This window comes from Shewanella aestuarii (assembly GCF_011765625.1).
Taxonomy (GTDB): Bacteria; Pseudomonadota; Gammaproteobacteria; order Enterobacterales; family Shewanellaceae; genus Shewanella; species Shewanella aestuarii_A.
The window spans coordinates 528,529-586,199 of sequence record NZ_CP050313.1 but is presented as its reverse complement, the minus strand read 5'-3'; the positions used below and the strand labels follow the sequence as shown (position 1 = coordinate 586,199).

At 41.8% G+C, this 57,671-nt stretch carries 54 protein-coding genes (2 of these 54 only partly in view); 15 read left to right on the top strand and 39 right to left on the bottom strand.

All coding sequences use genetic code 11. The features are described from left to right. Positions 1–1,607 carry the 3' portion of a S46 family peptidase gene (locus tag HBH39_RS02760; protein WP_167675408.1) on the top strand. The gene continues 550 nt to the left of window position 1, outside the view, so only the last 1,607 of its 2,157 coding nucleotides appear in the window; its start codon lies beyond the left edge, outside the window; its stop codon occupies positions 1,605–1,607. 18 nt (positions 1,608–1,625) lie between these two features. On the opposite strand, the gene HBH39_RS02755 is transcribed toward HBH39_RS02760, so the two are convergent. From HBH39_RS02755 to HBH39_RS02745, 3 genes are all read right to left on the bottom strand, one after another. After that, positions 1,626–2,303 (bottom strand): pseudouridine synthase, encoded by a 678-nt coding sequence (locus tag HBH39_RS02755; RefSeq protein ID WP_244325724.1) that lies wholly within the window; start codon positions 2,301–2,303, stop codon positions 1,626–1,628. Between the two features lie 89 nt (positions 2,304–2,392). Beyond that, complete coding sequence (locus HBH39_RS02750) at positions 2,393–3,037, bottom strand: DUF998 domain-containing protein (protein ID WP_167675404.1); 645 nt, start codon at positions 3,035–3,037, stop codon at positions 2,393–2,395. Positions 3,038–3,218: 181 nt separating this feature from the next. Beyond that, positions 3,219–4,547 (bottom strand): Na+/H+ antiporter NhaC family protein, encoded by a 1,329-nt coding sequence (locus HBH39_RS02745; RefSeq protein WP_167675402.1) that lies wholly within the window; start codon positions 4,545–4,547, stop codon positions 3,219–3,221. A gap of 299 nt (positions 4,548–4,846) precedes the next feature. On the opposite strand from HBH39_RS02745, the gene HBH39_RS02740 reads away from it, so the two are divergent. Further along, positions 4,847–5,032 carry a hypothetical protein gene (locus HBH39_RS02740; RefSeq protein WP_167675400.1) on the top strand — a complete coding sequence of 62 codons (186 nt, stop codon included), beginning with the start codon at positions 4,847–4,849 and terminating at the stop codon, positions 5,030–5,032. Between the two features lie 51 nt (positions 5,033–5,083). Here HBH39_RS02740 and putA read toward each other — a convergent pair whose 3' ends face one another. The 4 genes from putA to HBH39_RS02720 form a co-directional block, all read right to left on the bottom strand. After that, positions 5,084–8,278 (bottom strand): bifunctional proline dehydrogenase/L-glutamate gamma-semialdehyde dehydrogenase PutA, encoded by a 3,195-nt coding sequence (putA, locus tag HBH39_RS02735; RefSeq protein ID WP_208764194.1) that lies wholly within the window; start codon positions 8,276–8,278, stop codon positions 5,084–5,086. 366 nt (positions 8,279–8,644) lie between these two features. Then, entirely contained in the window at positions 8,645–9,223 is a 579-nt protein-coding gene (locus HBH39_RS02730; protein WP_244325723.1) for a TIGR04211 family SH3 domain-containing protein, read from the bottom strand. A gap of 108 nt (positions 9,224–9,331) precedes the next feature. Further along, on the bottom strand, positions 9,332–10,600 hold the full coding sequence (locus HBH39_RS02725) for an inorganic phosphate transporter (RefSeq protein ID WP_167675398.1): 1,269 nt from the start codon (positions 10,598–10,600) through the stop codon (positions 9,332–9,334). 25 nt (positions 10,601–10,625) lie between these two features. Next, positions 10,626–11,306: a TIGR00153 family protein gene (locus HBH39_RS02720; protein WP_167675396.1), complete on the bottom strand. Its 681-nt coding sequence runs from the start codon at positions 11,304–11,306 to the stop codon at positions 10,626–10,628. Positions 11,307–11,543: 237 nt separating this feature from the next. On the opposite strand from HBH39_RS02720, the gene HBH39_RS02715 reads away from it, so the two are divergent. Then, on the top strand, positions 11,544–13,058 hold the full coding sequence (locus HBH39_RS02715; protein WP_167675395.1) for an inorganic triphosphatase: 1,515 nt from the start codon (positions 11,544–11,546) through the stop codon (positions 13,056–13,058). Positions 13,059–13,125: 67 nt separating this feature from the next. Here the strand turns inward: HBH39_RS02715 and katB are convergent, their stop codons facing one another. The 5 genes from katB to HBH39_RS02690 form a co-directional block, all read right to left on the bottom strand. After that, complete coding sequence (gene katB / locus HBH39_RS02710) at positions 13,126–14,595, bottom strand: catalase KatB (protein ID WP_167675393.1); 1,470 nt, start codon at positions 14,593–14,595, stop codon at positions 13,126–13,128. A gap of 246 nt (positions 14,596–14,841) precedes the next feature. Further along, positions 14,842–15,135, bottom strand: a complete 294-nt coding sequence (locus tag HBH39_RS02705; RefSeq protein WP_167675390.1) for a YgjV family protein — start codon at positions 15,133–15,135, stop codon at positions 14,842–14,844. A gap of 40 nt (positions 15,136–15,175) precedes the next feature. Further along, a complete protein-coding gene (locus HBH39_RS02700; protein WP_167675388.1) occupies positions 15,176–15,613 on the bottom strand; it encodes a PaaI family thioesterase in 438 nt (145 codons plus the stop codon). Between the two features lie 108 nt (positions 15,614–15,721). Continuing rightward, on the bottom strand, positions 15,722–16,390 hold the full coding sequence (locus HBH39_RS02695; protein ID WP_167675386.1) for a helix-turn-helix transcriptional regulator: 669 nt from the start codon (positions 16,388–16,390) through the stop codon (positions 15,722–15,724). A 323-nt stretch (positions 16,391–16,713) separates the two neighbouring features. Beyond that, positions 16,714–17,313, bottom strand: a complete 600-nt coding sequence (locus tag HBH39_RS02690) for a DUF2238 domain-containing protein (protein ID WP_167675384.1) — start codon at positions 17,311–17,313, stop codon at positions 16,714–16,716. Between the two features lie 212 nt (positions 17,314–17,525). Here HBH39_RS02690 and serA point away from each other — a divergent pair, with 212 nt between their 5' ends. Further along, positions 17,526–18,755, top strand: coding sequence for a phosphoglycerate dehydrogenase (gene serA, locus HBH39_RS02685; RefSeq protein ID WP_167675382.1), 1,230 nt, complete (start codon positions 17,526–17,528; stop codon positions 18,753–18,755). A gap of 116 nt (positions 18,756–18,871) precedes the next feature. After that, positions 18,872–19,825, top strand: a complete 954-nt coding sequence (gene ygfZ, locus HBH39_RS02680; RefSeq protein ID WP_167675380.1) for a tRNA-modifying protein YgfZ — start codon at positions 18,872–18,874, stop codon at positions 19,823–19,825. A gap of 132 nt (positions 19,826–19,957) precedes the next feature. On the opposite strand, the gene HBH39_RS19940 is transcribed toward ygfZ, so the two are convergent. From HBH39_RS19940 to HBH39_RS02665, 3 genes are all read right to left on the bottom strand, one after another. Beyond that, positions 19,958–20,332 (bottom strand): EAL domain-containing protein, encoded by a 375-nt coding sequence (locus tag HBH39_RS19940; protein ID WP_167675378.1) that lies wholly within the window; start codon positions 20,330–20,332, stop codon positions 19,958–19,960. Then, positions 20,311–22,797, bottom strand: a complete 2,487-nt coding sequence (locus HBH39_RS02670; protein WP_167675376.1) for a bifunctional diguanylate cyclase/phosphodiesterase — start codon at positions 22,795–22,797, stop codon at positions 20,311–20,313. The genes HBH39_RS19940 and HBH39_RS02670 overlap by 22 nt, the downstream gene beginning before the upstream one ends. A 77-nt stretch (positions 22,798–22,874) precedes the next feature. Further along, positions 22,875–25,187: a S9 family peptidase gene (locus HBH39_RS02665; protein ID WP_167675374.1), complete on the bottom strand. Its 2,313-nt coding sequence runs from the start codon at positions 25,185–25,187 to the stop codon at positions 22,875–22,877. Between the two features lie 176 nt (positions 25,188–25,363). Between HBH39_RS02665 and HBH39_RS02660 the strand changes: the two genes are divergently transcribed. Beyond that, positions 25,364–26,356 (top strand): class 1 fructose-bisphosphatase, encoded by a 993-nt coding sequence (locus tag HBH39_RS02660; RefSeq protein WP_167675372.1) that lies wholly within the window; start codon positions 25,364–25,366, stop codon positions 26,354–26,356. 67 nt (positions 26,357–26,423) lie between these two features. Here the strand turns inward: HBH39_RS02660 and HBH39_RS02655 are convergent, their stop codons facing one another. The 9 genes from HBH39_RS02655 to rpsF all read right to left on the bottom strand — a co-directional run bounded on the left by HBH39_RS02655 (position 26,424) and on the right by rpsF (position 36,125). After that, positions 26,424–27,665 (bottom strand): dicarboxylate/amino acid:cation symporter, encoded by a 1,242-nt coding sequence (locus HBH39_RS02655; protein WP_167675370.1) that lies wholly within the window; start codon positions 27,663–27,665, stop codon positions 26,424–26,426. Positions 27,666–27,936: 271 nt separating this feature from the next. Next, complete coding sequence (locus HBH39_RS02650; protein ID WP_167675368.1) at positions 27,937–28,866, bottom strand: DUF7281 domain-containing protein; 930 nt, start codon at positions 28,864–28,866, stop codon at positions 27,937–27,939. A gap of 19 nt (positions 28,867–28,885) precedes the next feature. Beyond that, positions 28,886–30,106: a phosphoenolpyruvate carboxylase gene (locus HBH39_RS02645; RefSeq protein ID WP_167675367.1), complete on the bottom strand. Its 1,221-nt coding sequence runs from the start codon at positions 30,104–30,106 to the stop codon at positions 28,886–28,888. Next, positions 30,103–30,771 carry a condensin complex protein MksE gene (locus HBH39_RS02640; protein WP_167675364.1) on the bottom strand — a complete coding sequence of 223 codons (669 nt, stop codon included), beginning with the start codon at positions 30,769–30,771 and terminating at the stop codon, positions 30,103–30,105. The genes HBH39_RS02645 and HBH39_RS02640 overlap by 4 nt, the downstream gene beginning before the upstream one ends. Continuing rightward, positions 30,771–34,451 (bottom strand): ATP-binding protein, encoded by a 3,681-nt coding sequence (locus tag HBH39_RS02635; RefSeq protein ID WP_167675362.1) that lies wholly within the window; start codon positions 34,449–34,451, stop codon positions 30,771–30,773. Before HBH39_RS02635 ends, HBH39_RS02640 begins: the two co-directional genes overlap by 1 nt. Before the next feature lie 234 nt (positions 34,452–34,685). Next, positions 34,686–35,138: a 50S ribosomal protein L9 gene (rplI, locus tag HBH39_RS02630; protein WP_167675360.1), complete on the bottom strand. Its 453-nt coding sequence runs from the start codon at positions 35,136–35,138 to the stop codon at positions 34,686–34,688. A 40-nt stretch (positions 35,139–35,178) separates the two neighbouring features. Continuing rightward, positions 35,179–35,406, bottom strand: coding sequence for a 30S ribosomal protein S18 (rpsR, locus tag HBH39_RS02625; RefSeq protein WP_130598554.1), 228 nt, complete (start codon positions 35,404–35,406; stop codon positions 35,179–35,181). 11 nt (positions 35,407–35,417) lie between these two features. After that, entirely contained in the window at positions 35,418–35,720 is a 303-nt protein-coding gene (gene priB, locus HBH39_RS02620) for a primosomal replication protein N (RefSeq protein WP_167675357.1), read from the bottom strand. A gap of 9 nt (positions 35,721–35,729) precedes the next feature. Beyond that, positions 35,730–36,125: a 30S ribosomal protein S6 gene (rpsF, locus tag HBH39_RS02615; protein WP_167675355.1), complete on the bottom strand. Its 396-nt coding sequence runs from the start codon at positions 36,123–36,125 to the stop codon at positions 35,730–35,732. Positions 36,126–36,341: 216 nt separating this feature from the next. Between rpsF and HBH39_RS02610 the strand changes: the two genes are divergently transcribed. Both HBH39_RS02610 and HBH39_RS02605 read left to right on the top strand, forming a co-directional pair. Beyond that, a complete protein-coding gene (locus HBH39_RS02610) occupies positions 36,342–37,085 on the top strand; it encodes a DUF481 domain-containing protein (protein ID WP_167675353.1) in 744 nt (247 codons plus the stop codon). 54 nt (positions 37,086–37,139) lie between these two features. After that, on the top strand, positions 37,140–38,576 hold the full coding sequence (locus tag HBH39_RS02605; RefSeq protein ID WP_167675351.1) for an MFS transporter: 1,437 nt from the start codon (positions 37,140–37,142) through the stop codon (positions 38,574–38,576). 54 nt (positions 38,577–38,630) lie between these two features. On the opposite strand, the gene rlmB is transcribed toward HBH39_RS02605, so the two are convergent. From rlmB to zapE, 8 genes are all read right to left on the bottom strand, one after another. Next, positions 38,631–39,383 (bottom strand): 23S rRNA (guanosine(2251)-2'-O)-methyltransferase RlmB, encoded by a 753-nt coding sequence (gene rlmB / locus HBH39_RS02600; RefSeq protein WP_167675349.1) that lies wholly within the window; start codon positions 39,381–39,383, stop codon positions 38,631–38,633. Positions 39,384–39,387: 4 nt separating this feature from the next. After that, the gene (gene rnr, locus HBH39_RS02595; RefSeq protein WP_167675347.1) at positions 39,388–41,868 is read right to left on the bottom strand and encodes a ribonuclease R; all 2,481 of its coding nucleotides are present in this window, start codon (positions 41,866–41,868) and stop codon (positions 39,388–39,390) included. Positions 41,869–41,908: 40 nt separating this feature from the next. Next, on the bottom strand, positions 41,909–42,541 hold the full coding sequence (locus HBH39_RS02590; protein ID WP_167675345.1) for a tetratricopeptide repeat protein: 633 nt from the start codon (positions 42,539–42,541) through the stop codon (positions 41,909–41,911). 132 nt (positions 42,542–42,673) lie between these two features. After that, positions 42,674–43,969: an adenylosuccinate synthase gene (locus HBH39_RS02585; RefSeq protein WP_167675343.1), complete on the bottom strand. Its 1,296-nt coding sequence runs from the start codon at positions 43,967–43,969 to the stop codon at positions 42,674–42,676. A gap of 67 nt (positions 43,970–44,036) precedes the next feature. After that, positions 44,037–44,225: a DUF2065 domain-containing protein gene (locus HBH39_RS02580; protein ID WP_167675341.1), complete on the bottom strand. Its 189-nt coding sequence runs from the start codon at positions 44,223–44,225 to the stop codon at positions 44,037–44,039. A gap of 181 nt (positions 44,226–44,406) precedes the next feature. Then, entirely contained in the window at positions 44,407–44,799 is a 393-nt protein-coding gene (gene rpsI, locus HBH39_RS02575; protein WP_167675339.1) for a 30S ribosomal protein S9, read from the bottom strand. Between the two features lie 16 nt (positions 44,800–44,815). After that, positions 44,816–45,247, bottom strand: a complete 432-nt coding sequence (gene rplM, locus HBH39_RS02570; protein WP_167675337.1) for a 50S ribosomal protein L13 — start codon at positions 45,245–45,247, stop codon at positions 44,816–44,818. Positions 45,248–45,507: 260 nt separating this feature from the next. Continuing rightward, the gene (gene zapE / locus HBH39_RS02565; protein WP_167675335.1) at positions 45,508–46,617 is read right to left on the bottom strand and encodes a cell division protein ZapE; all 1,110 of its coding nucleotides are present in this window, start codon (positions 46,615–46,617) and stop codon (positions 45,508–45,510) included. A gap of 315 nt (positions 46,618–46,932) precedes the next feature. On the opposite strand from zapE, the gene degQ reads away from it, so the two are divergent. Then, entirely contained in the window at positions 46,933–48,282 is a 1,350-nt protein-coding gene (gene degQ / locus HBH39_RS02560) for a Do family serine endopeptidase DegQ (RefSeq protein ID WP_167675333.1), read from the top strand. A 151-nt stretch (positions 48,283–48,433) separates the two neighbouring features. After that, positions 48,434–49,510, top strand: a complete 1,077-nt coding sequence (gene degS, locus HBH39_RS02555; protein WP_167675331.1) for an outer membrane-stress sensor serine endopeptidase DegS — start codon at positions 48,434–48,436, stop codon at positions 49,508–49,510. A gap of 69 nt (positions 49,511–49,579) precedes the next feature. Here the strand turns inward: degS and murA are convergent, their stop codons facing one another. The 7 genes from murA to mlaF form a co-directional block, all read right to left on the bottom strand. After that, positions 49,580–50,839 carry a UDP-N-acetylglucosamine 1-carboxyvinyltransferase gene (murA, locus tag HBH39_RS02550; RefSeq protein WP_167675329.1) on the bottom strand — a complete coding sequence of 420 codons (1,260 nt, stop codon included), beginning with the start codon at positions 50,837–50,839 and terminating at the stop codon, positions 49,580–49,582. Between the two features lie 14 nt (positions 50,840–50,853). Next, the gene (locus HBH39_RS02545) at positions 50,854–51,105 is read right to left on the bottom strand and encodes a BolA family protein (protein WP_167675327.1); all 252 of its coding nucleotides are present in this window, start codon (positions 51,103–51,105) and stop codon (positions 50,854–50,856) included. 71 nt (positions 51,106–51,176) lie between these two features. After that, complete coding sequence (locus tag HBH39_RS02540) at positions 51,177–51,509, bottom strand: STAS domain-containing protein (RefSeq protein WP_167675325.1); 333 nt, start codon at positions 51,507–51,509, stop codon at positions 51,177–51,179. Continuing rightward, positions 51,506–52,159 (bottom strand): MlaC/ttg2D family ABC transporter substrate-binding protein, encoded by a 654-nt coding sequence (locus tag HBH39_RS02535; RefSeq protein ID WP_167675324.1) that lies wholly within the window; start codon positions 52,157–52,159, stop codon positions 51,506–51,508. Before HBH39_RS02535 ends, HBH39_RS02540 begins: the two co-directional genes overlap by 4 nt. A gap of 10 nt (positions 52,160–52,169) precedes the next feature. Beyond that, positions 52,170–52,643: an outer membrane lipid asymmetry maintenance protein MlaD gene (gene mlaD, locus HBH39_RS02530; RefSeq protein WP_167675322.1), complete on the bottom strand. Its 474-nt coding sequence runs from the start codon at positions 52,641–52,643 to the stop codon at positions 52,170–52,172. A 35-nt stretch (positions 52,644–52,678) separates the two neighbouring features. Beyond that, a complete protein-coding gene (gene mlaE, locus HBH39_RS02525; RefSeq protein ID WP_167675320.1) occupies positions 52,679–53,464 on the bottom strand; it encodes a lipid asymmetry maintenance ABC transporter permease subunit MlaE in 786 nt (261 codons plus the stop codon). Then, positions 53,451–54,275 carry a phospholipid ABC transporter ATP-binding protein MlaF gene (gene mlaF, locus HBH39_RS02520; protein ID WP_167675318.1) on the bottom strand — a complete coding sequence of 275 codons (825 nt, stop codon included), beginning with the start codon at positions 54,273–54,275 and terminating at the stop codon, positions 53,451–53,453. Before mlaF ends, mlaE begins: the two co-directional genes overlap by 14 nt. 222 nt (positions 54,276–54,497) lie before the next feature. Between mlaF and HBH39_RS02515 the strand changes: the two genes are divergently transcribed. The 5 genes in view from HBH39_RS02515 to lptA are tightly spaced (at most 35 nt apart) and all read left to right on the top strand, a layout consistent with a single transcriptional unit that may run on beyond the window. Beyond that, entirely contained in the window at positions 54,498–55,460 is a 963-nt protein-coding gene (locus tag HBH39_RS02515; RefSeq protein WP_167675316.1) for a calcium/sodium antiporter, read from the top strand. A 35-nt stretch (positions 55,461–55,495) separates the two neighbouring features. After that, entirely contained in the window at positions 55,496–56,473 is a 978-nt protein-coding gene (locus HBH39_RS02510; protein WP_167675314.1) for a KpsF/GutQ family sugar-phosphate isomerase, read from the top strand. A 1-nt stretch (position 56,474) separates the two neighbouring features. Next, positions 56,475–57,041, top strand: coding sequence for a 3-deoxy-manno-octulosonate-8-phosphatase KdsC (gene kdsC, locus HBH39_RS02505; protein ID WP_167675312.1), 567 nt, complete (start codon positions 56,475–56,477; stop codon positions 57,039–57,041). After that, a complete protein-coding gene (gene lptC / locus HBH39_RS02500; protein WP_167675310.1) occupies positions 57,038–57,598 on the top strand; it encodes an LPS export ABC transporter periplasmic protein LptC in 561 nt (186 codons plus the stop codon). Before kdsC ends, lptC begins: the two co-directional genes overlap by 4 nt. Further along, a protein-coding gene (gene lptA, locus HBH39_RS02495; RefSeq protein WP_167675308.1) for a lipopolysaccharide transport periplasmic protein LptA crosses the window boundary here: on the top strand, positions 57,585–57,671 show its 5' portion. 504 nt of this gene lie beyond the right edge of the window; the window shows 87 of its 591 coding nt (coding positions 1–87); the start codon lies at positions 57,585–57,587; its stop codon lies off the right edge, out of view. Before lptC ends, lptA begins: the two co-directional genes overlap by 14 nt.

Here is a 57,671-nt window from a genome sequence, read left to right as displayed (position 1 = left end):
AAATTCGCGATGTCCGCTTAACTTACAACCCAGCAGGCAGTGTCGGCAAATACGGTGGCGATATTGATAACTGGATGTGGCCTCGTCACACTGGTGACTTCTCTTTCTACCGAGCGTATGTCGGTAAAGATGGCAAGCCTGCAGACTTCCATGAAGACAACATCCCTTACGAGCCAAAAAGCTTTTTAAAAGTATCAGCTAAAGGTGTAAGCGACGGTGATTTTGTGATGGTTGCCGGCTACCCAGGGCGCACTAACCGTTATCGCACCGCAAACGAAGTCGCAAATCAATTTGAAAACGCCTACCCTGAAGGCAAAATGCTGCGTGAACGGATGATTGAAATCATCAAGCAAACCGCCAAAGAAGGCAGTGATGAACGTATAAAATATGAAAGCTTAATTGCTGGACTGGCTAACTACGCTAAAAACTTTACCTCTATGATCGAGTTTTATGGTAAATCAACCATGCTTAACGATCGCAAAAAAGTTGAAAGCGATCTCGCAAATTGGATCAATGCCGATAAGCAGCGCCAAGCACAATATGGTGAAACCATAGCTGCTCTTGATGCGTTAGTTGCAAAAAGTCAGCAACATCAAGCTCGCGACATTCTATTAGGCTATATAGGTTATACCACTATGGTCACCACTGCCAGTGACTTATATCGCTTAGCTAATGAGAAAACCCTGCCAGATATGCAACGTGAGCCGGGGTATCAAGATCGTGATATGACCCGCTTTAAATCAAGCATGGAGCGCATCGATCGTCGTTATGCACCAAGTGTGGATAAAGCATTATTGTTAGATATGCTAAGTCGTTACGCACAATTACCAAAAGACCAGCGCTTACCTGCATTAGATAAAGCTTTTGCGATTGGTAATAAATTTGATGCTAAAAAGCTGAGTAAAACCTTAGACAAAATGTATGCAAAAACCCAGCTAGGCGATCAAGCGACTCGCCTTGCATGGATGGAAAAGTCAGTTGCTGATTTTAAAAAATCAAACGACCCATTTATTCAGTTTGCAGTCAATACTTATGATGAAAGCATGAAACTAGAGCAAGAGAAAAAACAGCTTGCTGGTGACTTAATGAAAGTGCGCCCACAGTTTATGGATGCCATCATTGCCTTTAATCATGAGCAAGGTAAACCGGTTTATGCCGATGCAAACTCAAGCCTTCGCGTCACCTTTGGTAACGTAAAGGGTTACTCACCACAAGATGGTTTAGTGGCCGTGCCATTTACCCGTTTAGAAGGCATTTTAGCGAAAGACACCGGCGTCGATCCTTTTGATGCACCAGCAAAACAATTGGAACTTATCAAGCAGAAACAATATGGCGATTACTATGTCAAAGCCATTGATTCTGTTCCAGTAAACTTCTTATCAACCCTTGATACCACTGGGGGTAATTCAGGTTCACCGACCTTAAATGGCCGTGCGGAATTAGTTGGTTTATTATTTGATGGTGTGTATGAAAGCATCATTGGTGACTGGGGTTACGATGACAACTCTAACCGCTCAATTCAAGTTGATAGCCGTTATATGCTGTGGGTAATGGAGCATTTAGACCATGCTGACAACCTACTAGCAGAAATGGAAATCGTTAAATAACACCCATTCAAGCTAACGCTAATTAAACTGGTTTAACATTGCTAATTCGGCGGCCGTAACAGGTCGCCGTTTTGTTTGCTCAAGCAAGCCTAACTCGACTCCGGCAATCGCAACACGAAATAAATCTGTTACTCGGAACCCTAAAGCAAGACACATACGCCTAATCTGACGATTAAGCCCTTGAGTTAGCACAATTTCAAATTTATTTTCAGCAACTTGTAGCGCCTTACAAGGTAAAGTGGTGATCGATTTATTGGCAACTTGATAGCTCACGCCAGCGGCCATTTGCAGGATAAATTGGCTATCGAACGGTTTATTTACCGTCACCAAATAGGTTTTAGTATGTTGAAAATCAGGATGCATTAAACGCTGAGTTAGATCGCCATCATTGGTTAACAACAATAAACCGCGCGAATCCTTGTCTAACCGCCCAGCAGGATAAACGCGAGGGCTTACAGGCAACTGATGCAGCAAGCTACTTGGGTCATCAGGCAACAAACGACAATCAATACCAACAGGCTTGTGATACAGCCAATAGACTTTTTGACTGACGGGTAATAGCGCTTGTCCATCCACAGTTATGCTTAATAGGTGCCCCAAATGATCAACAGCTTGTTGATGTTCATTAGCAACAAACACGTGATCATTATGACGGGCTAATACGCCATTAATACAAACTCGTTGCGCTTGGATCATTCTGGCACACTGCCTCCTTGATGCGACATCGCACTGAGCAAGGTAATGCGCTAAACGGTATTTAATCATTAATGAATCAACTGAGGTTGCTAGTAAGCTGGCGTTAACTGCCGAGCATCTTTCTGCTGTAATACAATATATCTACGCATGCCAAAACCTAAGCAAACACACCATAATATATTGGCCTGAGTCAGCCCCCACATACAGGTTGCTACCCAGCAAAAATGGTCAAACGACTCATTACAGGGCGGAAAATCAAGTACTCGCCAATCTAACATAAATATCAAACTCAACGACATGATTAGCGACAACAAAGACAAGCCAAATTCGGCTCGGGTCATCGTATTTTTAGGCCTAAAATAATTCAAAATAGACAAAAAATGTAATAGAGCGGAACAGAGTAGATATATAGTCGATACCTTTCGGTGCCAGTCTAAATAGTTGATAGGAAAAATCCCCAACAACGCAATACTAAAACCAACCATTGCGCCAACTAAAGCGATTGCCCGACTAAAAGGATCTTCAAAAGTGTAATAAATTGCCATTGCACAAAAGAAAAAACATGCCCCAGCTGCCAACAATGATAAATTAAAGACCACGGCTAGAGGAGAGTTCATATAATCACCTAATGTATCAGGCCTGATTGATAAAAAACTACCTTGCAATTGATCAAGCAGCGCAATTAAGGCGCTTAGCACGCCGACACTGGCGATACAGGCTGCAGCAATAGACATGAAAACTATGATTAAATGTAGATCGTAATTTCGAGGTAAGGTGGTCAAATGAAAATAGGATAAGTAAGCGGTAACACAAGCTTACTGCGAACCTTTAAAAAGTAAAAGCCCTAAACGGGAGTTAGGGCTTTATTTTATAAAAGACAATCTTTTAACTAACAATGTCTTTAGTTATAATGGCTTATGCTCGCTTTCGGAAAATCACAATCGCAACTGCCACAATAGCCAAAATCATACAATACCAAGCGTGTGATACTGCGGTTAAAGGGCTAATGGTAAACACTGAAGCGATCAACAATGCTTGCGCGCCGTGTGGGATCAGTCCCTGAATAATACACGCAAAAATATCTAAAACACTAGCGGCACGCTTAGAACTAACTCCATGTTTTTGAGCGAGATCTTTAGCAATATCGCCTGTTACCACAATCGACACGGTATTATTAGCCACACAAGTATTGGTCGCAGCAACAATACCCGCCATGCCTAACTCAGCGGCACGAGGAGAAGCCTCGCCATTGGCTTTTGAAAAACGGCGGATCAAACCTTCTACTTTATTGTTAACGAACGCTAGTCCACCCTGCTGTTGCATTAATGCTGCTAAACCTCCAACAAACATAGATAAAATGAAGATTTCTTGCATATTGGTAAAGCCGGTATAAATGTCATTACCAAACTGAATAATGCTGTAATCGGTCGCCAATAAACCAGTAATACCCGCCAAAATGATACCGAAAGTGAGCACAACAAACACGTTCAACCCCGCAACAGCTAACACTAAAATAGTTAAGTACGGTAATACTTTAATAAACTCGATATCTTGAGCAGCAATATCAGCATGACCTTGACCAGCAAAAGCAAAAGCTAACAAGGTGATGATAGACGCGGGTATAGCAAAAATGAGGTTCTCACGAAACTTGTCTTTCATACCACAACCTTGCGTACGTGTTGCCGCAATTGTGGTATCAGAAATTATCGATAAGTTATCACCAAATAAAGCACCAGATAAAACCGCACCGGCCATTAATGCATAATCAATTTGAGCTTGGTCGGCAACGCCTAGCGCAACCGGCGCGACTGCGGCTATCGTACCCATTGACGTGCCCATGGCAGTTGCGATAAATGCAGCAATCACAAAAAAACCAGGTAATAACAGATCTGAAGGAATAAGTGATAAACCTAAGGCAACAGTAGCATCCACACCACCGGTCGCTTTTGCGACTGAGGCAAATGCACCAGCCAAAAGATAAATCAAACACATTGCAATAATATTGCTGTGGCCTATGCCACCAATAAAGGTTTCAATAGCATTATTCAGCTTTTGCTTGGACAACAATAAAGCCAAAATAATCGCTGGCAAAATCGCAATAACACTTGGTAATTGATAAAAAGCATAATCAACACCTTGGCTTTGGAAATATATTCCCACACCAATATACAATGCTAAAAATACAAATAATGGCAGCAGCGCAATAAACGATGCAGAAGGTGAATTGTTGGCTGGTGTCGTCAAGGTCTTCTCTCTTTTGTTAGTTTTGCTCAATTAACACAAAGTTACATTCGCAGTGATGAATATGGGTAACACATCCTAATCTGATGCGCCAAGAATAAGAGAACTCATTCCCAATTGCAATCTAGACGTCTAGACTTCTTTATATCCGGAATTTTTTTTACATCAATAACAATAAAAAAACACACAACCACCCTAAAGTCACCACAAATTATTTACGACTAAGCCATTTGCGTTGCAGTTTTTGACCTTTAGCCTAGTTCAAAATATCATCAACACTTCAGTTTTGTGAGTATTCAACAATGAAACCAGATCGACGTCATGCAATGCAGCAGCTTATTACCCAGGTAAAGAGCACCTTTCCCCTGGATAACCCAGAGTTAGCAGTACTGAATAACAATGACACGCCTAGCTTTGGTGATTTAGAGAAATTTGCCAAACTTTGTAAAAATGTGCACCGTGGTTTAAGCCGTAATGGCGTATTTTAAATAAAAAAATACCCGCATAGCGGGCATTTTAGCTTCACAGATTAACTCACTTTATTCGTCGGCATCGCCTAATGATAATAAAGTGGCATTACCACCAATCGCAGTAATATTATTGGTCCGCGTTTTTTCAGTCACAAATCGGGTTAAATAGTGTGGACCACCTGCTTTAGGACCGGTGCCAGATAACCTTTGGCCACCAAATGGTTGCACACCCACTACAGCACCAATCTGGTTGCGGTTAATGTAAACATTCCCCACATTCACTTTATCCGCTAGGCTGAGGGCATGGCCTTCATTACGACTATGAATGCCTAAAGTTAAACCAAAACCAGTGCTATTGATTTCATCAATCACCTTGTCCAAATCAGCCGCTTTATAACGCACTACATGCAAAATGGGCCCAAAGTGTTCTTTATCAAGCACCTTAATGGAGTCGATTTCAACAGCGGTTGGCGCAACAAAATGCCCATTTTCTGTGCCAGCAGGTAACTCAAGCTGATTAATCAACTTACCCACTTGCTTAATATGATCAATATGCGCATTTAAGTTAGCTTTAGCTGTTGCATCAATCACTGGTCCAACATCTGTTTTAACTGAGCTTGGGTTACCAATGGTTAACTGCTCCATGGCGCCTTTCATCACATCGAGGACCCGATCAGCGATGTCTTCTTGTAAAAATAACACTCGTAATGCAGAACAACGTTGTCCTGCGCTGGTAAATGAAGATGAAACCACATCATTAACCACTTGCTCAGGTTGTGACGTTGAGTCTACCACCATGGCATTTTGACCACCGGTTTCAGCAATTAAAGGAATAATTGCACCTTCACGATTAGCCAATGTGCGGTTTATTAATTTAGCGGTACCCGTTGAGCCAGTAAAACACACACCACCAATACGCTCATCAGCAGTTAATGCTGCACCAACGGTTGCCCCCGTACCCGGTAAAAATTGCAGCACATCTGTAGGAATACCCGCCTGATGAGCGAGCTGTACAGCACGATAACCGACTAAACAGGTTTGCTCGGCAGGTTTAGCAATAACCGTATTACCTGCAGCTAATGCGGCCGTTACTTGACCTAAGAAAATCGCCAACGGGAAGTTCCATGGACTGATGCACACAAAAACACCACGCCCCTGCAAGAATAGCTCGTTTAGCTCACCCGTTGGACCAGGGAGCAACTCGGGCTTAGCCATCATCTTGGTAGCTTGAACAGCGTAATAACGGCAAAAATCAACCGCTTCACGAACTTCGTCTATCCCATCTTGGATGCTTTTTCCTGCTTCTCGTGTACATAAAGCAATGAGCTCTTCACGATTATCCTCTAGCAAATCCGCCAGCTTATACAGTGCTTGAGCCCGGGTTTCAACCGGTGTACGAGTCCAGCGACTAAAGGCTGCATCGGCAGAAGCTATTGCATATTCAATGGCTTGGGTATCGGCAAAGGCCACTTTCCCCACAAGCTTAGTGGTATCAAACGGGCTGACAACCTCATTCACTTCACCATTTAGGGTTTTACCATTAACTAATGGACCAGCTTGCCATTGGTTACTGCTAAATTTGTCTAATCGAGCAAAAAACGGGGTTGATTCAGAAATGATATTCATATTCAATCCCTTAGAGTTTTTACGCTCAGCACCAAAAATATCAATAGGTTGGACAATTTTGTGGTTTGCAAAGGTTTTATAGCCTTTTAAGGTCACTAATGGATGAACGACTAATGACTCAATCGGCGTTTTAGGATCAACCAACTTATGCACAAAAGAGGTATTAGCACCGTTTTCTAATAATCGGCGTACCAAGTAGGGCAGTAAGTCTTTGTGAGCACCGATTGGCGCATAAATACGCACCGATTTAGCACCACTTTCAGCTAACATTGTGTCGTATAATTCTTGCCCCATACCGTGTAAACGTTGGAATTCATAAATACGATCGCCCGCCATCGCACCAATACTTGCAACAGTTTGTGCATTGTGAGTAGCAAATTGTGGGTAAATGTTGCCACGAGTAGCATCAGACAGTAAGAATCGTGCACAAGCTAAGTACGAAACATCAGTGCCCGCTTTGCGGGTAAAAAGAGGATAACCACCTTCACCGGCTTGTTGTGCCCATTTTAGCTCGCTGTCCCAATAGGCACCTTTAACCAAGCGTAATGGAATTTCATCACCTTGCTCTTTGGCTAAACGGTTTAACCAACATAAAACAGGTAAGCAGCGCTTCGAATAAGCTTGCACCACAATGCCTAACAATCCCCAACCTTTGGCTTCATTAGACTGGTATAGCTTTTTAAATAGCATTAGAGAGAGTTCTAAGCGGTCAACTTCCTCGGCATCGATGGAGATACCAATATTGAGTTCTCGCGCCTGCACAATCAGCTTTATCACCGTATCGTATAACTCTGTTAATACACGATCTTGATTAGCCACCTCATAGCGTGGGTGCAATGCAGATAATTTAATCGAAATAGTCGGTCTTGGCGCTTCTGATTCATCATATTTTTGAGCACCGAGATCACGAATGGCATTACTGTAGTCGGTAAAATATTTTTGGGCATCTTTATTCGTTAATGCAGCTTCGCCTAACATGTCATAACTATGGGTATACCCAAGCTTACGCTTAGCTTCGCTATTTTTAAGCGCCTCTTTTACATCACGCCCCAATACAAACTGCTTACCCATGATCTTCATGGCAGCCAGCATTGCTTGGCGGATCACAGGTTCACCAACACGATTAACAAGGCGGTTTAATAAATTGCTCGGTGTACCATCAATTTTACGATCAAGCTTAATCACCTTACCGGTTAGCATTAAACCCCAAGTCGATGCGTTAACTAAAACCGAGTCACTTTTACTTAAATGCTCATCCCATTTAGCGCCAGATAACTTATCTTCAATTAATGCGTCAGCGGTTTCGGCATCAGGAATACGTAATAATGCCTCAGCAAGACACATCAAAATAATGCCTTCTTGGGTTTCTAAGCTGTACTGCTGCAAAAATGCATCGATACCAACCATTAAACCCTTTTTTTCAAACTGACGAACCTTATTCACCAATTCATGAGCGCGCTTTGTTACCGCTTGTATTTCTTCATTTGATGAAGGTACAAGCGAAATGAGTTCCGCTAAATATTGTTCTTCATCAACAATATAATTATCAGTAATTGCTTTAAACAGTTCTTCAAGAGTGGCATTGTCATAGCGACCGCCCAGTACTTCACTCGCTTTGAACATCATAATCGCTTCCATCATGGTCAGTTGAAAGAAGGTAAAACACCTATTTACCTACTGCATATTTGTTAATATTTTATTTTGTATACAATGTACGATTGTTTTCGGGGCCGAGTATACAAGCAAAATGTGACATTGGACACTATCTTACCTCGATAAAATGTGTGAAATATCTCAGCCACAGCAGAACATCTCCTATGCCTTAACTGGCCAAAATAACTCAAGTAAAAAATGAAACTAAATATCAATAATTTAAAGTATTGATAGTTACTTAAGCTTTAAATGTGCAAGTTTATCAATACTGACAATTAGTATGAAATTGAGGCACAAAAAAGGCCAATGTCAAACACATTGGCCTTTTTTGCTTTTGAAATGAAATACAAATTACATCCAGCGGTTTTTTTTGCGGCGCTGTGGGCGAGGTAAATACACCAAAATGATACCAATTAGTGCACCAAGACCTGCAATTAAGCCGCCTTGTTGCCACATTTGAAATTGCTTAGCGTCACTGGCAGCCTGCACCTTAGACTTAGCAACATCGCGCTCATTTTCCGCTTTTGATAAAGCCGCTTCAAGAGCGGCAATTCTACGATTGGCAAGTACTAAGTCTTGAGTCGCATTATCGGTCGTTAAGGTAATTTGATTAAGCTGTTCATTTACTTTAATCAACTCACTCTCTACTGTTGGAAAACGCTCTCTAAAGCTGGGTTGATCTGTCACTAAATCGCTTCTAACCCAACCTTCACGTCCTTTATGATCCACAATCAGTGAATAATCACCATCAGTTTTATCTAAAAACTTAACCGGCTGCCCTGCTTCTACACTACCTAAAATACGGTATTGAGTCCCTGGTCCACCATGAATATAAGTAAACACATCATCGGAAATATAATGAGATGCACCCTGCGCGTTGGCAGTCATGGTTACCAATAATAACAAAATCAACTGAATAGCTTTAAACACTGTTTTTTCCCTAACGATCTTGATTAGCTGCCATGCTATTTATTTAATCCCTGTAATGCAAGAAGGAAGTCATAAGACTTCCTTCTTTAATCGATTAAATCAAAGTAATTAACTAAATATACCTTTAATCATGTAGAAGAAGACAATCGATAAACCGGCACCTGCAGGTAAAGTCACCACCCACGATACGACAATATTACGGACCACACCAATATTAATTGCTGCAATACCGCGCGCCATACCAACACCCAGCACAGCGCCAACTAATGTTTGCGTAGTTGAGATAGGTAAGCCAGTACCAGAAGCAATAACCACTGTTGAGGCAGCCGCTAATTCAGCAGCAAAACCACGGCTAGGGGTTAAGTGAGTAATATTCTTACCAATGGTTTGCATTACACGCTGACCAAAAATGGCTAAGCCTAATACAATACCTACAGCACCAAGCGGTAAAATCCACCACTCTAGCACAGCTTTAGACCCGATTTCACCACCACTATTAACCACTGAAACCACTGCGGCTAATGGGCCAATTGCGTTAGCAACATCGTTTGAACCGTGAGCAAATGCCATACAACATGCAGTAACAACCATTAAGATAGCAAATACTTTCTCAACGTTACCAAACTGAGTTTGGCGGTCTGCTTTGTCACTCATTTTTAGGCGTGCAATAGCCACTTTCCCGAACATACCAACGGAAAAGGCAACCGCACCTGCAAGCATATAAGCTTCTAACGTAGAGAAGTGCAAACCAACATGCTTCAAGCCTTTTGTTACCGTCACAAGTGACATCACAAAGCCAGCTAGTGCCATATAAAAAGGCACATAGCGTTTTGCATTAGCTAACGGATCATCGGTATTAAAAATCAGTTTTTGCACACTTTGGAAAATAGTGAATGCAATAAAACCTGAAATTGCAGGGGTGATAACCCAAGAGCCGACAATACCAACAACCTTACCCCATTCTACCGAATCCGCACTCACACCCACAGCGGCAAAACCAATAATTGCACCAATAATAGAGTGAGTCGTTGATACCGGCCAGCCAAGTGCAGAGGCAACCACTAACCAAATACCTGCAGCAAGCAGTGAACCAATCATACCGAACACTAGGTATTCAGGCACATCAGTAAAATATGCTGCATCAATAATACCATTTCGAATGGTACTAGTTACTTCGCCACCGGCCAAAAAGGCCCCAGCAAATTCAAAAATCATCGCAATGATGATCGCTTGTTTAATCGTAATGGCATTAGAACCTACTGAGGTCCCCATAGCGTTGGCGACATCATTTGCACCAATACCCCATGCCATCAAAAATCCAAATGCAGCCGCAATGCCGATAAGCATCGGGCCGTTGGTGACTAATACATCAACCATTGTTGTTTCCTTGATAACCTTGTGATTAGTTACGAGCTAACATTAGCTCTAGACGGGAGCCTACGCGTTCAGCTATATCAGCTAAATCACCCGTCCACTCAATAATTTTATATAGAAACATCACATCAACTGGATTTAATTCTGCTTCAACAGAATACAGTTGGCGACGGACTTGGATTTGAAGATCATCTGTGTCTTCTTCTATTGAATCTAACTCATTGATCATTCTTGCAACTAACTCGACTTCACGACCTCTAAAACCTGTTTCTAATAGATCATCTAGCTCATTGATTGCTTTTTTTGCAAGTAACACAGCATCAAGACAACGCTTAAGGTAAGCATTGAATGGTTCTTGAACTGAAGGAGGAAAAACTAATTGGCGCCCAATAACACGGCCAGAAATGTCTTTTGTTTTGTTGGCGATTTTGTCTTGTTGAGTTAATAATTCAAGCAAGTCAGTACGCTCAACTGGCATAAACAAGCCGCCAGGCAAGGTTAAGCGAATTTCACGCTTTAAGGTATCAGCATCTTTTTCTAGTATGCTAATTTGTTTGCGAATTTTTACCGCTTCATCCCAGTCTCCTGCCACTGAGGCATCAAAGAAAGGTACAAGAAGGAATGCACATTCGTTAACTTTGTCGATATGCTGTTCTAAAGGCTTTAGAGGTGATTTTGCAAATACACCTAAAATAGAGTTTACTGGCATTGCCGTTTACCTATTTAATTAATTCCGATTTGGAAAAGCGGGCGCATGTTACCTCAAGCGTCCACATAAAGAAACAGTGTAGTTCCAATTTCGTACTACTGTGATTTATAATTTCAACTCAGAGTATAATTTATCTGAGCGACGCAATCCTAAAATATTTTTATTACAGAAATGTGACATTATGAATTATATATGACGCATTGGTGAACATTTGATTACAAGGTGAGCAATAAGTCAATGGAAACAGAAATTGAACTCAAGTTACTCATCAGCACTCAACATTTTGATTCAGCGTTAGAAAGCCTTAGTAAACTCCCAAAATCTAAACCAATAAATACTGATTATTTATTTAATCATTATTTTGATACTAGTCAGTTGCAATTATTAACCTGGGATATGGGGTTACGTGTTCGCGGTTCAAAAAATCATCAAGAACAAACCATAAAAACCGCTGGTAGCGTCAAGGCAGGTATACACTCACGCCCTGAATATAATGTCCCGACCGCTGAAAAAACACCCAACCTTGCATTATTTCCTCAACATATTTGGCCAAAAAATACCAATATAGCTGAACTTAATCAACAATTAGAATGCATTTTCGAAACCAATTTCACCCGTATAACATGGCGCATTTTTGTTGATGACAGCTTAATTGAAGTCGCTCTTGATCAAGGTGAAATCATCGCCAATAAAAATTGTTCCCCGATTTGTGAAGTCGAGCTTGAATTATTAGCTGGCAGTAAAAAGGCACTTACCACTCTAGCCCAACAGATCGCCAAACATATCCCCGTGCGATTAGGGCAAGCCAGCAAAGCGCAGCGAGGTTATCAATTAGCTAAGCTTTACACCCCAAAGCCTATCAAGGAGTTACAGCATATAAAATTGAATGATGCGCAAAGTTTATCTGCAACCTTAAAACAGATATTAACCCTTTGCCTTGAACGATGGCAGCAATTGGAAGCGGTTCTGATCACCCCCATAGAGGATAAAAGCGAAGAAGCACTAAGCCCTACGCAGCTCATTAATAAAGTACAAGCATGGGGGCAATTTAGGGACAATATCCGTTTATTAAAACTGACCTTAAATCAATTTGGCTTACTGAGTAGCGACTTGCACCAGCAGCTAACATGGCTTGAAGACCAGTTAGTTTTTGTCAAAAACCTTCAAAGTTGGGCACTTATCATCAATGAACCAACAACCTTGCTAGGCGGCTTAAATAACAAGCAACTCATTCAACAACAAGTTAGCCAACTAATTTTTCAGCAACTTAAAAAAAATACCATCAATGATATAGTTGAACATATCAACTACGGCCAATTACAGTTGGTACTCGTTGAAATGTTAATGCTGGTTGAACAACAACAAATCGAACTTGTTGATTACCCAAATGTATCTTTATTAGCCAATGATTTACAGCAAGATTCTTGGAAGCGCATTTTACAGTTAATGCCGCTTAATATGGATATGAGCAATATTGATTATCAACAAGTCGCTATTGCTTTGGATGAAAGCTTACAGGTTGGCGTTGCTTATGGTGAGTTATACCCTAACCAACAAAAACATGACTTTAGAGCCCCTTGGATAGATTTAGCATTAGGGATATCCACCTTACATTGTTATCAATTGCTGCGAGAGTTAAATCAAGCGTCAACATTGGGCATAGCCTCATGGTTAGATAACAAAGAATCGAGTTTGCTTTTTGCGATGGAACACTCTCGTAAAAGAGCAGTTAAAAATAAGCCTTATTGGTAAACCTTAATCTAAAAAATGGGCTTGACGATATCAATCATCAAGCCCTTTCTTATAACCATTGGTATGACTATACAACTAATCCAAGTGCTGATTGAATGCGTTGGCCATAATCAGCATCTGCTTTAGAAAAATGCGCTAGCATACGTTGTTGCACATCTACAGAAGTTTGACTTAATGAACCGGCAATCGTAGCCACTAAGCGCTGCTTCTCATCTTCGCTAAACATACGGTACAGATTTCCCGCTTGAGTAAAATCATCTTGGTCATAGCGACTATAACGTGCTGCCTCACCGTCTATGCGTAATGGTGGCTCAATCAACTTAGATGCATCTTCAAGTTTAGGCTCAGCGGTGCTTGGTCCATAGTTTACGCTAGCATCACCACCGGTTTGGCTACCATGATAAGGGCATTGAGTGCCCGCCATGGCACCACCACGTTGATGATGATTTGCTTGGGTTGCATGGGGACAATTAACAGGTAACTGATTATAGTTAGCACCAATGCGGTAACGCTGTGCATCGGCATAAGCAAACAAACGTGCCTGCAACATTTTATCTGGTGATGCGCCAACGCCAGGCACCAAATTGCTTGGCGCTAATGCAACTTGTTCAACTTCTGCAAAATAATTTTGTGGCAGACGGTTTAGCTCTAGCTCGCCAATTTCAATTAATGGGTAGTCACTGTGCGGCCAGACTTTGGTTAAATCAAACGGATTGATATGGTAAGTATTGGCATCAGCTTCTGGCATTATTTGGACATTTACGGTCCATTTAGGGAAATTACCATCGGTAATGGCGACTACCATGTCACGTTGTGACGAATCAGGATCAATCCCTTTTAATTTATCCGCTTGCTCGTTAGTTAAGTTCACCACACCTTGTTGTGACTTAAAATGAAACTTAACCCAAAAGCGTTCTCCTTCGGCATTCCACAATGAGAATGTGTGCGAACCATAACCATGCATTTGACGATAGTTAGCTGGAATACCGCGATCTGACATTAAAATGGTGACTTGATGCATAGCTTCTGGGTTGAGTGACCAAAAGTCCCACATTGCTTGTGGATCTTTTAAGTTGGTTTGTGGATGACGCTTTTGAGTATGAATAAAGTCTGGAAACTTAATCCCGTCTCGTAAAAAGAAGGTTGGTGTATTATTACCCACAATGTCATGATTACCTTGAGCAGTATAAAAACGAACCGCAAAGCCGCGTGGGTCGCGTTCAGCATCCGCACTTCCCATTTCACCACCAACGGTAGAGAAGCGTACAAAGGTTTCGGTTTGTTTGCCCACACCATTGAAATGATCAGCAATGGTATAATCGCTTAAGTCTTTTGTTAGGGTAAAAGTACCATATGCGCCAGTCCCTTTGGCATGCACTATGCGTTCAGGAATTCGCTCACGATTAAAATGCGCTAGCTTCTCAATCAAATGCCAATCTTGTAGTAATAAGGGGCCACGCTCACCAGCTGACAATGAGTTTTGATCGTCTGCTATCGGTGCGCCACTTTGACTTGTTAAGTAATTTGAATTGTTCATATTAATCTGCCTCTACATTATTCTGCTAATAACCATTGTTCAATTAGGTCAAAAACGGTTGCCATCATATTCACCTTGGCGGTCGTAATCGGATAAACAGATAATACCCTGCAAAATAAATTAATATAAGCGATTAAAGTGAATAGGGATAATCGACAAAACCAATTAGCAAGAAGCAAGAAGCAAGAAGCAAGAAGCAAGAAGCAAGAAGCAAGAAGCAAGAGCAGCCTAAAAAGCAATCTTGTATTAAGCCAAAGTAAAAATTGGCTTAATACAATTAATAAATCGCTTATTATTCTGTAGATGGGGAATTTGCGGTTCTCGATATAACTTCACTAAATAATAAGCATCGATCAATACAATGAAGAAATTGACTAGGGCTACTGGGATCGCCGCAATCGCCAAACCGTAGGCAACAAACAAAGCAGCGCCAATTAAGTTCCACCAGCGCAGCTTTTTAATGTCTGCCATCATCAGCGAAATGGCAACCACCACAGAGGCTAAATAGCCCACCCATTCCCAAATAGTTGCACTATCCATATCATTTCCAATTTCTATTTAGTCATCGGGTAATTGTAGCTTATCGCTTAACAACCGCTGCTGTCATCCTTGAGATGCAGCACAAATCATTAGCGCTATTATGGATTAGTATTTCCCAAACTGAACTGCGCTTACCCAGATGAACGGGTTTAGCCGTAGCGGTCAACAAACCATTACGCGACGCTTTTAAATGGTTGGCATTAATTTCTTGACCAACACAGTAATACTCTGTGAAATCCACCACAAAATTAGCCGCATAACTGGCAACTGTTTCAGCTAGAGCTACATTGGCACCACCGTGAACAATACCCAGCGGATTATGCACACTCGGTTCTGCTGGCATGGTCGCCTTCATATAATCGTCACCGATCTCAGTAATTTTAATGCCTAATGTTTGCATTAAGGTGCCCTTACCGTGCAATCCAGCATCTAAACGATGACAATCTTCTAAGCTGACCTTTTTAAACCAAATACTCATTTATTACATCCAGTTAAAAATTTCATTTAGTGTACTTTGACTAAAAGTGAGATGAAACAAAAAAAGAGGAGCAAAATTGCGCCTCTTAGTTTCAATATTTTTTGTTAGTTAGTTCACTAATTCTAAATGACGTTGATAAGTTTGCGCCCAACGCAGTAACTCAACACGATTACGTGATTGGGTTTTTCGAAAAATAGAAGAGATATGCGCCTTTACCGTATGCTCACTAATACAAAGGCGGTGAGCAATTTCTTTATTTCTTGCGCCACTGGAAACCAACTTAATCACAGTGCGCTCACGACCAGTGAGCATTTGCATGATTGCAGCTTTGTCTTCAGGAATTTGATTATGATGTTCTTGATGCTGTACTAGACGGCGAAAAATTTTGCTGATCAGCGGTCTGTCATACCAAAGCTCATCTGAAACCATCTTACGTAAGCCTGTTAACATTAAGTCCATGCGCTGATCAGTAAACAGAATGCCACGAATACCTAACAACAACGCAGCCTCTTGGTCTAACGAGCCTCGCTCTACTTGATATAATGCAACGGGAACGTCATTAGCCATTCGTGCCGCTAAAAGCGGAACGCCTTTGCTGTCAATTGCTGCGCCTTTTGGGGCGATAAAATAAAAGCAGTTCGACTGATTTTCGAACGCTAACGCTTCGACATGCTTAATGATACGCGTTTTAAAACCTATCGATTCAGCAAGAATAGCTAAATTACAAGGGGCTGATAATTGGTGCAAAAACACCAACTCATACATATTCGAACTCATCACTTTTCTCCCTGAAAAGTTTAATTACGTTCAAGTAATTACTTTTTGTTATTGCACATTTTTCGCAACAACATCATTACAGGCCTCATTGGCCTAGCACTGAAAATCATCCTGAAATTCATTTTATACTTAAATTGTGTGTTGATTCTAGTCGCACTTTAAACCATAAAGCACTGCAAAAGCCTAGAATAAACAAAAAGATAATCAAATGAGACAAACGCTTAGTATTAATTTACTAATCTCATCGCCGGGCTGTCAGTCAAAAGTACTATTTTATATCTCTCGAGAGGATAAACATACTCCCGACTAACTAGGCCATCTTATTACTGAAGATGACTGATTTGCCTATTCTGTAAACCCGTTAACATTAACAAACCACATATCCCGCCAATTAACGCTAAAAACATATCTGATTGCGTATCCCAAACGTAACCTTGAGTACCTAAAAAGGCTTCCGCATCTTCACCCGTAGCAGCAGCGACCCACCATTCAATTAACTCATAAAATGCTGAAAAAGCGAGAACAAAACAGACGCATAAAAATTGACACCAAGCGCCTATTTGCAGTACCCCATTGCGAAGCATCACTTCTCTTGCCAACATAACCGGCACAAAACCTTGTACAAAGTGGCCCACTTTATCGTAGTTGTTACGCTCACTTCCCATGACTTGCGCTAACCAGTCAAATAATGGCACTTCAGCATAGGTGTAACGAGCACCAACCATTAACACAATGCAATGAATCAAGATTAATACATAAGAGAGGGTTGTGAGTGGAAAACGTTTACGAGTAAAAAACAAAATAGGTAGCGCGATCAAAGCAGGAAGCGCTTCTAGCCACCAGGTGAACATATCTTTAGGATCACTAACCGACCACACTAAAACCGCAATAAAACACACTATCCATATAACTATATTATGCAATGTAAATCCCTCTTATTCGATATTGTTCTAGAATGAGAATATTAACTTTAGCCATCTAGCCCTCCACAAGCAGCAAAAAAAGTGCTACTTTGACACTGCGTTGGAAGTCGCAAAATTCATATCAATCCTAATCGCATTGATATCATAAGCATAAGTACTCAAATTAACTAGGTACTAAATCAGCAATATAATCATTAGAGGGTACCCATATCATGGCGAAACACTCGCTTGACAAGGATAAGATCAAAATCCTGCTGTTGGAGGGCGTCCACCAAAGTGCAGTTGATGTGTTTGAAAGAGCAGGCTATAGCAACATTGAGTATCACAAAGCTTCGCTAGGTGAAGACCAATTGCTCGAGTCGATTAAAGACGCACATTTTGTTGGGTTGCGTTCACGTACACAGTTAACGGCACAGGTTTTAAACCATGCTGAAAAACTGGTCGCCATAGGCTGTTTTTGTATCGGCACCAACCAGGTTGATCTATCTGCAGCAGAAAAGCTAGGGATCCCGGTGTTTAACGCACCATTTTCAAACACTCGCAGTGTGGCTGAATTAGTGCTTGGTGAAATCATTATGTTATTGCGTGGTATTCCACAACGTAATGCACAATGTCACCGTGGCGGTTGGTTAAAAAGTGCCAATGGTAGTGTGGAAGCGCGCGGTAAAACACTCGGCGTTGTGGGTTACGGCCACATTGGCACTCAGCTAGGTATTTTGGCTGAAACCTTAGGTATGCGGGTTATCTTTTTCGATATTGAAGATAAATTGCCGTTAGGAAACGCATCACAAGTGCATTCACTGAACGAGTTATTAGCAAATGCGGATGTTGTGAGTTTGCATGTGCCAGAAACCCCTTCAACCAAAGACATGTTTGCTGAAGCTGAATTTAGCAAAATGCGCCAAGGCGGTTTCTTCATTAACGCCTCTCGTGGCACGGTTGTCGATATTGATGCATTAGCGCAAGCCATAAAATCAGGCCATATAGCTGGTGCAGCAGTGGACGTATTCCCTGTTGAGCCTAAATCAAATGATGATGAATTTGTAAGCCCATTACGTGGTTTGGACAATGTCATACTGACACCGCACATTGGTGGCAGTACAGCAGAAGCACAAGAAAACATTGGCATTGAAGTGGCAGGTAAACTGGCCAAATATTCAGACAATGGTTCAACGCTTTCAGCGGTTAACTTCCCTGAAGTGTCGCTTGCGCCTCATGCGGGGGCATCACGCCTGCTGCATATTCACCAAAACCGTCCTGGTGTGTTGATTAAAATTAACCAAGCGTTTTCTGAAAAAGGCATTAACATTGCGGCTCAATATCTACAAACAACCGCAGAAATTGGTTACGTGGTAATGGAAGTGGATTCAGATCAAGCTCAAGAAGCCTTAGATGAACTAAAACAAATTGAAGGCACCATTCGTGCCCGGGTGTTGTTTTAGTCAATGTTTTAACTGACGTCCATAAAACGGCTATTTAGATAGCCGTTTTTTATTGCCGCTTCCCCTGAGCTTCCGTTACACTGCTTGCAATATTTTGCTGTATAACAGGAAACCTTATGAGCCTTTCAGTTAGCCAACCCAATTGGAAAATAACCCAAGAAACGCCCTCATTAATGCTAGCCAGCTTGTCCCATTTCGGACTGATTGAAGTCACAGGAGAGCAGGGCCGAAGCTTTATCCACGGTCAAGTCACCACAGACATCACCTCTCTTGAAGCAAACCAGTGGCGTTGGGGGGCACATTGTGATGCTAAAGGTAAAATGCTTGCCAGTTTTCGGGCCTTTGCCATTCATGACAGCTTATTTATGTTGATGCCCGCCAACAACATTGAATCAGATTTAGCCCAATTAAAAAAATATGCAGTATTTAGTAAAGCTGAGCTTGAAAATGCTAGCGCCAACTGGCTGCTAATCGGTATTGCAGGTATGGATGCTAAGGCGTTTGTTGAGCAACAATTTGGTTCAATTGATGCTCAACTCACCCTGGTGGATGGCGGTGCAATCATTAAAGATGGCGAGCGTTACATTGCTATGCTAACCCATGATAAAGCAACCACACTATGTGAAAACCATACACTATTTGATGCCACTGCATGGCAAGCGCTAGAAATTATAGCGGGTTACCCTAATATTCAAGTACAACATGCAGGCCAATATGTGCCGCAAATGTGTAACGTTCAAGCTATTAATGGAATAAGCTTTACCAAAGGCTGCTACATGGGACAAGAAACCATCGCCCGTATGAAGTACCGTGGTGGTAACAAACGTGCACTGTATATTTTATCGGGTAATACCCATCAAAACTTAACAGCGAATTCCAGTATTGAAATCGCCCTTGAAGAAGGTTATCGCAAAGCTGGAAATATTATTGAGTTTGTTCAACAAGGCGAGCAAGTGTTGTTAACTGCGGTTTTGGCTAATGACACTCAAGCAGATGCCACATTGCGCATTGCGGAAGATGAGCAATCTAGCTTATCGGTTATGGCTTTGCCTTACTCGTTAGTAGATTAAACGAATAATCGTTCGCGATTAAATTTAACCATGGCGACTGAGCTAAAAATGCAATTCGCATTTACTTTGGCTCAGTCGCTTGTTAATTGAGCACATGCAATACAACTGATGACATGCAGTATCCGTCATGACTTATTCAGTTTGTGCCATAAACAAGGTCACAAAATCATCACTCGATATCGCAGGGCTTTTAAAGTAACCTTGATATGTATGGCAATGATTATCTTGCAGAAATGTTAACTGCTCAGCCGTTTCAACCCCTTCTGCCACCACTTTCAAATTCAGGTTATTAGCCATAGAAATAATGGCCGCTGTGATCTGCACATCAGCAAGATCGTCAGGAATATCTTTTACAAAACTACGGTCAACCTTTAAAAAATCAACATTAAAATATTTTAAATAGGCTAAAGAAGAATACCCGGTACCAAAGTCGTCAATCGCTAAGCGAATACCAAGCCCTTTAAGTTTTAACAAGGTATCTTTGGTTAGCGAATGATTATGAACCAACACCCCTCGGTTATTTCTAACACCAGTTTATTAGGATTAATGCCGGTTTCATTCAATATATGACGAATATCATCAATAAAGCCCTCATCATTAAACTGTAAAGGCGATAGGTTGACAGCGATATAATCCAAATTGATACCACGTTTTTGCCAACTAACAAATGCCTCGCAAGCAACGGTAATGACCCATCGGCCTAGCTTAATAATTTGTCCACTCACCTCGGCTGCTGGAATAAATTGGTCCGGTGGAATAGTGCCTAATTCTGAATTAAACCAGCGTATTAAGCTTTCAACGCTTTCAATCTGATTAGTTTGACAATTAACAATAGGCTGGAAGTAAAGTGAAAAGTCATTATTATCAATTGCGGATTCAATACGTTGCTCTAAAGTCAGTTTAGATTTTAGCGCCAAGGTGAACTCTTCTAAATAAATTTGTACTCGGTTTTTTCCTAGTGATTTCGCTTTATAGAGTGCGGTGTCAGCATTTTTAAACAGGGTGACTTCATCTTCGCCATGCTCAGGAAAAATACTCGCACCAATGCTGATTTTAGTATTTAAAAACAGATTCACAGGGCCAATTAACTCTAACGGATACGAGAAGCAATTTAGTAGTTCTGTAGTCAAAAATGTAAGATGTTCCTGATCGGTAACATCTTCAATAATCACCATAAATTCATCGCCACCCATACGACCAATAAAGTCACTATCTCGTAATCTTTCTCTTAATCTTTGCGCGACTTGTACCAGTAATTGATCTCCGACGGGATGTCCATAAGTGTCATTGACGTTTTTAAATGAATCGACATCAATGACTAAAACCCCCAGCTTGGCAGCGTGCCGTTTTGCTCTGGCAATAGCGCCTATCAAGTTATGTTCAACTGCAGTCCTATTGGGTAGATGAGTAAGCGGGTCAAAGTAAGCCAGTTTTTTTAACTCAGCCTCGGCCTCTTTTTGATCGGTAACATCAATCATTACCCAAGCTTGACCACCATCGAATTGGCAACCTTTGAATTCAATCCATCTGTGCAGCCCATCACCGCGAACAATTTTCATGGTAGTTGATGAAACAACATGTGTGGGCTGAGTTAAGCTGGCATAGAAGTCAGGTTTATCCTCCCTTGTCTCAACAAACAGTTTTTGCCAAAAATCATTTACATCAGATAACTGACTATTTTTGTATCCGGTGATCTTTTCAGCCTGCACATTGAGAGTGATCTTGCCATCAACAATTGAACAGACACCGGTAGGTAAATCCTCAATAAAATTCAGTAACTTATTACGACTCGCCTCTATTTGTTGCTTAGCTTGTTTTTCATCGGTAATATCACGATTTATACCAATACAGGTATTCCCCTCTCCTTTGGCGCCTTGAATAACCGTGCTAGCTACATAGATATGCCTAATTTTATTTTCTGAATTTACAATTCTAAACTCTGAAATATAACTATTACTTTCATTTAAGGCTTTGCTAAACTCGGTTAGTACTCGAAACTTGTCAGCAGGGTAAAGCCTATCTGAAAAGTCACTTAATTTACCTTTAAAATCTGCGGGATTGACATCAATAATACTAAACATGGCTTCATCCCAAACTAACCGCTCAGCGCTTATGTCATACTCCCAAATGCCGATTTCAGCTGCATCTAAAGCAAGTTGCAGCCTTTTACTTATTTGGATTAATTTTTTTTGTCGTTGGCGCTCTTCAGTAATATCCACAAAAGAGGTGACCGACATATGCGGGCGAGATTCATTCGGCTTAAAAATAGGTTGAGAGTTAATTTTCAACCAACTGACACCGCCATCGGCCTTATTCACTCCCATGGTAAAATCTAATACAGGCACACCATGCTTTATGGCTAACGATGAAGGATGATCTTCTGGAGGACAAGGTTGACCGTCTTCGGTAATGGTTCCCCAATTAGGATCGGCATTGTCTAAGCCTCGCATCTGATGACTGGTTAAGCCTAAAATTTCTTCTGATGCAGAGTTATTGGCAGTAATGACACCATTAGCATCTTGAATAACAACGCCTTCTAATAAGGAATTAAGCAACACAGCTTCATCACGACCTAATAATGCGAGATTGGTGTCGCCTGAAAGCGAATTCATGGTTATTTGAATGGATATGATGGTCGCATTAGTGCCTGCTAGCACTAACGGACCAATAAAAAATGTTACATGATATTGATAGCCTAATAAGCTAATGTCAGTGGTAATGTTAGACGTACTGCGCTGCTCTGTTTGTGCTTTAGCAACCGCAATGCGTAACGAGTTAAGCAACTGCTTGTCATTAAGTAATGGGTTTGGCCAAACCGCATTTTTAGTCGCAAATATATGTTTTTCAGCAAATTTATCAGCACTTTTAAGCCAATTTGAATTGGTAAATACTACCTGATTATCAAACGACAGAATTGCAATATCCTGCGGTAAATTATTACATATTTGAATGAGTTCATTACTTAATGGCACAGTTGCTCCTAAAAGACACCCTTAATAGCGCTACATCATTATAAAGCATCTACAACAAATGACTTACATTAAATAACTTACTTCAACTGACTATCCAAAAATGCTGCCAGCGATTTATACAAATGATTACGCACTTTCTCACCGCGCATAGAATGTTTTGACCCTGGGTAATCAATCATCTGAAACAACTTGCCTTCATCTTGTAGCGCTTTATAGACGCGAGTGCTGTTTTCAAACAACACGTTGTCATCTGCCATGCCGTGATACATCAGTAAGCCTGACTGATAGTGCGTCACATAAGGTAAAACACTTGCTGCATCATAACCCTGTTTATTTGTGTCAGGATTCCCCATATAGCGCTCGGTATAATGGCTATCATACAAACGCCAATCAGTTACTGGAGCACCAGATATGGCTGCCTTAAAGTAATCTGGTGCTTTAAACTGGCTCATCAACGCCATATATCCACCGTAACTGTGGCCATAAATCGCCACATTCTCACCATCAATGAAGGGCAGGCTTCGTAAATAATCAACACCCGCTTTTTGATCACGCACTTCAGCATCACCCATGTTTTGATAAATCACCTGTTCAAATTGGGTTCCACGATGGCCAGAGCCACGATTATCTAATTGGAATACCGCATAGCCTTGTTGCAATAAGTATTGAGTAAAGTAATCCGCCTCACTCCAGCTATTAACGACTAATTGCGCATGGGGGCCGCCATAAACCCGAACCACCACTGGGTATTTCTTACTGCTTTCAAACGGAACGGGTTTAAATAATCGATACTGTAAACGTTGACCATCGTCAGCCAATAAATGACCAAACTCTGGCATTTGCCATTGACCAACAAACTCATATAAAGGGTGGCTTGCATCAACAAGATTTTGCTCAACCCAAGCTAAGTGAGTACCTGTGGCATCATGTAAACTAATTTGTGGCGGCTGCTGTAAGCTGCTGAAATAATCTAAATAAACGGGCTCATTGTCAGCAAACACACTATTATGCATCCCTGAACGGCTACTTATACGCTCAATACTGGCGACACCTTGGGTTAGGTTTACTCGATAAATATGGCTTTCGACCACACTGTCTTTACGCCCCGTAAAATAGACCCAACCCTGTTTTTCATCAACATATTCCAAGCTGTCAACCACCCAATCTCCTTGAGTTAATTGCTTAATTAGCTTGCCTTGTAAATCATATAAATAAAGATGCTTAAAGCCATCTCGCTCGGACGCCCAAATAAAAGCGGCTTGTTGCTTTAAAAAATGCAAATCATGGTGCAGATTTATCCATGCAGCGCTGCGCTCTTTCACAACCGTCTCTGCAACGTTTTGCTGGGTTACATCAACAATGCGTAAATCTAATGCTTGCTGATCGCGACTTTGCCACTGGTAAGATAAATGCTTGCTATCGGGTAGCCATTTTACCCGTGGTAAATAAATGTCTTTATCAGCCCCTAAATCAATCCAAGTGGCTTGTTTGGTCGCCAAGCTAACTACACCAAGCTCAATGATAACATTGGGTTTACCCGCATAAGGGTAACGCTGCTCAGTCAGTTTGATACCATCAGCATAAATTTCATTACGAGTGACAAGCTCAACCCCTGACTCTTCAATGCGGGTAAAAGCAATGTTTGATTCATCCGGCGACCACCAATACCCCGTCATGCGATCCATTTCTTCTTGAGCAACAAATTCAGCCATGGCATTTTTTATTGGCCCTTTGCCATCATGGGTTAACGCCGACAATTTACCCGTGGCTAAATGCAGCACATACAGATTTTGATCTCGCACAAAAGAAACAAAATTAGCTTTAGGTGATAAGCGCGCATCGGTGGCAAAGCCATCACCAATTGGCAATGTACTAACGCTATCTTCTTTAACATTGTATAAATACAATTGCCCTGAAGCGGGAATTAAAATCGATTGGCTATCATCAGCCCAAAAGTATTCCATAATCCCTTGGCCATAAATGCGTTGGCGCTCGCGACGAGCTTTTTCTTCATCCGATAACTCGCCGCCGGCCAATTTATCAGCATCGATCAACCGGCTGCGTTTGCCTGTGCTGATCTCCATTTGCCATAAATCATAAAAACTTTGATTATCATCTCGACCTGCAAGGTAAGTCACACGCTTACCGTCTGGCGACAAACTCAAGCCGCGCGGACTAGTACCCGCAAGGGCTGGTGAAGCATGAAGACGCTCAATAGACAATGGCTGAACACCGCCTTTAAAACCCTGTAGTGGGACTGTGGTGGTAAATTTAGGTGCTGAAGATGAAGTTGTCGAAGTCATAGAGTTGGCCATTAAAAGTTGACTGGTAAGTAGTAATGGCAACGCAAATACCGCTGCGAAAACCTGTTGCTTCCATCGAGAAGTCATTATTGTTATTCCTATTAATAAACAAGCGCATTGTCTTTTTGCGGCTTCATTTTGCCTGAATTTTATTTAAAACGAAAATGCCTCATCTAGCACTGAAATTGACCACAATCTGAGGTATTATTTGACACAATTATAAAAACTTAACTTCAACGACCTTAACTGTCATAGGAATAACCATGCAGACTTTGGCACAAACTCTCACCTCACAAGCGGTAAATGACTCTCTTACTGCACTTTTATTAACTTTAGCTGATACCTCAAAAGCCATTAGCGGTGCAGTGCGCCATGGTGCTTTAGCGGGCGTATTAGGTGCAACTGAGCAAGAAAACGTTCAAGGTGAAACCCAAAAGAAATTGGATGTCATCACTAATGACATGCTTAAAGATGCGCTAAAAGCAGATGGCAACGTGCGCGGTTTAGCCTCTGAAGAAGAAGACTATGTGGTTGAAGTCAGCAAGCAAGGTGAATACCTTGTGTGTTTTGACCCTTTAGATGGTTCATCTAATATTGATATCAACTCGCTTGTGGGCACAATTTTCTCTGTGCTACCAGCAACTGATGGCGCACTAACCGAGCAAAGCTTTTTACAAGCTGGTCGCCAGCAAGTGGCAGCGGGTTATGTACTTTATGGTCCATCAACCATGATGGCACTAACCACAGGCCAAGGCACCCAGTTTTACACCTTAGACCGTGATAGTGGTGAGTTTTTACTAACTAACGATAAGGTTGCTATCACGCCTGATACCGCTGAATTTGCCATTAACATGTCAAATCAACGTTTTTGGGAAGCACCAATGCAAACTTACATTGCCGATTTACTCTTGGGCAAAATTGGCCCACGAGAGCAAGCTTTCAACATGCGTTGGATTGCTGCTATGGTTGGTGATGTGCACCGCGTGTTGTGTCGTGGTGGCATTTTCACCTACCCAACAGACAATAAAAATCCAGCTAAGCCCTACAAGCTACGTCTAATGTATGAAGCTAACCCGATGGCCTTTTTAGTTGAACAAGCTGGCGGCAAAGCTTCAACGGGTTATGAAGACATCATGGATATTCAACCCACTGAAATCCATCAGCGTGTTGCGGTGATCTTAGGCAGTCGAAACGAGGTAGACATGTGCTTAAGCTATCACGGTGAAGATTACAGCCAAGAGCCATCAATCGATTAATGTTAAAGGTAATTTAACCTAATAAAAAATCCGCCAATGAGCGGATTTTTTATTATTCAACTTTACCCTATGCGGTTTGTTCAACTTTATGTGGGGTTTCGGTTTGATCAACAATAGTTAATACCGCAGTATCTCCCACAACGTTACAAGATGTCAGCACCATATCAATTAAGCGGTCAAGGGCTGCCACAATAGCAAAAGCCTCTACCGGTAAACCCATTTGATGAATTAGCACACCAATCATCACCATGCCGCCACCAGGGACGCCACCCGCACCGACAGATAATAAAAACACACTAAACAACAATGCCGGAATTTGCTCGCCACTAATTGGCATACCAAACGCATTCGCCACGAAGAAAATCGCGATGGTGATATAAATCGATACGCCACCCATGTTCATGGTTGCCCCCAACGGCACACCAAAACCGGCTACAGCTTTGCTAACACCAAGTTTGTCGGTCAAGGTACGCATTGTGACTGGAATGGTCGCATTTGACGATGCCGTCGATAACGAGAACAAGATTTGTTCTTGGGTTTTTTCACGAAACGTTTTTGCCGACACTTGAGTAAACAAGCTGACCGCCAACGGATATACCACAAAAATCCACAGCAATAACAAGCTCAAAATAAGAACGAGATATTCAACAACACTGAAAAAGATTTCCGGCTCTAATGTCGCGGCTAACTTGAACATCAGCGCAAATACACCAATCGGGGCAAGGTTCATCACCACTGAAATCAAACGCATCATGATTTTATTAGCTGTTTGGAAGCCTTTTACTGCACCATCAACCACAGCGCCCATCGACTTCATCACTCCGCCAAGCAGAAGGGCCATAAAAATAACTTGCAGCATGTTGCCGGAAGTAAAGGCTGAAAATGGATTATTAGGCACAATACTCACAATCAAGGTCACCAAATTTGGCAACTCGGTAGCAGTAATCGCAGCAGTATCACCACTGGTCATATCAACGCCTTTTCCCGGCTCTATCATCATGGCGACAGCAAAAGCGGCAAAAATTGCGACAACAGTATTGATAATGTAAAAGCCAAAGGTTTTACCACCTAAGCGGCCAAAGCTTTTTAAATCTTGCAGTTCACACACACCACACACAATGCTGATAAACACCAAAGGCACAACCAACATCATGATCATGTTAACAAACATGGTACCAACACCACTGGCAATATTAACCAAGGTACCAGAAAAGAAGGCAACATCATTTAGTGCAAATTGCACTAGGCTCCCCAAAATAACCCCAAGAAAAAGACCGCTAAAGATCTTCGCTGATAACGATTTAAACATTGAACTGTCATCCTTTTTATTATTTGCTGCGCAATGGTCGTTGCTTGCTATTTTATTTTTAATGCAGCGATACTGAGTTATCAAAAAAGAGAATTCAACTATTTCAGCAAGATAAATCGCAATAAAATGCTAACAAAACCTCAGCGCAAGGCTAACGTAATGATTTTAAAGTATTTAATTTAAAGCGTTCAAACAATGCAGAACAAACAACGGATTAACGTATTTAAAACAGCATATTCATTGTAAAAAAGGCATTTAAAAGTGATAAAAACTAGCTCGCTGCACTACTGCGAGACGTTAGTGTTAAGGTTAACTGGTTAGCTAATATATGTTGCTGTTTGATACTGATGCAATTTTGTTGCAGCCAATTAGCTAAATTGCGCCATTGTTGTAAATCGGCACGCTTGAGGTATTTTTGCTGACGCCACTGTTTGGCAAAATCATCTTTGTCATTCACCCCCAATAATGGCACTGGCCGTTGGTTTTGCTGCGCCGCTAAATTCGCCAGCACAGGGACAATAATATACTGGCAACCTTTGAGTAAATGGGCGATTTGCAGTCCTGCTGGATCTAAATCGACAAAAGCACTGATATGGAGAGGGTGTTCGAATTGGCTCAACCGATACAGTAGCTGCTTACAACCGGCTGGAGAATGCGCTCCACTACCACGATAAACAATCACTGCCTTAGCGAGTGTATCGGCTAAAATGTTATCAACCGGCCAATGGTCAAACTCATCAAAAATATCCAAGTTTTCTACCACCACAAGCTGGTTGATATTGCCCTGTTTAATGATGTGGAGCAGGTTATCAACCGATAACCTGATACTAAGGCGACTTGAAGTGACCATATCGAAAACACTTTTAGTAGGAAGATAGTCAGAGGGCAGCTTAACCAATACATAATTGGCTTCTGGTCTTATATTGGCAAATTTCTCTTTGTGACCTTGGCAAGATAATTCAGTTCTGGTTTGGTTAAAATCAACATTTAACACATCAAAGCCAGAATCTTGTTTAACCATGTCACGCAGCAAATCCCAGTCTTTACCACTAAAACTAAGATACTTACCAGCGCCATCAGGCTCACCAATTGCAAATTGTTGATATATTTTTTGCCAATTGGCACTGTACTTTTCACGTGGCGAACGTTTGATCACCACGTTTTTAATCATAATGATTTGCTGCTTAGTTAGGCTTGCCATCTGCCATGCTTATCATAAATTATGCCAGCCAGAGCTCAACATCGGTCACGATAAAGTTGCCGGTATATATAGGGTGCGGCTTACCGATTGGTTCTAGCTCAAAGTATTGTTTGTGCTCTAAAGGCAAGGCCTCATAGCCACCAATTACCTGATAAATCCAGCTTTCGCTATCCCAATCAAGTTGTTGTTCATTTAAATACTCTAATGCGGATTGGCGTAAACCTGAGTCAATTACCGCACAAAAATACTCATCTACGGCGACTTTCAGTGGGTTGTCTGGGACATCAAAATCCTCCACTTCAGCCATTTCAAAGGTTACATTGGTATCACGCTCAATGCTAACTCGCTCATCACGACTAATGGATTTAATTTGGGCAACCATGGCCATTAACGCTAACTCATGGGAAGTGTTATGCACATCCACACTTGCAGGCGCTAAAATTGCCTGGGCAAAATTAAATAAAGCTGGCACTTTATTGTGTGCCACATGATTTTCTACCTGATAATCAGGGTGTAAATCGGTATGTAACAACCACCCTTTCAGCAGTCGAGTTCGGCCTTGAATCTGCCTAAAGCGCCCGAGTAACTCCAGCAAACGCCCTTGTACAACGCTTAACTCTTGAGTGCAATGACTTAAGGTTTCTTGCAAGCTGGTAATTAACAAACGGCGCAGCTCGCGAATATCACCGGCAATTTCTCCTAACTCACTAAACTGGAACATCTCTAAGCCATTAAGTAGCTCGGTGACCTGCGACTGCGCTAACTCGTTTTCTCGTATTTTGGCATTAATGGTACCCACATAACCAAACTCGTTATTAATACGGCCCCACAGTACCCTTATTGAATAACGCAGGCTGTCGGTAAAGCTGTAAACATGCTCACTTAAATCGGCTAAATAAGCTTCAGCAGCACTGTAATCGACATTGTGACGCGCTTCCTTGTAGTGATCAGCCAAGGTTTTAATCGTGGCCAACGCCGAGCCAACATTAGAGTCGATTTGACGATTACGCTCATCACTTAAGCCTTCTTCTAACAAGGCTCGCACTGAACGCTTCAAGCGTAGCGATTGATCTGGCTCTGGACGCCACAAAATACCGCTTTTTTTAAGCTTTTCAATCACAGCAGGGTCATGACTTGATTCACTCACTGAGCCCGCTAAATAAGCATCCATAATCACATCGGCATGGCGGCCAATTTGTTTAAGAAGCTTTACCCCCGCTTGATGTAAGTTGCTACTCATAATAACTCCCGCTGAGTGGCGGTTTCAGCTTGCGCCTCAAGACTAAGCCCTTCGGTTTCGTCAATAAAGCGGATCACTTCATATAAATAATCTAACTTGCCCGTGGCAATGTAAATTTGCTTTTCTGAATTCGGTTTAGTTAAGTAACCTAACTCGACCAAACGCTTGAATACCAACTTAATTTGGCCATCAACATTGCTACTACTTGAGCCAAATAATCGATAATGACTAAGTTTGGTTAACTGCTCTCGAAACGCGGGAGTGTCTTCAATACGGGTTTGTAGTTCTGTTAAGCGGATTGGCGCGCCTTCACTTAATGGCGCATCTTGGCCGCTAGCCTCTTGAACAAGGACTAACCATTCAACTAAGGGGATTAACGCAGCACAAATTTCTTTGAACTGACTGGAAATAACTTTGCGCTCGTTTTCACCTAACTGTAAATAGCCACAGAAAAACACTTCACCTTCACCCGCGCTAGCAATAGTACGGTTTATTTGATTCAAATAGCTTTCTACTCGCTCGCGAGTACTGTTATTTTTAAGGGCTCGCCAACCATCTTCATTGGTCACGCGACAAATAAACTCGCCGCGTAATAGCTGCTCAATAATTGCACCTGTGCCCACTAATACCGTGTCATGATTGCTGATATTGGATTCTGTAGACATTATGCTAACTCCTCTGATTTCGCCTTACGTTGATTTAAACGCTCTGCCAATGGGTTAGCTTTTGGCTTCACTACTTGTAGCTTTTTAGTTTGCTTATTAATGATATAACGGTTAGCAAACAGGTTGAGCACTTCAGACTCAGGATTCGGGAATGCGCCTAACACGCTAATATTATTGTTTTCGCAGGCATCAAAAATCTTCTTCACGTTGGTGTGGTGTAAGGTACCTAGTTCATCAATTGGCCAGTGAATGGTGACGTTTGCTTTACCACGTAGTAAACGGGTAAAGGCGAGTAAGAATTTACACAAAATTAAGTAAGCCATACCGTGGCTAGATGATTCATTCAACTGGCGATCGGTGCGAATAATTAAGTCACTGTTACCTTCTTTAAGACGTAGCTCAATCTCTAACAGTTTGGCAATACCACCAGTTAACGCAGCACGGCCGATAATATCTAGCGCACGGCGCATGCTATTAGTGTAATGCTCGTCAGGTAAACGACTGAAGTTATCAGCTTTCCAGGCTTTAAAGGCTTTTACAAACTCTTCAAGCTCTGGCCAAAATTCGAGCTCACTGATACGTGAACGAATGCGGACCGCAGACTCTGATACTCCATCAAGGAATAGCTCTTCCCCCACTTCACGGGTGATCCGCGCGCTTTGCGAGGCAATGCGGCGATCAATATCTGCTAACACATCATAAAATGCGGTGAGATCAACCCCAAAAATACGCCCTTGCTCTCGAATCGCCATTAATGATTGTGGCACCATCACGTTCAGTAACTGTTCAAGTTGCGGCACTAATTTACGGTAATCCAGTAAGCGAATGCCTTTATCATTAATAAAGCTAGATTCTTCACGGGCTCGCTCCCAGAATTCGGCTAAACCTGAACCAGATTTACTGGCAATCACACTGTCAAAGTGCTCAACGTATTGTTTAACAGAGCCTAACAAATAATCACGTTTTAGCAGTAAATCTTCACCTTGGCGTAAGCGCTCACCAATGCTCCCCACGGCTTCTTCATTGTTAGAAGGCAGTTTTAAATCAGCTAATTTACGCATCACTGCACGTAATTTAGTTAAGTTTTCAGAAGCTTCTACTTGCGCGGCATCAGAGGCTTTTCGCTGCGTTTCTAACTCATTACGGCGGGTTTTAATCTCGTGGGTTTTATTGGTTAATTGTTGTTCAAACTCCAGTGCAGCACGTTTCACATCGGCTAACTGGGTTTGCAGTTTAGGCTTGCGCCCTAACCAAGTATGCTGATACCAGTCTTCATAACGCAGCACTTCACTGCGACGCTGCTCGGCATGACTAATTTTTGCTTCTAAGTCGCGAATTTGACGCTTTAGACTTAGAATGGCATCTTCATCGACACCACGTGATTTAAGTTCATTTTTGTACCAGGTTTCACAGGCTTTTTGTTCGGCTTTAGCATTGGCACGACGTTGCTCAATATTGGCTTTAATTTGCCCAAGCAGATTATCAATTGCGCCGACCACTTCTTGCCAATAGGCATTTTTCTCCATGCGCGCTTCTAGTGCATGTGACTTTTGCTCGCCTAGCCATTCAAGATGCTGATTTTTAAGTTGCTTTAATTCATTATCTAACTGAATCAAACGTTTGCTAGATTGTGCTTTACGCTCGGTGACGGCTGCATCAATACGTTGCTGCTCGCTGCGTTTCTCATCAAATAAGCGGCGTAAATCTTCGCGGCTATTTTTATACGCGGTGCGCGCAAAGGTGAGTTCACGGTTAAGTTTGTCGAGCGCATCATTCATTGCAACTAGCTGATTTTCATGTTCAGCTTGTAATTCTTGGGCGCTTTTTAATGCTTCTTCGGCTTTAGCTAAACCAATGCGTAAGTCTTGTTCTGATTGGGCATATTCAGGCACATCAATCGCTTTAAGATCTATCTGTACACCAAATAGGGCATCTGAATCATTAGTGGCAATATTAGGATGCAGATCAGTACGATGTAATAACTCCGGTGCGATGACTTTACCAAATGAATTTTCCCAGCCGTGAGCTTCTTTGCGTAAAAACTCAAGCAAGGTATGCGATTGCGGGAACAGCATATGGTGAATTTCTTCTTTGGCTTGCTCACGCTCATTAACCCGCATACTGGCGATACGCAGTGCTTCGTTCGCTTGGTCACGCTTAGCGCGCTGCTTGCGCTCCTCTACCATTAAGCGCTCAACTTTTTGATTGCTTGCCTCTTGCTCTTCATCTGCAAGGCTAATACGCTCGTCAAAAATGGCTAAACGCATTTTTTCATCTTCGGTGTATGACACACCATCAACCTGATGTTTGAGCTCTGCAGCCGTGAGCTTTAGTTGATATTCTTGCTCACTAAATTTGGCCTTACCAGCATCGGCTTGATCACGCCAAAACTGTTCGAGTTTGGCTAAATCTTCATTGGCTAGCTCACGCTGTTTGTCTCGTGCTTCGCGCTGTAAATCTTGTTCTTGATGCAGTGACTCTAACTCACGGTGTAATTGCTCGGCAATTTTTGAACGTCTCGCATTAAATGCCGCTTCAATATCTTGGTGCTTTTCGGTTTGTAACTTATGACGTTCATTCAGATTTTCAACGTCTTGTCGCCAAGCCGGTAAACTATCTAAATCCGCTTTAGCTTGATCGATATCGGCATCTAAAAATGCGCCATGTTGTTCTTCAATCGTATCAAGCTCGTGCTCAACCTTATTCACATCGCCTTTAGCAGCGGAAATCTCTTGATTGAGTTCATCACGAATATCTTTCCATTCATCATCAAGCATTCGAAGCTTTAAGTTAAGCTCTTTGCCTATGGTTTGGTTGGCATCTTGGCGCTCTGCTTCTAGGGTTTCATCGTGCCGATAACCACGAGATAAACTGGCTAAACGCATTTCGGCGCTTAATAATTGATTAAACTCTTGCTCGAGCTTTTCAAATTCTGGCTTAATTTGTTCAAAGCCCTGAACCAACTGGCTTTCACGGATCCAAGCTTCGACTCTTTGCGGATTTAAGCGTGAGGTAGGCGGGTTAACACCGTCTTCTTCTAAAATGGCGGCGATCATCGATTTGACCGTTTCCATTTTACCTTCTTTGGAATGCACCGCTTTCGCTAACTTTTCAATATGACGCAAGGTATGGTCGCCATCACAAAGCGAAAACTGACGCGCATAAGTACGCAGCTCGTTACGATTACTGCCAGTATTTAATAAACTGCGATCGTTTTGAATAATGGCGCGATATTCACGAGTGTTTAATAAGTTAGTGTGAACAACACCTTGGCGTTTTACCTCACGACCAAGTTCAGCCATTGAATGACAAATTACCGTGTCACCATTGCGACTTTTAACGTAATCATCTAATTCAAAGCCACGACCAATAAAGCGGTAATTGACCCCTTTGCCATCACCAGCCGATGCCAAAACAGCTTGGTAAAGTAAACCATCATCTTTTTGATACTCATAAATGATGTAACTTGAATCGTGCGGTAAATACCAACGTTCGAAACTATCTCGAGTGGATGGCACAACTCGACTTGGATATTCACCATAAAAAACTGGCACTAAACGCTGTAAGGTGGTTTTACCTGAGGCATTTGTACCACAAATATTGGTATGGCCGTTTAACGCTAATTCAACCACACCAGGTAAGTGGGTATTAATAAGCACGATTCTGATCAAACTTGGCATGAGAGTCCTTTAACTTGACGATCTACTAGCGATTCAATTCACTAAAAATAAAGCAGGAATGGGCTTTAAGGTAAATTAATCCACTATCTAAGGCAATGATAAATGCTGGGTAAATGATACTTCAAATCAAGCAGAAAGGGAGACGAACAAAGCAGCAATTGAGGGGTTTCTTCTACATTTTTCCATAAAAAAACACCGCCGTAAGGCGGTGTTCTTTTAAAGCGTTAGCAATGATTAAGCTTCTGCAACAACAGAGATCTTAACAATAGCTTTAACTTCAGCATGTACTTGTACTTCAATTTCGAAGTCACCAGTAGTGCGTAAAGCACCTAAAGGTAAACGGACTTCAGATTTAGCAAGTTCAACGCCAGCTGCAGTTACTGCATCAGCGATGTCACGGTTGCCAATTGAGCCGAATAATTTACCTTCATCACCTGCTTTAGAAGCGATAACAACGCCTTCTAATGCAGCTAATTTTTCAGCACGAGCAGTCGCTGTAGCTAAGTCAGCAGCTAATTTAGCTTCTAATTCAGCACGACGAGCTTCGAACTTTTCAATGTTTGCAGCGTTAGCAATAACAGCCTTACCAAAAGGTAATAGGAAGTTACGTGCATAACCAGCTTTAACTGAAACTTGGTCGCCTAAGCTACCTAAGTTTGCGATTTTATCTAGCAGAATAACGTTCATTATCTAATCCTCTGTATTCGATTAAGAATTAATACTGCAATTACTGATGTAAATCAGTGTATGGCAGTAGAGAAAGATAACGAGCACGCTTGATAGCGCGAGCTAGTTGGCGTTGATATTTAGCACTAGTACCAGTGATACGGCTAGGAACAATCTTGCCGCTTTCAGTGATGTAGTTCTTTAAAGTTACAATATCTTTGTAATCAATTTCTGTAACGCCTTCAGAAGTGAAGCGACAGAACTTGCGACGACGGAAATAACGTGCCATTTGACAGTCTCCTAAGTTTTCAATTCGACATTTTCAGCATGCAAGACTAATCGGTTTTGACCATTTCGTCCTTGTTGGAGTGAAAGAAATCCTTCAACTTCAACTTGCACACCTGCTTTTAATTTATCTGCGACGCTATTAAAGCGTTGACCACTTAACACGACTTGTATGAGGCAGTATACGTTTCGTAATAAGTCTGCATCATACCGTTGTGACTTATGCTCTAGGGTAATAATCGTATGATTTATACCGCTTGGGCTACTCATTTGTTTTGAACGTGTTATGGTTCCGAACAAAGTTAAGTGATTATTCACAGAGTAAAATTACTCAGCGATTTCTTCAGCGTTTGCTTCTTCAGTGTTACGATCGTCAGAAGTTGAACGACGTGAATCGCGCTCATCTTTTGCTTTCGCCATTGGAGATGCTTCAGTAATAGCAACTTTAGTGCGCATTACCATGTTACGCAGAACAGCGTCGTTGAAACGGAAAGCTGTTTCTAACTCTTCGATAGACTCTGCAGTTGCTTCTACGTTCATAAGAACATAGTGAGCTTTATGTAGGTCTTGAATTGGGTAAGCCAATTGACGACGGCCCCAATCTTCTAAGCGGTGAATTGTACCGTTAGCAGCGGTGATAACACCGGTGTAACGCTCAATCATACCAGGGACTTGTTCACTTTGATCTGGGTGAACCATGAATACGATTTCATAATGACGCATCGTATTGCTCCTTACGGTTAAGTAGCCTCGTTTTGGCTCAGTCAGACCAAGTTTGAGGCAAGGAACGAATTAAAGTGACTGATTTGAGCGCGCGATAATACCTAAACAGTTAAATAAACTCAAGCAATAAAGTATTCTTTTCAGCTTTATTGATTGCGGTTATCATGTCGGCAGTTAAAAGTGGGTTACAGCAAATAATTATAAATAGTGGTAAAGATGAACAAAGTGTTGTTGGCGTGTGTTTTTATGTTATTTCCAGCTCAAGCATGGGCGCTTGTGCCGCCAGATTTTCAGGAACCTGACAGTAATTTCAAGTCGGAAATTGAAGCAGGCTTGCAACTCAATAGTGGTAACAATGAAACCAGAAACTTTAATGCTAGAGCCTATTTAAGCTACGACACTGCCACGACAAAACAAGAAGGTACCTTTAAAGCTTATTATGCCGCCGATGGTAGTAAATCCACTGCTGAAAAGTATGATGTATATTTGCAGACAAACTATAAATTAAATCGCGGTTATGTGTTTGGTCGTGGCGAATTAACTTGGGATCAATTTGGTTCATTCACTCGTATTTACACGCTTTCTAGTGGTTATGGTTTTGATTTAATCAAAAATCGCACCACCAATCTAAGCTTAGAAGTAGGCCCTGGTTATCGTTATGACTTACCCAATGAGTCAAATACAGATCTTGATTTGGATGCCAATCAAGATGTTATCTTGCGTAGTGCAGCAAAATACACCATTAAACTACAAGAATATACCAGCTTAAATGCCGATATCACTGCAGAAACCGGTAAATCGAATAACACCCTAACACTGGATATGAGCTATAAAAATACTTTTATCCAAGATTGGGCTTTTAAGATTGGCTTTTATGTTAAGTACACCTCGGACGTACCAGAAGATAGCCAAAAAACAGATACAGTGACAACATTTAACTTGCTTTACACGTTCCAGTAAATTGCGTTGCATACATGAATGACGCCCAATCATTAATTAGATAGAGGCTGTGTGATGACAAGTCCACTGCGTAGTTTTACCTCTTTATACAGCACTACATTTATGATGGTGCTTGCTGCGGGTCTGTTAACAACCTACCTTGGTCTTAAACTTACTAGCATGAATGTCGCGCCAATTTGGGTAGGTGGCATGATGTCGGCTTACTATATCGGCTTAGTTTGCGGTTCTAAAATAGGCCACAAGCTTATCGCCCAAGTAGGACATATTCGGGCCTTTGTGGCTTGTGCTGGTATCGTAACAGCCTCGGCAATTGGTCATGCTCTTATTAACGATTTGACCATTTGGCTGATCTTACGCTTATTTGTTGGCATGGGCATGATGTGTCAATACATGGTGCTAGAAAGCTGGCTTAATGAGCAATCAGAACCTAATCAGCGCGGCACAGTCTTTGCCAGCTATATGATTGTGTCTTATTTAGCGTTAATGGCTGGTCAAGGTGCCATCAGCTTTTATCCAGAACTCGGCTTAGAACCATTATTACTTATCGCGATGTGCTTTGCTTTATGTATAGTTCCCATTGCCATTACTCGGCGGATCCATCCTGAGCCATTAACCCCTGCACCACTTAATATGAAGCATTACTGGCGACGAGCTCCACAAGCATTAACCACCATCGCCTTGGGTAGTATGATGGTGGGTAGTTTTTATGGTTTAGCACCAGCTTATGCCACTAACCAAGGTATTGAACCCCAGCAAGTTGCTGTTTATATGATGTGCACTATTTTTGCTGGTTTAATTGCGCAATGGCCCATGGGAAAGCTATCAGACTTAATGCCTCGCAGTCGATTAATCCGTATCAATTGTTCTTTATTAGGCCTACTGGTGATCACCATTGCAATAGTGCCATTTGATGCCGTTTATTCACTTATTTTAACTGGTTTGTTTGGCGTGCTTGCTTTTACCCTTTATCCATTAGCAACCGCACTGGCTAACTCACGAGTTGAACAACATGAGCGCGTTGGCTTATCAGCTACAATTTTGGTTACCTTTGGTGTTGGCGCAAGTGTTGGGCCGCTGATAGCTTCGGCTTTAATGCAGCAATTTGGTGATTTTATGCTGTATGGATTTATGAGCCTATGCGCTTTTACTTTGGTTATTCGCTTATTGTTCATCAACCAGCGCCAAAAAGCTGAAGAGTCTAGCAGTAGTGATTACATTATGGCAGGTGGTGATCTCGTGTCATCACCCTTGGCAGCAGCTATCGATCCTCGCGTTGATACAGCATCCGTACAAATGCAGATGATAAACCCTAATGAGGATGCTTTTGATAACTTAGATGATGATTATGAGGTTTATCAAGCAAACCATCCCGATTTAGACACCCAAGCCGTTAATGTGCCCGTAACAGATGATGCAGATGAACAATTAGCAGATTACAACGCAGCTTACGCCCCAGATGAAGAGTCAACTCAAAACACTAAAGGCCGTTAATCAGCAACAAAAATGCGAGCCTTAATTAGGGCTCGCATTGGTTTTAAACTGGATTTAACCTAAACGTTGACGCACGGCTTCAAATAAACAAATACCGGTTGCTACCGACACATTTAAACTTGAAACACTACCTGCCATAGGAATAGAGATTAATGAGTCACAGCTTTCTCGGGTCAATCTTCGTAACCCCTTTCCTTCCGCTCCCATAGCAATAGCAAGCGCGCCTTTAAGGTCGGCTTGATACACATTGCTATCAGCCTCACCTGCAGTCCCTACAATCCATACACCTTGCTCTTGTATATGGCGCATTGTGCGCGCTAAGTTTGTTACTTGAAATAAAGGTACGATTTCAGCGGCACCGCAAGCCACTTTACTAACAACGGCGGTCAGTCCAACAGAGTTGTCTTTTGGTACAATCACGCCATGTACACCAGCGGCATCCGCATTGCGCAAACAAGCACCTAAGTTATGCGGGTCCGTAACACCATCAAGGATCAAAAAGAAGGGCGTTTTGTCTGCGGCACTTAGCTCGTTTAATAAACCATCTAAATCTGCTTCAGATAATACTTTAGCCGCTTTGACGCGGGCGACAACCCCTTGATGTTGAGTGCTTTCGGCCTTGTCGTCTAAGACTTTTCGGGCTGCACGTTGTGACTTCACTCCAGCCTGACTTGCGGCATTCACAATAGGCATTAAACGTTCATCATCACGGCCTTGTAATAACCAAAGCTCAATCACCCGCTCTGGACTATTGTTTAATAAGGCTTCAACGGCGTGAATACCAAAAATAATATCTTGTTTTTTCATTTAATTACTTTCTCTTGCTACGTTTAGCAGGTTTAGCTTTATCAGCGGCTTGGCTAGTACGCGTTTTTTTAGAGCCCGTCTTTTTAGGTTTGCTCGTGGCTTTTTTAGCTGAACCTTTTTTGGGGCTAGATGCTTTTTCGGCGCCTTTTTTGTCCGTCTTGCTACGGCGCTTACTCGGGTTATCCGACTTAATGGCGTTAGCTGATTTAGTTGACTTAGCTAACTTTGCGCCTTCAAGATTGACTCGCTCACGGGCCGTTAGTGGTTTATTCCCGTTGCGGCTTTTACCACGGCCTTTGTTATTATCGCCTATCATGACTAAATCAATTTGACGATCATCTAAATTAACCGCTGCAACCTTAACACTCACCTCATCACCGACTTGGTATACCTGACCAGAGTTTTCCCCAATTAAACGCTGACGCATTGGGTCAAACTTGTAATAGTCGCTTACTAAACTGGAAATATGTACTAAACCATCAATAAACAGGTCGTTCAAACGCACAAATAAACCAAAGTTAGTCACTGAAGCGATAACCGCATCAAAGTTGTCACCCACATGATCTTGCATGTACTCACATTTCAGCCAATCGCTGACATCGCGGGTTGCTTCATCTGCGCGGCGCTCGGTGGTTGAGCACTCTTCGCCAAGTAACTCTAACTCTTCAAGCGTATAGTGATAACCGCCGTCTTGAGTCCATTTATCTTTAACACTACCGTCTTGATTAGCCGTTAAAAATTTAATCACTCGGTGCAAGATTAAATCTGGGTAACGACGAATCGGTGACGTAAAGTGAGAGTACTCATCTAAGGCTAAACCAAAATGACCTTCGTTGTCTGGCGTATAAATTGCTTGACGCATTGAGCGCAGCAACATCACTTGAATCAATTCAGCATCAGGCCGGTCTGCAATTTTTAACATCAAATTTTGGTAATCGGCTGGTTCAGGCTCTAAGCCTCCATCCATTGATAAACCACGCTCAGCGAGAAACTCTTTAAAGTTAGTTAGCTTCTGCTCTGATGGTGCTTCATGGACCCGATATAACACTTCACCTTTGTGTTTTTTAACAAACTTAGCCGAGGCTACGTTAGCTAAAATCATGCATTCTTCAATAATCTTATGCGCTTGATTACGACCACGAGGCACAATTTTCTCTATTTTACGCTGCTCATTGAAAATAAACTGGGTTTCTAGTGTTTCAAAGGCAATCGCCCCACGCTCTGCACGGCGCTCGTCTAAGGTTAAATAGAGTTGCTGTAGGCATTGAAGATGACCAAATAACGCCTGATGCTCAGGCAGTATCGCGCCGCCTTCTAACATGTCAGCCACTTGGGTATAAGTAAGTCTGGCATGCGAATGCATTACCGCAGGATAAAATTTATATCCAGATAATTTACCGCTGGCAGCAATCGTCATCTCCGCAACCATACATAAGCGATCCACGTGCGGATTTAACGAGCATAAGCCATTGGAAATTTTTTCTGGCAGCATCGGAATAACTTGCGATGGAAAATACACTGAGTTACCACGACGTCGGGCTTCAATGTCTAATGCCGAGTCGGTACGCACATAATGACTGACATCAGCAATAGCAACCCATAAACGCCAACCGCCACTAGCTTTAGGCTCAGCATAAACCGCATCATCAAAATCTCGCGCATCTTCACCATCAATGGTCACAAGTGGCAAATGACGTAAATCAACTCGCCCTTGTTTGTCTTCTTCAGGCACTTCATCTGGAATGCGTTTGAGTTTTTTCTCAATAACCGCTGACCAGGTATGTGGCAAATCGTAATTACGTAGTGCAATTTCAATTTCCATACCCGGTGCCATGGTTTTACCTAACACCTCAGTCACCTTTCCTGCAGCCTTAACAAAGCGGCCAGGACGACGAGTTAACTCAACCACGACGACATCACCTGCACGTGCACCATTTTTGTCTTCGTTGGCAATAAGAATTTCTTGAGTAATGCGGCGATCATCTGCAATAACAAATGCCATACCGCCATCAATATGATATCTACCAACTAATGCAGCTGCTCGCTCATGCACTAAACGTACGATACGAGCTTCACGGCGTCCACGACGATCAGTACCGGCCTTTTGAGCCAATACTTTATCACCATGGAAATACATCAACATATCTCGGTTGTTAATAAATAAGTCATCACCGCCTTCATCTAGCTTTAAAAAGCCAAATCCATCACGATGTCCAATAATAGTGCCTGACAGTAAATCCATTCGCTCTGGTAAGCCATAACTTTGACCACGAGTAAACACCAACTGGCCATCGCGTTCCATGGCACGAAGTCGACGACGCAAGGCCTCTAACGGCTCTTCATCAGTGATTTTTAATGCTTCAGCAATTTTGTCACGAGAAACCGGTGACGTTTGGGCGCGCAAGTATTCTAAAATAAACTCACGACTAGGAATGGGATTGTCGTACTTGTCTTGTTCTCTCTCAAAATGAGGATCGTTGATCATTCAATTTCCAAATAGTCGGTATAGGATTATTGTCTATACCTTATTGCATATAAAGTTGTTGCTGCTGAGCCCGCTCAACAATACTGGTAGGCATTTGCGCAGCAAGTTTTTTTAATAAAGATGAGGCTTGTTTTTGCTGTTCTTTATCATCAAAAATACTATTGTATAGCCAATGATAGCCCATTTCGTAGTCTCTTGGGCTGCCATACCCTTCAGCAAATAATTTTACCAACATCATTCTGGCTTTAACATCACCATTTGCGGCAGCCGGTAACACATATTGTACCGAACGCTCACGATCTTTGGTGACGAATTTACCCTGATAATAATAATCAGCTAACTTGAGCATTGCCTCGGGGCTACCTTGCTCAGCAGCTGTTTGTAACATTGCCATTCCACGGCTTGGATGTGCTTTAACACATACCCCATGGTTTAGCATTTCGCCCCATAAAAACTGATAAAGAGGCTGTTGTAACACTTGTGCGCGTGCTTCAATATCTTGCACTAATTGGCATTCATCTATTTTTACACGCTGTAAATACTGCTCTTTACGGATAAGCTCAATCAACTGCTCATCACTATAAATATCAAATGCAACTGACTCAGCTGTCACACTCGGCGACAACCAAACAGCAGGTGATGTGATAAGCAAAAGTATTAAAAGCCGTAACATAAAGATTCTCTATGACAATTCGATTAATCAATTCATCGGCTAACAGGCTATTTTCTGAACCCTTAAACAGAATAAATTAAAAACAACTCTCATTAAAAAGGCCGCTAAATGCGGCCTTTTTGGATGTAGATTTTAGTTAAAAGGGTTAACTAAAATCATGGTCTCATTACGGTCAGGACCGGTTGAGATAATATCGATTGGAGTTTCAAGTAACTCTTCGATGCGCTTGATATAGTTAATTGCTGCAGCAGGTAACTGATCAATTGAGGTTGCACCGAAAGTGTTTTCCTTCCAACCTGGCATAGATTCATAAACAGGTGTCACTAGCTCATAGCCTTCAGCTGCAAGCGGTGTCACTTTAGAAATGCTACCATCTGGATTTTGATAACCCACACAGATTTTAACTTCTTCTAAGCCATCTAAAACGTCAAGTTTGGTTAAGCAAAAACCACTTACACTGTTGATTTGAACTGCACGGCGCATAGCCACTGCATCTAACCAACCAGGACGACGCTTACGTCCCGTAGTTGCACCAAACTCTTGACCTTTCTCACCGATATAATCGCCAATTTCATTAGCTAATTCGGTTGGGAAAGGACCTGCCCCAACACGAGTTGTGTATGCTTTCATGATACCTAGCACATAGTCTAAGTGACGTGGACCAAATCCTGAACCTGTTGCAACACCACCGGCAGTAGTGTTTGACGAAGTTACAAATGGATAAGTACCATGGTCGATATCAAGTAAAGTACCTTGGGCGCCTTCAAATAAAATCGGCTCACCGGCTTTGCGTGCTGTATCTAGTAACTCAGTCACATCAACACACATGCTCTTCAGATAGTCAGCAATGGCTAAGGCATCATCAAGTGTTTGTTGATAATCAACAGCATCAGCTTGATAGTACTCAGTTAACATGAAGTTATGATACTTCATGACTTCTGCAAGCTTAGTCGCGAATAATTCTGCATTGAATAAATCACCGACACGTAAACCGCGACGAGAGATTTTATCTTCATATGCAGGACCAATACCACGACCAGTCGTACCAATAGCGTTGTTACCACGCGCTTTTTCGCGAGCAACATCTAATGCACAATGGAAAGGTAAAATAAGCGGACATGCTTCAGAAATAAGTAAACGTTCTTCTACAGGTACTCCGCGCTCTTTCAGCATGTTGATTTCTTTCATCAACGCATCAGGTGCAAGTACCACACCGTTACCGATAATGCATTTTACGTTATCACGTAAGATACCTGACGGAATAAGATGTAGAACGGTTTTATCACCATCGATTACCAATGTGTGACCGGCGTTGTGGCCGCCTTGGTAACGAACTACGTATTTTGCCTGTTCTGTTAAAAGGTCGACAATCTTACCTTTGCCTTCGTCACCCCATTGAGTGCCGAGTACGACTACGTTTTTGCCCATTATTTGCTGCAAGGTTGTGGTATAAAGTCGAATTTTAACAGATTTTAGGGGGCGTTAGGCAAGTTTTTTATTGAAAAATAATCAACAAAACGATACCTGCAGTGACCAAAGATCCACCTAAGCGCCTGAGAACATTTTGGTTTTGGCCAGAAAGCTCTAGTAAATATTTTTTCCATTTTTGTGGAAATAGTAATGGACCAATACCTTCAATGATTAACACCAAGGCGATTGCGGTTACAAATATTTGCATACTCATTGAATCTTTACTGCCTTATTAAGCTTAATTTAGGACTTTAAGGTGTCTAACTATAACAGCTTTAAGTGGGAGACTTATCAATACCAAATGACTATATCGGCTCATTAAGTACGATATTTCAGTATTATTTAAGCAATAAAAAACCCAGCATAAGCTGGGTTTTTTGATGTTCCAAAACGAATTAACGCTTAGAGAACTGTGGCTTACGACGTGCTTTACGTAGACCCACTTTCTTACGTTCAACTTTACGTGCATCACGGGTAACGAAACCAGCGCTGCGTAATGTAGGACGTAAAGATTCATCAAGTTGCATTAGTGCACGAGTGATACCGTGACGAATAGCACCAGCTTGGCCAGTGATTCCACCGCCCTTTACTGTTACATAGATGTCTAATTTTTCAGTCATTTCAACTAACTCTAATGGCTGACGAACAACCATACGAGCAGTTTCACGACCAAAATATACATCTAATGGACGTTGGTTAACAACGATGTTACCACTACCAGCTTTAGCGAAAACGCGAGCAGTAGATGTTTTGCGACGGCCAGTGCCGTAGTACTGAGTTGCAGACATTTTTGCTTACTCCCGTTTAGATATCAAGAACTTGTGGTTGTTGTGCAGCATGGTTATGCTCTGCGCCTGAGTAAACTTTAAGTTTACGGAACATAGCACGGCCCAAAGGACCTTTTGGTAACATACCCTTAACCGCTTTCTCAATAATCATTTCTGGCTTGTGAGCTTGTAGCTTTTCGAAGCTGATTTGCTTGATGCCACCAGGGAAGCCTGAATGCGAGTAGTAAGTCTTACCAGCTGCTTTGTTACCAGTTACAGTGACTTTTTCAGCATTGATAACGATGATGTAATCACCAGTGTCAACGTGTGGAGTATATTCTGGCTTGTGCTTGCCGCGTAAGCGAACAGCGATTTCAGTTGCGATACGACCTAAAGTTTTGCCTTCAGCGTCAACAACAAACCAGTCGCGAGTTACCGTTTCTGGTGTAGCAGTAAATGTAGTCTTCATTATACAAAAACCCAATGTTTAAAATTCTGTCTCACATGCTGAATGCAAATGCAATCAACACAAAATTACCGATTCTTGCCCCTTCGAGCATGAATATTGGCTTACAACTTCCGCCCCATTCGGCGGAGTAACGTGGGCAGGTGGCGGATTATACGCAAACAAGATGTAAAAATCACCTGCTTTTTAGGAAAAAATACAAATAATTTGATCACTTAATCGACAAGATTTACGCCTGCCATGACAAGGTGAATGATGGCATCTTATGGTAAATGTTCTAATTTAAGATAATCATGGGATTGCATTTCAATCAGCCTTGAACGGCAGCGACGAAACTCAAAGCTTAATAAGCCTTGGGTATATATTTCCTCTAAAGGCACTTGGGCTGAAATAATCAACTTAACATTACGCTCATAAAACTCATCCACCATCGCCAAAAAGCGTCGTGCAATATCATCACCCGTTAATTGATCACCCATTTGCTCAAGGTTGCTTAATAGCACTGTATGGTAAAGTCGGGCGATTTCCATGTAATCACGTTGTGAACGTGGTCCATCACATAAATCCCTGAAATTTGCTAATAAGACCCCTTGCGACTGTTTTATGATGGCAATATGTCGACCATCGATTTCAAGCGAATCCGTAAACACCTCTGATTCAGGCGCAAGCTGTTTAAAGTAAGTTTGTAGATTTTGCTCAGCTTGCTGATCTAATGGATAATGATAAATCTCAGCTTGCTCTAATGTGCGTAAGCGATAATCAATACCAGAGTCAACATTCAAAATTTGGCAATGCTGATTAATGAGCGCAATGGCCGGTAAAAAACGCGCCCGTTGTAAACCATTTTTATACAGTTCATCAGGAATTATGTTTGATGTGGCGACTAAAGCAACTCCCTCTTTGAATAAGGCTTGAAATAGCGTACCAAGTAGCATAGCGTCAGTAATGTCTGACACAAAAAACTCATCAAAACAGATAACTTGATATTGTTTTGCCATCTTTTTTGCAATGACAAGTAACGGATCTTGAATACCTTTTTGTTCATCTAAATCATGATGAAGTTGATGCATAAAGCGGTGAAAATGCGCTCTTAGCTTCTTATCACCTGGCAAAGCATCATAAAAGGTATCCATCAAGTAGGTTTTACCGCGGCCAACACCACCCCAAAGATATAAACCTTGCACACTTCTTGCTGGCTTCTTACCTAACAATGACATCATTTTAGCTAAACCTGATGTGGGTTTATTTACTTCTAATAGCTCATCATAAACCCGTTGCAATGCTTTAACCGCCTGTTCTTGTGCAAGATCATGGGAAAAATCATCACGCTTTAAATCTTGTTGATAATGCTGCCAAGGAGTCAACTGGGTCACAACGTTTGCTCGCTAAATGAAATAAATGGACGCGAATAATAACATTAAAGCGAATAGGCAAGTAACCGCTTAACTCCATTAAATTAACCTTTGTTAATCGTCGATGAACTAATGCAAACAATCACAACTCAGACTGATTAGTCATGATTATGAACTCTCGGCATCAAACTCTTAACTTTAAAAGACGAACAAACACTTAGAGCACATTGATATACAAAGTCGCAATCCAAAATGATTAACGATATTTAACTTTGAAATCTGACATACAAACCACATATTTTATGTAAAGCGTGTATGTCAACAGGAGCCACATTAATGAAAACGAAATTGACTTTAGTTTCAGCCGCCTTATTAACCGCTTCATTAACTCTTATGCCTGCTATCTCACAAGCGGCGCTCCCGCAATCCGTTGATGGGCAAGCATTACCCAGTTTAGCGCCCATGTTAGAACGCACAACACCCGCAGTAGTGTCGGTAGCGGTCTCTGGCACTCAAGTATCAAAACAGCAGGTTCCCGATGCTTTTCGTTATTTCTTTGGGCCAAACGCTCCACGCGAACAAGTACAAGAACGTCCATTTAGAGGTTTAGGTTCTGGGGTCATTATTGATGCGAACAAAGGTTATATAGTAACCAACAACCATGTTATTAATGGCGCAGATGACATTCAAATTGGTTTAAGTGATGGTCGTGAAATCACTGCTAAGTTAATCGGTTCAGACAAAGAATCAGATATTGCATTATTACAGATTGAAGCGAAAAACTTAACAGCGATCAAACAAACCGATTCCGATGAAATTCGAGTCGGTGATTTTGCGGTTGCGATTGGTAATCCATTTGGCTTAGGCCAAACCGTAACCTCTGGCATTGTTAGTGCGTTAGGCCGCAGCGGTTTAGGCATTGAGATGCTAGAAAACTTTATTCAAACTGATGCCGCGATTAATAGCGGTAACTCAGGCGGCGCTCTGGTCAATTTAAATGGTGAGTTAATTGGTATTAACACCGCCATTGTTGCGCCAAATGGCGGTAATGTTGGTATTGGCTTTGCTATACCAGCCAATATGGTTAACAACTTAGTGCAGCAAATTATTGAACATGGTGAAGTTAAGCGTGGCGTGCTAGGTGTAACTGGTCGTGATTTAGATAATGAACTCGCCAAAGCCTTTGGTCTTGATACTCAACATGGTGCATTCGTTAATGAGGTTGTACCCGATAGCGCTGCCGACAAAGCGGGTATCAAAGCCGGAGATATTTTGGTTAGCGTAAATGGTCGTAAAATTAAAACCTTCCAAGAACTCCGTGCCAAAGTTGCCACCATGGGCGCAGGCGCTAAAGTTGAGTTTGGATTAATTCGCGATGGTGATAACAAAACGGTTAAAGCCACTTTAGGTGAAGCAGATACCGTTGTTGCCGCAGCAGGATCATTACACCCAATGCTACGAGGCGCTAAGCTAGAAAACGGTAGTAAAGGTATTGAAATCACTGAAGTTGCTCAAGGTTCTCCTTCAGCGCTAGCGGGCCTACAAAAAGGTGATGTGATTGTCGGCGTCAATCGTACTAAAACTAAAAATCTGCAAGCATTGAAAAAACTGCTAGAAGATCAGCAAGGTTCAGTGGCATTAAAAATCTTACGGGATAACAATATCAGCTATCTCATATTGCGCTAAACCAAATGGCTAACCAGCCTAGGATATTGGAATATTGGTTAGCATAAGCTAATGTTAGCAATCATAAAAATAAGCATCGAAGTGGCAACTTCCATGCTTATTTTTTTTGGCTATGTTAGTATTACACACTCATTTGCCCTATTTTCAGACTATGAACGTTAAAGACATTTGCATATACCTCGGCAAAGCCATCCTTTTTGGTCTGATCATGGCTGCAGTTTTTTTACTTGCCACTTCATTTTATGGTAGTCCGTTTAAAAGCGGCTTAACCCATCGCGCAGATATTAGCTCTGAGCTTTCATTTTCTAAAGCAGTTCGCCGCGCAGCCCCTGCGGTAGTTAACATATATAGTTTGAGCATAGATCAAACAAAGCCCCTTAATTCCAGCTCTTTGCAAGGATTAGGCTCTGGAGTGATCATGAGTAAGCAAGGTTATATATTAACCAACTACCATGTCATTAAACGTGCTGATGAAATTGTTATCGCCTTACAAGATGGAAGACGGTTCACATCTGAGATTGTCGGTTCAGATCCTGAAACCGATTTAGCCGTGCTAAAAATTGAAGGTGATAACCTTCCGGTCGTACCCATCAATATAAATAATCCTGCACTAGTTGGTGATGTAGTTTTAGCTATTGGTAATCCCTATAACTTAGGGCAAACCATCACTCAAGGAATTATTAGCGCTACCGGTCGCAGTGGTTTAAGTTCTGGATATTTAGATTTCTTACAAACTGATGCTGCAATTAATGCAGGTAATTCTGGTGGTGCATTAATTGACACCACAGGAGAAATTATCGGCATAAACACTGCAGCATTTCAGGTTGGTGGAGATAATGGTGGTAACGGTATTAGCTTTGCTATTCCAATAAAATTAGCACACAGCATTATGAATAAATTGATTGCTGATGGTCGCGTTATCCGCGGCGCTCTGGGTATCTCTGGTGAACCGTTAACGCCAGTCGTTGCCCAAATATTGAATTTGCCCGATTTAAAAGGCGTATTTGTGACAGGAATTGATCCTAATGGGCCTGCTGCAGTGGCAGATATCCAACCACGAGATGTGATTGTGGCTTATGAAGATGAAGAAGTTCCTGGCGTTGAAATGCTGATGGATAGAATAGCCGAGACCCCACCAGGTCAAAAAATCATCTTGACGATTATTCGTAAAGGTCAAAGGCAACAAGTGCCAGTTTATATTGTGGAAAAAAGCACATTGCCAGAATAACCAATTAAAAATCATTAAAAAAGCCATCAACGCGTTGATGGCTTTTTACTAGCATGTATTTAATTAAAATTAAGACACGCGCACAATTTCACCGCCAAGGCCTTTGAATTTTGCTTCAATATGCTCATAACCACGGTCAAGATGATAGATGCGATCAACGGTCGTTGTGCCTTCTGCCATTAAACCAGCAATAACTAAGCTTGCTGAAGCGCGTAAATCAGTTGCCATGACTTGCGCACCATTTAACGACTCAATCCCTTCGATAATACAAGTATTGCCTTCAAGCACCATATTGGCACCCATTCGGCTAAGCTCTGGTACATGCATAAAACGGTTTTCAAAAATCGTTTCTGTCACACGCCCTGTTCCTTCTGCTAACGCATTAAGAACACAAAACTGTGCTTGCATATCTGTTGGAAATGCCGGATAAGGCGCTGTTTTAATATTAATGGCTTTAGCACGTTTGCCATGCATATTCAGCTCAATCCAATCTTCACCTGTCGTGATTTCAGCACCAGCATCTTCAAGCTTTAACAATACGGCTTCTAATGACTTAGGATCAGCCGCTTCACAACGAATATGACCACGAGTAACCACAGCGGCGACGAGGAATGAACCGGTTTCGATGCGATCTGGCATGACTCGATATTCACAACCTTGGAGGCGTTCAACACCTTCAATGGTTAATGTTGCAGAACCAATACCACTAATTTTGGCACCCATTGCGACTAAACAATTGGCCAAATCAGATACTTCTGGCTCACGAGCTGCATTCTCAATTACCGTTGTGCCATCAGCCAAAGCCGCTGCCATTAATAGGTTTTCAGTTGCGCCAACACTTACCATATCCATAAAAATATGCGCGCCTTTTAAGCGGCCATCAACTCTGGCTTTAATATAGCCTTCTTTCACTTCGATTTTAGCGCCCATTAACTCTAAACCATGAAGGTGAAGATTCACAGGACGCGCCCCGATGGCACAACCACCAGGCAATGACACATCTGCCTTACCATAACGAGCAAGCAGTGGGCCTAGAATAAGAATAGAAGCACGCATGGTTTTAACTAGATCATACGGTGCGCAAAACTCATTCAAATTATCGGTAGAAATACGAATGCGGCCTTGACCTAATTCTTCAACGTCTGCACCTAAACAACGCAATAATTTACAGCTAGTATTTACGTCACGTAAGTTAGGCACGTTAGACAAAATAAAATCGGTTTCAGCCAATACCCCTGCCATCAAAATTGGCAACGCAGCATTTTTAGCGCCTGATATCACTACATTGCCTGTTAAAGGCTGGCTAGCTTTAATGGTTAATTTATCCACTGATTTCTCGATGATTACATATTAAAAAGTTTTTCACGCTTCCACTGAGTCGGCGTAAACGTCTTGATGGTTAACGCATGTAGTTCACCACTAGCGATATTGTCAGCCAACGGCCCATAAATAGCCTGTTGCTGTTTTACTCGGCTCATTTCTTCAAAGCACTCACCCACAGCCACCACTTTGTAATGACTACCATCTGATGTGACGTGTACTTCTGAAAGGGGTAAAGCGTCTAAAAGAATTTGCTCAATAACTTTGCAATCCATGAATTTTACCTTTTTACGAAGCTGGCTTTGGCAGCAAACTTCTAAATTCGTTAAATAACTACTGGGTTAATTTATCTTGCTGATGCAGCAAAAAATGCATCTAAATCATATAACTCAATCATTTTTGTTAATTGAGCACTAGGATTAACTAAGGTCCGTGACATGGGCACATTCGCAGCGGATTGTTGCTCATTATCCGTTACACCCTCAATGCTTGGGAATCCTTTCATAGCTAATAGCATGGCGATACCGGCACTATCAGCATAAGTCAAAGCCGACAAGTCTAACACTTGGGTGGATGCAGTAAATAGTTGATGACGATTAGGCCACAATTGTGTGACCTCATCTTGAGTTAATTGCCCTTGCAGTAAACAAGTCTCGCCCTGTTGTTCAAAGCTAATCACGCGGGATTGCCTCCCGTTTGCGTTTGATTGTCTATTTTCTGCTGCGCTTTCTCATTCAGCATAGTGATCACTGATTCAATGCCTTGTTGACGAATTAAATTGGATATTTCTGATTGTTTCGAAGCCAGCAAGCTCACTCCTTCAGCAACTAAATCGAATACCTTCCATGTGCCATCTTTCAAGCGACGCGCTTTAAACTGTACCTTAATCGGTGGACGTCCATTCTCAATAATCTGCATATTAACATCAGCAAACTTTTCTTGACGGAAATCAACGGCAGGATCAAATGCTAAGGTTTGATCGCTATACTCAGTCAAGGTTTGCGCATAGGTGGCAATCAAATAACTTTTAAATGCTTCAACAAAGCGATCTCGTTGATCATCATTGGTTTCACGCAAATATTGGCCCATTACCTTGTAAGCCGTGTACTTGTAATCGACATAAGGCATTAGCTCATCGGTAACAATCACTTCAATATAATTTTTATCTTGAGTGATTAAGCTCTTATCTTGCTGAAAACGGTCAAAAACTTGATTTGAAACCTGCTTCACTAATTCATAAGGATCTTTAGTGTTTACCTCAGCAGCGAATATCTGCGTGCTCAATAGCAATAAAATCACAGGAAATATACGGACTGACAGTGCTTGCATAAACTCGCTCCTATTTATCTTTTGAAGACATGCTGTATAACAACTGACCAATTAAATCTTCTAAAATCAGCGCGCCTCGGGTGTCATGAACCTTATCGCCATCACCAAGCATAGCAATATCATCATCAATAAAGCCTGGGGTTAAGCCAATAAATTGCTCACCAAGTAAACCGGAAGTTAAAATAGATAAACTACTGGTTTCAGGAAACTGATCATAACGCTTATCCATGGTCAAGGTGACAATGGGCACCAGTTTACGATCATCAAGAGTAATTTCAGAAACTCGCCCAACAACCACGCCACCGACTTTTACCGGTGCTCGAACTTTAAGTCCGCCAATATTATTAAATTCAGCAATAAGTGAATATTTACTATCCTGAGTGTCTACTTTGACATTAGCCACATTGAAGACCAATACACAAAACGCAATCAATCCTGACAGTAAAAACAGACCGACTAACAACTCAATTTTCCGTGTCAACATACGCTTAAACCACTTAATAAGTTAATGAATTAATCTTAATTTCCGAACATGATTGCCGTCAGCAAAAAGTCCAAGGCTAAAACCGCTAAACTGGCCTGCACAACCGTAGAGGTGGTTGCTCGACTAATTCCTTCTGGATTGGGCATCACTTCATAGCCTCGGTATAAGGCTATCCAGGTAACCACTATACCAAACACCGTACTTTTAATGATTGAATTGGCAATATCTTGTCGCCATTCAATGGATGCCTGCAAAATTGACCAAAATGCACCACTGTCGATGCCTTTCCACTCAACCCCGACAAGGTGGCCGCCAAAAATACCTACTAAGCTAAACATCAAGGCAAGTAATGGCATGCAGATCACTCCAGCCCAAAAACGTGGAGCAATCACTTGCCTTAAAGGATCAATCGCCATCATTTCTAAACTAGATAACTGTTCAGTAGATTTCATCAGGCCAATCTCGGCGGTTAATGCTGAGCCAGCACGCCCAGCAAACAGCAGCGCTGTAACAACCGGTCCTAGCTCACGTAATAAACTAAGTGCCACCATAGGCCCCAAACTGTCTTCAGTGCCAAAGTCGACTAACAAAGTGTAGCCTTGAAGCGCTAACACCATGCCAATAAACAAACCTGATACAATAATAATCACCATTGAACGTACGCCAAGCACATAAATTTGCTTCACAACTAATGGCATCATCTTTTTAGGATTTGGCATGTGCACCAGTGCACGCCATAGCAGTAATCCTGCATTGCCTAAACTTGCAATCAGCCCGATAGCATAGCGGCCTATATCTGCAATCCAATTAATCCCCTGCATTAATTAACTCCTGTAAATAATCGGCAGCTGGATAATGAAATGGAACAGGCCCATCGGGAGCTCCTTCAATAAATTGTTTTAATTGAGGATTGTCAGCGTCTCTTAGCTCTGCTGGCGTACCTTTGGCAATCACTTTTTTGTCTGCAACCACATAAACATAATCAGCGATACCAAGTACTTCTTTTACGTCGTGAGAGATCACAATTGAAGTGAGCTTTAACGAATCAGATAATTCACGGATCAATTTAACCAGCATCCCCATAGAAATAGGGTCTTGCCCTGCAAATGGCTCATCATACATTACCATTTCAGGTTCTAATGCTATCGCTCTTGCTAACGCAGCGCGACGTTGCATACCGCCAGACAACTCACTTGGCATCATATAAGCCGCGCCCCTTAAACCAACCGCCTGTAGCTTCATTAAAACAATACGACGAATGATTTCCTCAGGCAGACCAGAATGTTCCCTCAACGCAAAGGCGACATTGTCAAACACATTCATATCAGTAAACAAAGCGCCGCTTTGGAATAACATACTCATACGTTTGCGTAATTGATAAAGCTCACTGCGTGATAATTGATGAATATTTTGACCATCAAATAAAACCTCACCACTGTCAGGTGTTAACTGCGCCCCAATCAATTTAAGTAAGGTGGTTTTGCCTATACCACTGGGTCCCATGATGGCTGTCACTTTTCCTTTGGGGATAATCAGTGAAATATCGTCAAAAATAACTTTTTCACCTCGACTAAAACTAAGGTGTGAAACTTCTACTAATGGATTTTTGAGTACAATTGATGTATCAGACATGATATTTGAAGAGATAGTGGCCGTCCTAGCATTTCAATGACTATTAGATTTTACGTCAATGTTGCAGACCTAACAACAAGCACACCACAAAACACATCAATTATGAAACTAAATTAACCTTACAGCTAACTGATTAAAATAAATTCTCATATTGTTATTGATACTTTCAATTTAGTGCATTTGCAGGGAAAATAGCCCCAGAATTTAAATTGAAGGGATCTCATGTTAGTTAATATTTTATTATTATGTGCTGGTTTAGCGGTATTAATTTATAGTGCTGATAAGTTTGTTTACGGTGCATCAGCATTTGCGCGTAATCTTGGATTACCCCCCATGCTTATTGGCTTAACCATCGTTGCGATGGGAAGTTCAGCACCAGAAATGTTTGTTGCCGCAACAGCATCAATGGATGGCATGAACGACACCGCAATTGGTAATGTACTGGGTTCTAACATTGCCAATATCACCTTAATACTAGGCTTAACAGCCCTATTAGGTGCCATTTCCGTTGGTTCACAGACCTTAAAACGTGAAATTCCAATTATGTTAGCGGGCACGGTTTTAGCTGGCTATTTAATCCATGACGGCACGTTAACGCGAATGGAAGGCTTAATTCTTATAGCAGCCTTTTTGTTAGTGATGGGAACCTTTATTTTCCAAGCAATGCGTAACAAAGAAGCAGATGCGTTAGATCAAGAAATGGATGATGAGATCCCTAAAGACGTTAAGACAATTCATGCTATCATATGGATCATTATCGGTATGGTTTTGCTCCCTTTATCAGCCGGTTGGATGGTTGATGGCGCGGTTGGAATTGCCAAATACTATGGCTTATCCGATTTGGTGATTGGTTTAACCATTATTGCTATTGGCACCAGTTTGCCAGAACTAGCAGCCTGTGTGGCCGGTGTACTAAAAAAAGAAGACGATTTAGCCATTGGCAACATTGTTGGTTCAAACTTATTTAATATTTTGGCAGTGTTAGCCATACCGGGCATTATTGCTCCAGGCGCAGTTGACGCCGCAGCCATAGATAGAGATTTTTATATGGTGCTAGCCACTAGCACCGCATTAGCCGTACTAGTGTTATCTAGCGGAGCAAAAAAACAGCTTACACGCTGGCATGGCGCATTATTACTCGTTACCTTTATTGCGTACCAATACGCTGTTTTCAGCGCTCATTAATGGGGCATAAAGGACATTTTCAAAGAGAGATAGACATGGCAAACCAAGATCAATTTCGCCAATGGGGCCGTAAGGTTATTGATATTGAAAAAGCAGCTTTAGACAATCTTTATCAATTTGTTGATTCTGATGCCTTCGGCCAAGCTTGTGAATTAATCATGCAATGCAAAGGTAAAGTCATTGTCATGGGCATGGGAAAATCAGGCCATATTGGCAATAAGATTTCTGCAACCTTTGCTAGCACAGGTACACCGGCATTTTTTGTCCACCCAGGAGAAGCAAGCCATGGGGATTTGGGCGCGTTAGCCAAAGGCGACATTATTCTAGCTATTTCAAACTCTGGTGAGTCCAGTGAAATTCTAACCCTAATGCCCGTTATCCAACGAATGGGTGTGCCGGTTATTGCAATCACTGGCAAACCGGAATCCAACATGGCAAAACTAGCCAAACTGCATTTATGTATAGAAGTCCCAGAAGAGGCCTGTCCACTTGGATTAGCCCCAACATCCAGTACCACAGCAACACTGGTGATGGGTGATGCACTTGCTGTTGCTTTATTGCAAGCCAAGGGCTTTACTCGTGATGACTTCGCCCTCTCGCACCCAGGTGGTTCTCTAGGCCGTAAATTATTATTAAAAGTTAATGATATTATGCATAAAGGTGATAGCTTACCTTTGGTTAAGCAAGATATCTGTATCACCCAAGCCTTATACGAAATTTCTAATAAAGGCCTTGGCATGACAGCGGTTGTTGATGATAACAACACCTTAGTCGGTATTTTTACTGATGGTGATTTACGCCGAGTCATTGATGCTGAAGTAAATTTACGTACCACCCCAATATCACAAGTGATGACCGCAAATTGTGTGACTAGCCCAGCCGATGTGTTAGCTGCACAAGCCCTACAAGTGATGGAATCCAAAAGCATAAATGGTTTAATTGTGGTCGATGATAAACAGCAACCCGTTGGCGCATTAAATATGCTCGATATGGTAAAAGCAGGAGTGATTTAACATGGCTGACAATGCTCAAACCCATCAAGGTTTTTATGGCCCTATCAGCGATGATATTTGGCAACGTGCGCAAAAAATAAAACTGCTTATCTGCGATGTTGATGGGGTATTTTCTGATGGTCGCATTTATCTAAGCAACAGCGGCGAAGAATCAAAAGCATTCCATACTCGAGATGGATACGGCGTACGCTCGGTGCTAACTAGCGGCTTCAATGTTGCGGTGATCACCGGGCGTAAATCTAAAATTGTTGAAAACCGCATGACAGCATTGGGTATATGCGATATTCACCAAGGTGTCGACGACAAATTTGTACCCTTTAATACACTAATGAAAAAGTATAACGTCAGCGCGGATGAAGTGGCTTATATTGGTGATGACATGGTAGATTTACCTGTCATGAAAGCCGTAGGGCTTGCAGTTTGTGTTGCTGATGGTCACCCGTTTGTTAAGCAACATTGTCATATGGTTACTAATATCAAAGGGGGACATGGCGCACTACGAGAGCTGACTGACTTATTATTATTAAGCCAAAATAAATTTGAAGATGCCCATGGAATGAGTATATGAGTCGTTCCACTCTCGCCATTTGTGCCTTTTTTGGCTTAGCGCTTGCACTTTACTGGCAAGTGCAGCTCAAGCGCAGTCAAATGGACCTGACTAAAAGTAATAATATTGAGCGTCCCGATTATATTGCACAAGACTTAAAAACTACTGTATTTAATGAACAAGGTTACATTGACAATAAAATGACGGCCAAGCATATGGAACATTATGCTAGCAATAACAAAACCTTATTTACTGAACCCGTTTTGCTCATTTACCCAGAAAACGGTGAAGCTCTATGGCAACTGACCGCCGAAAAAGCCATTTTAGACCAAGATATCAATGAAGTAAGTTTACTCAACAATGTTATTATCGATGCTATCGATATGACTGAACCACTTCAATCTTTGTCTACTGAACAAATGACAATGGATTTAGAAACCATGATTGGTCGTTCAGAAGAGTGGGTACTATTAAAAGGCAATGGATTTCAAATTAAAGGCTTAGGTTTACATGCTGAGCTAAACGCAGAACAAATTACCTTGCTAAGTCAGGTAGAAGGAACATATGAACCAAACTAAGTTATCATCAACATACTTTACTCGCGCTAGTGCATTATGCCTATTCGCCCTCAGTGTGTTGTCATTTAACACT

Bases quoted from the DNA above. Each gene is read 5' to 3' on its own strand.
- HBH39_RS02755 (WP_244325724.1), bottom strand. From the start codon at position 2,303: ATGATCCAAGCGCAACGAGTTTGTATTAATGGCGTATTAGCCCGTCAT.
- HBH39_RS02750 (WP_167675404.1), bottom strand. From the start codon at position 3,037: ATGTCTATTGCTGCAGCCTGTATCGCCAGTGTCGGCGTGCTAAGCGCC.
- HBH39_RS02740 (WP_167675400.1), top strand. From the start codon at position 4,847: ATGAAACCAGATCGACGTCATGCAATGCAGCAGCTTATTACCCAGGTA.
- putA (WP_208764194.1), bottom strand. From the start codon at position 8,278: ATGGAAGCGATTATGATGTTCAAAGCGAGTGAAGTACTGGGCGGTCGC.
- HBH39_RS02725 (WP_167675398.1), bottom strand. From the start codon at position 10,600: ATGGTTGATGTATTAGTCACCAACGGCCCGATGCTTATCGGCATTGCG.
- HBH39_RS02720 (WP_167675396.1), bottom strand. From the start codon at position 11,306: ATGCCAGTAAACTCTATTTTAGGTGTATTTGCAAAATCACCTCTAAAG.
- HBH39_RS02715 (WP_167675395.1), top strand. From the start codon at position 11,544: ATGGAAACAGAAATTGAACTCAAGTTACTCATCAGCACTCAACATTTT.
- katB (WP_167675393.1), bottom strand. From the start codon at position 14,595: ATGAACAATTCAAATTACTTAACAAGTCAAAGTGGCGCACCGATAGCA.
- HBH39_RS02705 (WP_167675390.1), bottom strand. From the start codon at position 15,135: ATGGATAGTGCAACTATTTGGGAATGGGTGGGCTATTTAGCCTCTGTG.
- HBH39_RS02700 (WP_167675388.1), bottom strand. From the start codon at position 15,613: ATGAGTATTTGGTTTAAAAAGGTCAGCTTAGAAGATTGTCATCGTTTA.
- HBH39_RS02695 (WP_167675386.1), bottom strand. From the start codon at position 16,390: ATGAGTTCGAATATGTATGAGTTGGTGTTTTTGCACCAATTATCAGCC.
- serA (WP_167675382.1), top strand. From the start codon at position 17,526: ATGGCGAAACACTCGCTTGACAAGGATAAGATCAAAATCCTGCTGTTG.
- ygfZ (WP_167675380.1), top strand. From the start codon at position 18,872: ATGAGCCTTTCAGTTAGCCAACCCAATTGGAAAATAACCCAAGAAACG.
- HBH39_RS02665 (WP_167675374.1), bottom strand. From the start codon at position 25,187: ATGACTTCTCGATGGAAGCAACAGGTTTTCGCAGCGGTATTTGCGTTG.
- HBH39_RS02660 (WP_167675372.1), top strand. From the start codon at position 25,364: ATGCAGACTTTGGCACAAACTCTCACCTCACAAGCGGTAAATGACTCT.
- HBH39_RS02655 (WP_167675370.1), bottom strand. From the start codon at position 27,665: ATGTTTAAATCGTTATCAGCGAAGATCTTTAGCGGTCTTTTTCTTGGG.
- HBH39_RS02650 (WP_167675368.1), bottom strand. From the start codon at position 28,866: ATGGCAAGCCTAACTAAGCAGCAAATCATTATGATTAAAAACGTGGTG.
- HBH39_RS02645 (WP_167675367.1), bottom strand. From the start codon at position 30,106: ATGAGTAGCAACTTACATCAAGCGGGGGTAAAGCTTCTTAAACAAATT.
- HBH39_RS02640 (WP_167675364.1), bottom strand. From the start codon at position 30,771: ATGTCTACAGAATCCAATATCAGCAATCATGACACGGTATTAGTGGGC.
- HBH39_RS02635 (WP_167675362.1), bottom strand. From the start codon at position 34,451: ATGCCAAGTTTGATCAGAATCGTGCTTATTAATACCCACTTACCTGGT.
- rplI (WP_167675360.1), bottom strand. From the start codon at position 35,138: ATGAACGTTATTCTGCTAGATAAAATCGCAAACTTAGGTAGCTTAGGC.
- rpsR (WP_130598554.1), bottom strand. From the start codon at position 35,406: ATGGCACGTTATTTCCGTCGTCGCAAGTTCTGTCGCTTCACTTCTGAA.
- rpsF (WP_167675355.1), bottom strand. From the start codon at position 36,125: ATGCGTCATTATGAAATCGTATTCATGGTTCACCCAGATCAAAGTGAA.
- HBH39_RS02610 (WP_167675353.1), top strand. From the start codon at position 36,342: ATGAACAAAGTGTTGTTGGCGTGTGTTTTTATGTTATTTCCAGCTCAA.
- HBH39_RS02605 (WP_167675351.1), top strand. From the start codon at position 37,140: ATGACAAGTCCACTGCGTAGTTTTACCTCTTTATACAGCACTACATTT.
- rlmB (WP_167675349.1), bottom strand. From the start codon at position 39,383: ATGAAAAAACAAGATATTATTTTTGGTATTCACGCCGTTGAAGCCTTA.
- rnr (WP_167675347.1), bottom strand. From the start codon at position 41,868: ATGATCAACGATCCTCATTTTGAGAGAGAACAAGACAAGTACGACAAT.
- HBH39_RS02590 (WP_167675345.1), bottom strand. From the start codon at position 42,541: ATGTTACGGCTTTTAATACTTTTGCTTATCACATCACCTGCTGTTTGG.
- HBH39_RS02585 (WP_167675343.1), bottom strand. From the start codon at position 43,969: ATGGGCAAAAACGTAGTCGTACTCGGCACTCAATGGGGTGACGAAGGC.
- HBH39_RS02580 (WP_167675341.1), bottom strand. From the start codon at position 44,225: ATGAGTATGCAAATATTTGTAACCGCAATCGCCTTGGTGTTAATCATT.
- rpsI (WP_167675339.1), bottom strand. From the start codon at position 44,799: ATGTCTGCAACTCAGTACTACGGCACTGGCCGTCGCAAAACATCTACT.
- rplM (WP_167675337.1), bottom strand. From the start codon at position 45,247: ATGAAGACTACATTTACTGCTACACCAGAAACGGTAACTCGCGACTGG.
- degQ (WP_167675333.1), top strand. From the start codon at position 46,933: ATGAAAACGAAATTGACTTTAGTTTCAGCCGCCTTATTAACCGCTTCA.
- degS (WP_167675331.1), top strand. From the start codon at position 48,434: ATGAACGTTAAAGACATTTGCATATACCTCGGCAAAGCCATCCTTTTT.
- HBH39_RS02545 (WP_167675327.1), bottom strand. From the start codon at position 51,105: ATGGATTGCAAAGTTATTGAGCAAATTCTTTTAGACGCTTTACCCCTT.
- HBH39_RS02535 (WP_167675324.1), bottom strand. From the start codon at position 52,159: ATGCAAGCACTGTCAGTCCGTATATTTCCTGTGATTTTATTGCTATTG.
- mlaD (WP_167675322.1), bottom strand. From the start codon at position 52,643: ATGTTGACACGGAAAATTGAGTTGTTAGTCGGTCTGTTTTTACTGTCA.
- mlaE (WP_167675320.1), bottom strand. From the start codon at position 53,464: ATGCAGGGGATTAATTGGATTGCAGATATAGGCCGCTATGCTATCGGG.
- mlaF (WP_167675318.1), bottom strand. From the start codon at position 54,275: ATGTCTGATACATCAATTGTACTCAAAAATCCATTAGTAGAAGTTTCA.
- HBH39_RS02515 (WP_167675316.1), top strand. From the start codon at position 54,498: ATGTTAGTTAATATTTTATTATTATGTGCTGGTTTAGCGGTATTAATT.
- HBH39_RS02510 (WP_167675314.1), top strand. From the start codon at position 55,496: ATGGCAAACCAAGATCAATTTCGCCAATGGGGCCGTAAGGTTATTGAT.
- kdsC (WP_167675312.1), top strand. From the start codon at position 56,475: ATGGCTGACAATGCTCAAACCCATCAAGGTTTTTATGGCCCTATCAGC.
- lptC (WP_167675310.1), top strand. From the start codon at position 57,038: ATGAGTCGTTCCACTCTCGCCATTTGTGCCTTTTTTGGCTTAGCGCTT.